At 66.2% G+C, this 57,671-nt stretch carries 49 protein-coding genes (1 of these 49 running past the window's edge); 26 read left to right on the top strand and 23 right to left on the bottom strand.

Features of this window, described 5'->3' with window-relative positions:
* On the bottom strand, positions 1-148 hold the start of the coding sequence (locus QMA10_RS11790; RefSeq protein WP_356834800.1) for a class I SAM-dependent methyltransferase. 626 nt of this gene lie to the left of the window's left edge; 148 of the gene's 774 nt are visible here — the first part of the coding sequence; its start codon is at positions 146-148; the stop codon falls past the left edge of the window.
* Complete coding sequence (locus tag QMA10_RS11785; protein ID WP_290168591.1) at positions 145-1,398, bottom strand: type III polyketide synthase; 1,254 nt, start codon at positions 1,396-1,398, stop codon at positions 145-147. Before QMA10_RS11785 ends, QMA10_RS11790 begins: the two co-directional genes overlap by 4 nt.
* A 169-nt stretch (positions 1,399-1,567) precedes the next feature.
* On the opposite strand from QMA10_RS11785, the gene QMA10_RS11780 reads away from it, so the two are divergent.
* Together QMA10_RS11780 and mmsB are read left to right on the top strand one after the other, a co-directional pair.
* On the top strand, positions 1,568-3,001 hold the full coding sequence (locus QMA10_RS11780) for an MFS transporter (protein WP_290168590.1): 1,434 nt from the start codon (positions 1,568-1,570) through the stop codon (positions 2,999-3,001).
* Positions 2,922-4,046, top strand: a complete 1,125-nt coding sequence (gene mmsB / locus QMA10_RS11775) for a 3-hydroxyisobutyrate dehydrogenase (RefSeq protein ID WP_356834796.1) — start codon at positions 2,922-2,924, stop codon at positions 4,044-4,046. The genes QMA10_RS11780 and mmsB overlap by 80 nt, the downstream gene beginning before the upstream one ends.
* A gap of 22 nt (positions 4,047-4,068) precedes the next feature.
* Here the strand turns inward: mmsB and QMA10_RS11770 are convergent, their stop codons facing one another.
* Both QMA10_RS11770 and QMA10_RS11765 read right to left on the bottom strand, forming a co-directional pair.
* Positions 4,069-4,839: a cytochrome c oxidase assembly protein gene (locus QMA10_RS11770; protein ID WP_290168587.1), complete on the bottom strand. Its 771-nt coding sequence runs from the start codon at positions 4,837-4,839 to the stop codon at positions 4,069-4,071.
* Positions 4,840-4,841: 2 nt separating this feature from the next.
* Positions 4,842-5,225 (bottom strand): DUF2243 domain-containing protein, encoded by a 384-nt coding sequence (locus tag QMA10_RS11765; RefSeq protein ID WP_356834793.1) that lies wholly within the window; start codon positions 5,223-5,225, stop codon positions 4,842-4,844.
* A 190-nt stretch (positions 5,226-5,415) separates the two neighbouring features.
* On the opposite strand from QMA10_RS11765, the gene QMA10_RS11760 reads away from it, so the two are divergent.
* The 5 genes from QMA10_RS11760 to QMA10_RS11740 all read left to right on the top strand — a co-directional run bounded on the left by QMA10_RS11760 (position 5,416) and on the right by QMA10_RS11740 (position 10,918).
* Positions 5,416-5,712, top strand: a complete 297-nt coding sequence (locus QMA10_RS11760; protein ID WP_290168613.1) for a DUF503 domain-containing protein — start codon at positions 5,416-5,418, stop codon at positions 5,710-5,712.
* A gap of 135 nt (positions 5,713-5,847) precedes the next feature.
* Positions 5,848-7,581, top strand: a complete 1,734-nt coding sequence (locus tag QMA10_RS11755; protein ID WP_290168585.1) for a 3-ketosteroid-delta-1-dehydrogenase — start codon at positions 5,848-5,850, stop codon at positions 7,579-7,581.
* A gap of 73 nt (positions 7,582-7,654) precedes the next feature.
* Positions 7,655-8,152, top strand: a complete 498-nt coding sequence (locus tag QMA10_RS11750; protein ID WP_290168582.1) for a DUF2975 domain-containing protein — start codon at positions 7,655-7,657, stop codon at positions 8,150-8,152.
* On the top strand, positions 8,152-8,412 hold the full coding sequence (locus QMA10_RS11745) for a helix-turn-helix transcriptional regulator (RefSeq protein WP_290168580.1): 261 nt from the start codon (positions 8,152-8,154) through the stop codon (positions 8,410-8,412). Before QMA10_RS11750 ends, QMA10_RS11745 begins: the two co-directional genes overlap by 1 nt.
* Positions 8,413-8,551: 139 nt before the next feature.
* Complete coding sequence (locus tag QMA10_RS11740) at positions 8,552-10,918, top strand: Tex family protein (protein WP_290168612.1); 2,367 nt, start codon at positions 8,552-8,554, stop codon at positions 10,916-10,918.
* Here the strand turns inward: QMA10_RS11740 and QMA10_RS11735 are convergent.
* From QMA10_RS11735 to QMA10_RS11725, 3 genes are all read right to left on the bottom strand, one after another.
* Positions 10,915-11,175 carry a hypothetical protein gene (locus QMA10_RS11735; RefSeq protein ID WP_290168578.1) on the bottom strand — a complete coding sequence of 87 codons (261 nt, stop codon included), beginning with the start codon at positions 11,173-11,175 and terminating at the stop codon, positions 10,915-10,917. The two genes, QMA10_RS11740 and QMA10_RS11735, sit on opposite strands and share 4 nt — an antisense overlap.
* Before the next feature lie 70 nt (positions 11,176-11,245).
* Positions 11,246-11,935, bottom strand: coding sequence for an HAD family hydrolase (locus tag QMA10_RS11730; protein WP_290168576.1), 690 nt, complete (start codon positions 11,933-11,935; stop codon positions 11,246-11,248).
* 65 nt (positions 11,936-12,000) lie between these two features.
* The gene (locus tag QMA10_RS11725) at positions 12,001-12,441 is read right to left on the bottom strand and encodes a very short patch repair endonuclease (RefSeq protein WP_290168574.1); all 441 of its coding nucleotides are present in this window, start codon (positions 12,439-12,441) and stop codon (positions 12,001-12,003) included.
* 142 nt (positions 12,442-12,583) lie between these two features.
* On the opposite strand from QMA10_RS11725, the gene QMA10_RS11720 reads away from it, so the two are divergent.
* Both QMA10_RS11720 and QMA10_RS11715 read left to right on the top strand, forming a co-directional pair.
* Entirely contained in the window at positions 12,584-13,576 is a 993-nt protein-coding gene (locus tag QMA10_RS11720) for an asparaginase (RefSeq protein ID WP_290168572.1), read from the top strand.
* 102 nt (positions 13,577-13,678) lie between these two features.
* Positions 13,679-13,915, top strand: a complete 237-nt coding sequence (locus QMA10_RS11715; RefSeq protein ID WP_290168569.1) for a DUF1508 domain-containing protein — start codon at positions 13,679-13,681, stop codon at positions 13,913-13,915.
* Positions 13,916-14,053: 138 nt separating this feature from the next.
* Here the strand turns inward: QMA10_RS11715 and QMA10_RS11710 are convergent, their stop codons facing one another.
* Entirely contained in the window at positions 14,054-14,230 is a 177-nt protein-coding gene (locus tag QMA10_RS11710) for a hypothetical protein (RefSeq protein WP_290168567.1), read from the bottom strand.
* A 171-nt stretch (positions 14,231-14,401) separates the two neighbouring features.
* On the opposite strand from QMA10_RS11710, the gene QMA10_RS11705 reads away from it, so the two are divergent.
* Positions 14,402-16,072 carry an FAD-binding dehydrogenase gene (locus QMA10_RS11705; protein ID WP_290168565.1) on the top strand — a complete coding sequence of 557 codons (1,671 nt, stop codon included), beginning with the start codon at positions 14,402-14,404 and terminating at the stop codon, positions 16,070-16,072.
* A gap of 18 nt (positions 16,073-16,090) precedes the next feature.
* On the opposite strand, the gene QMA10_RS11700 is transcribed toward QMA10_RS11705, so the two are convergent.
* From QMA10_RS11700 to QMA10_RS11680, 5 genes are all read right to left on the bottom strand, one after another.
* A complete protein-coding gene (locus QMA10_RS11700; RefSeq protein ID WP_290168563.1) occupies positions 16,091-17,632 on the bottom strand; it encodes an ATP-binding protein in 1,542 nt (513 codons plus the stop codon).
* 78 nt (positions 17,633-17,710) lie between these two features.
* Positions 17,711-18,625 carry a ribokinase gene (locus tag QMA10_RS11695; RefSeq protein WP_290168562.1) on the bottom strand — a complete coding sequence of 305 codons (915 nt, stop codon included), beginning with the start codon at positions 18,623-18,625 and terminating at the stop codon, positions 17,711-17,713.
* A gap of 49 nt (positions 18,626-18,674) precedes the next feature.
* Entirely contained in the window at positions 18,675-20,060 is a 1,386-nt protein-coding gene (locus QMA10_RS11690; protein WP_290168610.1) for an MFS transporter, read from the bottom strand.
* Between the two features lie 38 nt (positions 20,061-20,098).
* A complete protein-coding gene (locus QMA10_RS11685) occupies positions 20,099-21,046 on the bottom strand; it encodes a nucleoside hydrolase (protein WP_290168560.1) in 948 nt (315 codons plus the stop codon).
* 300 nt (positions 21,047-21,346) lie between these two features.
* On the bottom strand, positions 21,347-22,834 hold the full coding sequence (locus QMA10_RS11680; protein WP_290168559.1) for an MFS transporter: 1,488 nt from the start codon (positions 22,832-22,834) through the stop codon (positions 21,347-21,349).
* Between the two features lie 213 nt (positions 22,835-23,047).
* On the opposite strand from QMA10_RS11680, the gene QMA10_RS11675 reads away from it, so the two are divergent.
* A complete protein-coding gene (locus QMA10_RS11675; protein WP_290168558.1) occupies positions 23,048-23,725 on the top strand; it encodes a CE1759 family FMN reductase in 678 nt (225 codons plus the stop codon).
* 7 nt (positions 23,726-23,732) lie between these two features.
* Here the strand turns inward: QMA10_RS11675 and QMA10_RS11670 are convergent, their stop codons facing one another.
* Complete coding sequence (locus QMA10_RS11670; RefSeq protein WP_290168557.1) at positions 23,733-24,542, bottom strand: cyclase family protein; 810 nt, start codon at positions 24,540-24,542, stop codon at positions 23,733-23,735.
* 140 nt (positions 24,543-24,682) lie between these two features.
* On the opposite strand from QMA10_RS11670, the gene QMA10_RS11665 reads away from it, so the two are divergent.
* Positions 24,683-26,374, top strand: a complete 1,692-nt coding sequence (locus QMA10_RS11665; RefSeq protein WP_290168555.1) for a thiamine pyrophosphate-binding protein — start codon at positions 24,683-24,685, stop codon at positions 26,372-26,374.
* A gap of 249 nt (positions 26,375-26,623) precedes the next feature.
* Here the strand turns inward: QMA10_RS11665 and QMA10_RS11660 are convergent, their stop codons facing one another.
* The 3 genes from QMA10_RS11660 to QMA10_RS11650 all read right to left on the bottom strand — a co-directional run bounded on the left by QMA10_RS11660 (position 26,624) and on the right by QMA10_RS11650 (position 30,946).
* The gene (locus QMA10_RS11660; RefSeq protein WP_290168554.1) at positions 26,624-27,073 is read right to left on the bottom strand and encodes a MarR family winged helix-turn-helix transcriptional regulator; all 450 of its coding nucleotides are present in this window, start codon (positions 27,071-27,073) and stop codon (positions 26,624-26,626) included.
* A 78-nt stretch (positions 27,074-27,151) separates the two neighbouring features.
* Entirely contained in the window at positions 27,152-27,409 is a 258-nt protein-coding gene (locus tag QMA10_RS11655; protein WP_290168553.1) for a hypothetical protein, read from the bottom strand.
* A gap of 204 nt (positions 27,410-27,613) precedes the next feature.
* Positions 27,614-30,946: a DEAD/DEAH box helicase gene (locus tag QMA10_RS11650; RefSeq protein ID WP_290168552.1), complete on the bottom strand. Its 3,333-nt coding sequence runs from the start codon at positions 30,944-30,946 to the stop codon at positions 27,614-27,616.
* 339 nt (positions 30,947-31,285) lie between these two features.
* Here QMA10_RS11650 and QMA10_RS11645 point away from each other — a divergent pair, with 339 nt between their 5' ends.
* From QMA10_RS11645 to QMA10_RS11590, 12 genes are read left to right on the top strand one after another with little or no spacing between them, the layout of a single operon-like run.
* Positions 31,286-32,374: a Gfo/Idh/MocA family oxidoreductase gene (locus tag QMA10_RS11645; protein WP_290168550.1), complete on the top strand. Its 1,089-nt coding sequence runs from the start codon at positions 31,286-31,288 to the stop codon at positions 32,372-32,374.
* The gene (locus tag QMA10_RS11640; RefSeq protein ID WP_290168549.1) at positions 32,371-33,375 is read left to right on the top strand and encodes an NAD-dependent epimerase/dehydratase family protein; all 1,005 of its coding nucleotides are present in this window, start codon (positions 32,371-32,373) and stop codon (positions 33,373-33,375) included. The genes QMA10_RS11645 and QMA10_RS11640 overlap by 4 nt, the downstream gene beginning before the upstream one ends.
* Positions 33,372-34,514, top strand: a complete 1,143-nt coding sequence (locus QMA10_RS11635) for a DegT/DnrJ/EryC1/StrS family aminotransferase (protein ID WP_290168547.1) — start codon at positions 33,372-33,374, stop codon at positions 34,512-34,514. Before QMA10_RS11640 ends, QMA10_RS11635 begins: the two co-directional genes overlap by 4 nt.
* Before the next feature lie 2 nt (positions 34,515-34,516).
* Positions 34,517-35,209: a NeuD/PglB/VioB family sugar acetyltransferase gene (locus tag QMA10_RS11630; protein ID WP_290168546.1), complete on the top strand. Its 693-nt coding sequence runs from the start codon at positions 34,517-34,519 to the stop codon at positions 35,207-35,209.
* The gene (locus QMA10_RS11625; protein WP_290168545.1) at positions 35,206-36,333 is read left to right on the top strand and encodes a DegT/DnrJ/EryC1/StrS family aminotransferase; all 1,128 of its coding nucleotides are present in this window, start codon (positions 35,206-35,208) and stop codon (positions 36,331-36,333) included. Before QMA10_RS11630 ends, QMA10_RS11625 begins: the two co-directional genes overlap by 4 nt.
* Positions 36,330-37,865, top strand: a complete 1,536-nt coding sequence (locus QMA10_RS11620) for an oligosaccharide flippase family protein (RefSeq protein WP_290168543.1) — start codon at positions 36,330-36,332, stop codon at positions 37,863-37,865. The genes QMA10_RS11625 and QMA10_RS11620 overlap by 4 nt, the downstream gene beginning before the upstream one ends.
* The gene (locus QMA10_RS11615; RefSeq protein WP_290168541.1) at positions 37,862-40,081 is read left to right on the top strand and encodes a glycosyltransferase; all 2,220 of its coding nucleotides are present in this window, start codon (positions 37,862-37,864) and stop codon (positions 40,079-40,081) included. Before QMA10_RS11620 ends, QMA10_RS11615 begins: the two co-directional genes overlap by 4 nt.
* Positions 40,078-42,141 carry a glycosyltransferase gene (locus QMA10_RS11610; RefSeq protein WP_290168540.1) on the top strand — a complete coding sequence of 688 codons (2,064 nt, stop codon included), beginning with the start codon at positions 40,078-40,080 and terminating at the stop codon, positions 42,139-42,141. Before QMA10_RS11615 ends, QMA10_RS11610 begins: the two co-directional genes overlap by 4 nt.
* A complete protein-coding gene (locus QMA10_RS11605) occupies positions 42,138-42,956 on the top strand; it encodes a hypothetical protein (protein WP_290168539.1) in 819 nt (272 codons plus the stop codon). The genes QMA10_RS11610 and QMA10_RS11605 overlap by 4 nt, the downstream gene beginning before the upstream one ends.
* Positions 42,953-43,696 (top strand): hypothetical protein, encoded by a 744-nt coding sequence (locus QMA10_RS11600; RefSeq protein ID WP_290168538.1) that lies wholly within the window; start codon positions 42,953-42,955, stop codon positions 43,694-43,696. Before QMA10_RS11605 ends, QMA10_RS11600 begins: the two co-directional genes overlap by 4 nt.
* On the top strand, positions 43,684-45,030 hold the full coding sequence (locus QMA10_RS11595; protein ID WP_290168537.1) for an O-antigen ligase family protein: 1,347 nt from the start codon (positions 43,684-43,686) through the stop codon (positions 45,028-45,030). Before QMA10_RS11600 ends, QMA10_RS11595 begins: the two co-directional genes overlap by 13 nt.
* Positions 45,027-46,334: a hypothetical protein gene (locus QMA10_RS11590; RefSeq protein WP_290168534.1), complete on the top strand. Its 1,308-nt coding sequence runs from the start codon at positions 45,027-45,029 to the stop codon at positions 46,332-46,334. The genes QMA10_RS11595 and QMA10_RS11590 overlap by 4 nt, the downstream gene beginning before the upstream one ends.
* A gap of 195 nt (positions 46,335-46,529) precedes the next feature.
* Here QMA10_RS11590 and QMA10_RS11585 read toward each other — a convergent pair whose 3' ends face one another.
* The 5 genes from QMA10_RS11585 to QMA10_RS11565 all read right to left on the bottom strand — a co-directional run bounded on the left by QMA10_RS11585 (position 46,530) and on the right by QMA10_RS11565 (position 54,289).
* A complete protein-coding gene (locus QMA10_RS11585; RefSeq protein WP_290168531.1) occupies positions 46,530-49,256 on the bottom strand; it encodes a WecB/TagA/CpsF family glycosyltransferase in 2,727 nt (908 codons plus the stop codon).
* Between the two features lie 325 nt (positions 49,257-49,581).
* Positions 49,582-50,208, bottom strand: coding sequence for an acyltransferase (locus QMA10_RS11580; protein ID WP_290168530.1), 627 nt, complete (start codon positions 50,206-50,208; stop codon positions 49,582-49,584).
* Positions 50,209-50,567: 359 nt separating this feature from the next.
* On the bottom strand, positions 50,568-50,915 hold the full coding sequence (locus tag QMA10_RS11575; RefSeq protein WP_290168528.1) for a hypothetical protein: 348 nt from the start codon (positions 50,913-50,915) through the stop codon (positions 50,568-50,570).
* 233 nt (positions 50,916-51,148) lie between these two features.
* A complete protein-coding gene (ppk2, locus tag QMA10_RS11570) occupies positions 51,149-52,171 on the bottom strand; it encodes a polyphosphate kinase 2 (protein WP_290168527.1) in 1,023 nt (340 codons plus the stop codon).
* Positions 52,172-52,318: 147 nt separating this feature from the next.
* On the bottom strand, positions 52,319-54,289 hold the full coding sequence (locus QMA10_RS11565; protein WP_290168524.1) for a S8 family serine peptidase: 1,971 nt from the start codon (positions 54,287-54,289) through the stop codon (positions 52,319-52,321).
* 168 nt (positions 54,290-54,457) lie between these two features.
* Here QMA10_RS11565 and QMA10_RS11560 point away from each other — a divergent pair, with 168 nt between their 5' ends.
* Positions 54,458-55,360 (top strand): DUF1524 domain-containing protein, encoded by a 903-nt coding sequence (locus tag QMA10_RS11560; RefSeq protein WP_290168522.1) that lies wholly within the window; start codon positions 54,458-54,460, stop codon positions 55,358-55,360.
* Positions 55,361-55,370: 10 nt separating this feature from the next.
* Here QMA10_RS11560 and QMA10_RS11555 read toward each other — a convergent pair whose 3' ends face one another.
* Positions 55,371-57,176 carry a glycoside hydrolase family 15 protein gene (locus QMA10_RS11555; RefSeq protein ID WP_290168519.1) on the bottom strand — a complete coding sequence of 602 codons (1,806 nt, stop codon included), beginning with the start codon at positions 57,174-57,176 and terminating at the stop codon, positions 55,371-55,373.
* 165 nt (positions 57,177-57,341) lie between these two features.
* On the opposite strand from QMA10_RS11555, the gene QMA10_RS11550 reads away from it, so the two are divergent.
* Positions 57,342-57,626 (top strand): hypothetical protein, encoded by a 285-nt coding sequence (locus QMA10_RS11550; protein WP_290168517.1) that lies wholly within the window; start codon positions 57,342-57,344, stop codon positions 57,624-57,626.
* Positions 57,627-57,671: the final 45 nt, after the last annotated feature.

The raw sequence follows: 57,671 nt of genomic DNA, 5'->3' as shown, positions 1-57,671 counted from the left end.
GCTGCAGTTTGACCGGATCACACTCGGAGCGGTCCATTTCTTCCACGGCATCCGTGTTCCGCTCGGTGAGGGACCGCAGATGCGGCGGGGTGAACCGCCGCATCAACGGTCCCTGGGCCAGGGAACCCGCGGAGACTCCGGTCCTCACACGCCTGCCGGAGCGGGAACAGCCGGGTTTGCCGGGTCCTGTTCCGCAGCGGTTCCTTCAGCTCCGGTTCCTTCAGCCCTGGTGCCTTCTGCCGCACTGTCCGCCGCGGCGGGGGTGACCGGACCGCCAACGCGGGTAAACAGACCGGTTTCCACCGTCAGCCCGGGGCCGAAAGCCATGGAACAGATGCGCTCATTTCCGCCGCGGAAGGGCTGGTCCATGATGTGCTTGAGCACAAACATGACCGTGGCACTGGACATGTTGCCCCAGTTCCGCAGGGTTTCGCGGGCTGGAACCAGCTGCTCTTCGGTCAGGTCGAGTTTGGCCTCCACCTTGTCCAGGATGCTGCGGCCGCCCGGATGTATGGCCCAATGCTCGATGTCGCGGTAGGCCTGTCCGGCAAGGGCGGGGTCATGGGCCAGCAGCGGTTCCAATGCGCCCACAATGTGGTCATCAATGATGTGCGGGACGTAGGTCCCCAGCACCATTTCAAATCCTTCGTCGCCGATATTCCAGGCCATGGATTCCTCGCCCACCGGAGTGAGGATGGTTTCGAAATGATCCAGCTGGATACCCGGAGCATTACCCGGCAGGTCACGGGCGGTAATAACGGCTGCGGCTGCGCCGTCCGCAAAAAGGGAAGATCCCATGATGGTGTCCGGATCATTGGACGTGCGTACATGCAGGGAACAGAGCTCGGCGCTGACAACCAGCACCACGGCATTTGGATCCGCATCGCAGAATGCCTTTGCTGACCGCATCGCAGGAAATGCTGCGTAACAACCCATGAAACCCAGATGCGAGCGCTGCACTGACGGATTCAGGCCAAGCGCCCGGACCACCTTGTAATCAGGTCCGGGATTGAAGAATCCGGTGCAGGAAACCGTAATGACATGGGTGATGTCTTCCGGACCGATGCCGTTGCAGGCATCAACGGCTTTTCGGGCGGATTCAATGAAAAGTTTCGTGGCCTCGACGGCAAAAATGTCATTCCGGGTTTTGGTGCTGGGGCTGAGCATATGGCCGGAAGCGGCATCAAAGAACTGCGGGTTATCGGAGCGGCTTGAGAGGGAGAGTTCCGTGAGGGCGGTGCGCCGGGTATCGATGGCGGCGGAGTTGAAACATGTGGTTACCAGCCGTTGCCCAAGCCGGGTGAGGCCGGGCTGGGCGGCAAAGACGTCACGTGCTTCGTTTTGTACCAGCACGGTGGGAGGGACAGCAATTTCCAGTGATCTGAGGGTGACCGTCATAGTCCATTCTTAGGGGAATGTTGCGCAGGACACAATCCGGGGTCAACAGGTTGCCCTCTGGAGGGGATTGAGTGTGCGGCCGAATACGGCCATACTCAGTGGACCGCCGGCCGGATCGGCAAGGGGCCTGGCGGTAAATGTCAACGAAGACATGGTCAGGAGCACCCCAATGAGCACTGAAATTCCCCGGCAGCGTGAGGCCGGGCAGGGCGGTTTCCCCCGCAGAGCGGGCAAAGAGCCCGCCCCGGAGGGATTGAAGAAGGTTGTTGCAGCCTCCATGGCAGGCACCGTGGTGGAGTGGTATGAGTTCTTCCTTTACGCCGCCGCCTCCACCCTCGTTTTCGCAAGGCTCTTTTTTCCCAATGCCGAAACGGAACTTGACGGCATCATCGCCGCCTTCGTGACCTACGCCGTCGGCTTCGTGGCCCGGCCAATCGGCGGAATTGTCTTCGGGCATTTCGGGGACAAATTCGGGCGCAAGAAACTGCTTCAGCTGAGCATCATTCTGGTGGGCACCTCGACGTTCCTGATGGGTTGCCTGCCCGGTTTTGACCAGCTGGGCTACTGGGCCCCGGCCATGCTGGTGACCCTGCGCTTTATCCAGGGGTTCGCCGTCGGCGGTGAATGGGGCGGCGCCGTTCTTCTGGTGGCAGAGCACAGCCCCAACAAATCGCGCGGATTCTGGTCCAGCTGGCCCCAGTCCGCGGTTCCCATGGGCAATCTGCTGGCCACCGGAGTGCTGTTCACGCTGTCCGCCACGCTCTCCGAGGATGCGTTCCTGGGCTGGGGCTGGCGTGTGGCGTTCTGGCTCTCGGCAGTCATCGTGCTGGTGGGCTATTACATCCGGACCAAGGTCAGCGACGCCCCCATCTTCCTGGAAGCACAGAAGGAAGTTGAGGAGGAGGCTAAAGGCTACGGAGTTGTTGAGGTCTTCAAGCGCTACCCGCGCGGTGTCTTTACTGCCATGGGCCTGCGCTTCGCCGAGAACATTCTGTACTACCTCGTGGTGACCTTCTCCATCACGTATCTGCGGCTGGTCGTGGAAGTGGATACCTCGCGGATCCTCCTGCTGCTGCTGGTGGCGCATTTCATCCATTTCTGCGCGGTCCCCGTGGTTGGACGGATGTCGGACCGGTTTGGCCGGCGCCCGGTCTATCTCGCCGGGGCCGTGCTGGGCGCCACCTGGGGATTCTTTGCGTTCCCCATGATGGATACGGCGGATGACCTGGTGATCCTGGCGGCGGTCACCATTGGCCTGCTGTTCCATGCCCTGATGTACGCGGGGCAGCCGGCCATCATGGCGGAGATGTTCCCGACCCGGATGCGGTATTCCGGTGTCTCGCTGGGGTACCAGGTGACGTCAATTGTTGCGGGTTCCTTGGCTCCGATCATCGCCACAGCTCTGCTGGAACGGTATGACTCCTCCACCCCGGTGGCCGTCTATTTGCTGTGCGCCTGCGCCGTTACCGCTTTTTCAGTGGTGATGCTGCGCGAAACCAACGGCATCTCCCTGCAGGACGTTGATGCCGCCGATGCCCGGGGCACAGCGGATCTGCTGGCTGCATCCAAGACCAAAGCGGCCGGGAACGGTCGCCGCAAATAAGCGGTTCCTCCGGGTGCTCCTGAACGCACCGGATCCTCATCAACAATCTGAAGCCGGCATCAGCACCCTGCAGGTGCCGGATCAACAAAGGAGCTTACAAATGGCTGCAGTGGGATGGATTGGACTCGGAAACATGGGCGGCTACATGTCGGCCAATATGGTGGCGGCCGGGCACACGGTCCGCGGCTATGACCTGAACCCCGCAGCGGTTGCCGCTGCCGGGAACCGCGGCGTGGAAACAGTGGACAGCATCGCCGATGCGGTGGCCGGCGCCGACGTCGTCTTCACCATGCTGCCCAAGGGGGAGCACTCCCGGTCCGTTTATCTGGGCGGGGACGGGGTGCTGGCTCATGCTGACACCGGCACGCTGCTGGTCGACTCCTCCACCATCGATATTGAATCGGCCCAGGCGCTGCACGACGCCGCCGCTGCCGCCGGCTTCCGCTTTGTGGACGCCCCGGTCTCGGGCGGGATCAGCGGTGCCGAAGCCGGGACGCTGACCTTCATGGTGGGAGGTGAACCCGGTCCGGTGCAGGAGGCGGCAGCCTTTATTGAGCCGATGGCCGGAAACGTCATCCCCACCGGCGGGGCCACCACCGGCCAGGCGGCAAAAATCTGCAACAACCTGATGCTGTTCATAAACCTGGCGGCGACCTCCGAGGGGGCCGTCCTGGCTGACCGGCTCGGCTTGGACAAACAGGTGTTCTGGGACATCGCCTCCGTGTCCTCGGGCGACAGCTGGGCGCTGCGCACCTGGTACCCCATGCCCGGCGTGGTGGCATCGGCTGCGTCCAACAACGGCTTTGCCCCCACCTTCACGGCGGAGCTGGCCAATAAGGACATCAACCTGGCGATCGCCGCCGCCCGGGACACCGGAACGCCGCTGGAGATCGGTGAGCATGTCCAGCAGCTTTTCCAGCGGCTGGTGGACGCCGGACATGCCGGTAAGGATTGTTCCATGATCGTGTCCCTGGTGGACGGCAGCCTGGCCGGGGCGGACGGACCCGGGGCACAGGCACAGGTCTCTTCCGGCGGCAGGAGCTAAACACGGGATCTAAACACAGGATCTAAACGCAGACGGGACTGCGCTGCGGGCGGGCGGACATGTACCACTGCCGGCACAGCAGGAAAATGAGCGCAATTTCCACCACGCCGCCGCCGTAGTACAGGATGAGGGCACCCGACTGGCCGTCCGCAGCCGGTACCCCCGGCGGCGGATCGGCGTACAGCGTTTTGGCCAGGATGTTGTGGGCGGCGGCCGAGAGGATGAGGGCGGCAGCGCGCAGCCGGAAACCGGCACGGTGCGGCATTGGATCCCGGCCCACCAGGGATGCGGTGTACAGGTATCCCGCCGAGAAAAGGTGGAATGTCACCAGCCAGTGGACCGGAGCGGATTCATGCATGGCTGTGAAGAGCCCGGTCCGGAACATCAGCACCATCCCTCCGATGTTGAGGACGGCGGCAGTCACGGGGAAGGTCAGGAAACGCAGCGGACGGCTGCGGAGCGCGCGGGACAGCCGTCGAGCCGGCACAACATCGAGGCTGCGCAGCGCAAGCGAGACAGGACGTGAGAGCACTAGGAGCGCAGGTCCCAGCATGCCGGCCAGCAGATGGGTGATGCCCAGGACGGCGAATTCTTCATGGCTGCGGGTCGCCAGCGGATCCAGGACAGTGGCCAGGACGGCCCCGGTGCCCGCGGTAAACAGCACGGCGCGGTACAGCGGCCATGCTCCGGAGCGGGAGGAGAGGGTGCCGGCCCAATAAGCGGCAACGGCCGCGGCGGCGGGAACCAGAAACAGCAGTTCGGCCCCAAACCCGCCGGCCTGGTGCTGATGCATCCCTACGCTCCGGCGCGGCTGCCGGCGGGCTCTGCGTCACGGGTCCGGTACAGCAGGACCGCCCCGGCGAGAATCATGGCGGCCGCGCTCAGGTTCCACAGCAGGTCATAGGGCAGCAGCGGGACGTTGTAGCGGATCTGGTGCAGTTCCATGAGCTTGTGCTGGACGGTGCCGTCATACAGCTGGAACGCGCCGGTTCCCAGCAGGACAGCTCCCGTCCACCGGGCGGGCAGCAGGACGGCGCGGCGGCGAAGATCAGCGAACAGGAACAAACCGGCCACCACGGCGAACCAGCCGAAGGCATGGAACAGTCCATCCGAGAAGAGCCCGACGGCGGTGGTGGACTTGTCGTAAAAGTGGTGCCACTGCAGCAGCTGGTGAAACACCACCTAGTCCACGAACGCAGCGATGCCGATGCCTACCAGCACTCCGGACAGGACGTTGCGGCGGCGGGGTTGGACAGGAGCTTTGGCAGGGGTGCTCATCTAAGCGAAGATATCACCGGCAAAGAGAACGACGCCGGGGCAGGGCCGCCGCCGCTGGCGTCCGGAGCCGGGCTGAACCACTATGGCTGTTATGTGGATGGGCATGATCGAGTTCGACCTGCTGCTGGGCGACGTGCACTCGCTCAAGGGCAAACGGTCCGTGATCCGGCCGATTCTGGCCGAGGTACGGCGCAAATTTGAGGTCTCTGCTGCCGAGACAGGCCGGCTGGATCTGCACCGGCGGGCCGAACTCGGCGCGGGGCTCGTCGCTGCGGACGCCGGGCATATTGCTGAGGTGCTTGACGCCGTTGAGCGGTTAGTGGCGGCCCGGCCCGAAGTGGAACTGCTCAGCGCACGACGCCGGGTGTTCCGTTCCGGGGACTGGTAGCGGCGGGGGCGACACACGACACCAAAGCTGAAACTGGGTTTCAGTTCATCTCCGGGTTAGGGTGCACAAACAGCATGCTGCAGGTAGCCGCGGTGCGCTGATGGAAACCACTCACAAAATCTCGGGAGACGGCACATGGCACTACCGGTACCAGCACGGAAGTTCACGGCACAGGACACCACTGTGGATCTGCTCATCATCGGCTCAGGAACCGGAATGGCCGCAGGCCTGGCGGCAGCCGAGCAGGGGTCGTCGGTGCTGATCGTGGAAAAGACAGCCACAGTGGGCGGATCTACGGCCCGCTCCGGCGGAGCGTTTTGGATTCCCAACAACCCGGTGCTCGATGCCGCCGGAGCCCGGGACACACCGGAGCGCGCCGCGGCCTACGTGGACGCCGTTGTGGGCGGCACCTCGTCCCGGGAGCGCTGGCAGGCCTTCCTGGACAACGGAGTTGCCACCGTGGAAATGCTGCAGCGCACCACGCCCATGAAGTTCCTGTGGGATAAGGAGTACTCGGACTACCACCCGGAGGAACCCGGAGGTTCAGCGGCGGGGCGCAGCTGTGAATGCAAGCCCTTTGACGTGAACACCCTTGGCGAGGAACGGGGCAGGCTCCGTGGCGGCACCATGGAGTCCTCCCTGCCCATGGCCATCACGGGTAAGGACTACCGCTGGCTCAACCTGATTTCCAAAGTGCCCGTCAAAGGTCTGGCCACCGCGGTAACACGCGTGGCGCAGGGAGTTGGCGGCCGCGTGCTGAAGCGCGACTACGTGGCCGGCGGACAGGCGCTCGCCGCCGGGTTGTACGCCGGGGTACTCGGTGCGGGCATCCCGGTCTGGACGGACACCTCCCTGGTGCGCCTCGTCACCGAAGACGGCAGGGTCACCGGAGCCGTGCTGGAACAGGACGGACGCGAGGTTACGGTTACCGCGCGTCAGGGTGTGGTCCTCGCCGCGGGCGGGTTTGACCATGACATGGCCATGCGCCACAAGCACCAGTCCGAATCATTGGAAGCCTGGAGCTTCGGCAGCGAGGGAAATACCGGAGATGCCATCAAGGCCGCCGCGGAAATCGGCGCCGGCACAGCCTTGATGGACCAGTCCTGGTGGTTCCCGGCCGTTGCGCCGCTGCCGGGGCGGGCGCCGTCGGTCATGCTGGCCGAGCGGTCCCTCCCCGGATCCTTCATTGTGGACGGCAGCGGAAACCGCTTCGTCAACGAGGCCCAGGACTACATGTCCTTTGGGCAGTGCGTCCTGGAGCGTGAACAGCAGGGAAACCCGGTGGGGACCATGTGGATGGTGTTCGACCAGGAGTACCGCAACAGCTACATCCTGGCCGGAAGCCTCTTTCCCCGGATGGCGCTGCCGGAGAAATGGTACAAGGAAGGCATTGCCGCCAAGGCGGGCAGCCTGACGGAACTGGCCCGGGAGATCGGAGTACCGGAGGAGGCCTTCACGGGAACGGCAACCCGCTTCAATGAACTGGCCGGTGCCGGGGTGGACGAGGACTTCCACCGGGGCTCCAGCGCCTACGACCGGTACTACGGTGACCCGACGGTGCGGCCCAACCCGAACCTGCGTCCCCTCTCCGGAGACGTGTACTACGCCGTCAAAGTTGTCCTGAGTGATTTGGGCACCTGCGGCGGGCTGACGGCGGATGCGCGGGGACGCGTTCTGGCTGAAGACGGAACAGCCGTGGACGGCCTCTATGCCATCGGAAACACCGCAGCGAATGTTTTCGGCAAGAGCTATCCGGGCGCCGGGGCAACCATCGGCCAGGGCCTGGTATACGGCTACATTGTGGCCCGGGATGCCGCGGAACACCGGGCAGGCAGCTCGGCGGCAACGACAGTGACGAAGGAGAGCTAAACAACCCGCACCCTTGCCGGGTCTCTCGACTATCGATAGATTAGCCCTGAGAAACAGTAAAGGGAGAGGATTCATGGGCAAGCTGACCATACTGGCGTTGCGCATTGTGCTGGCCGTGGTCTTCGCCGGTACCGTGTTTGTGCAGACAGTCATGGTGCCCCTGCTGGCAGCCGATCTGGCGGAAGCGGGCCCGGGCGCAGACGCTGTCCGGGTCCCCGTCGTCGTTCTGATCGTCCTGGGCCTGATCTGCGTGCAGATCATCCTGGTCTGCGTCTGGTGCCTGCTGACGATGGTGCGGAAGGGAACGGTGTTTTCGCGGGTGGCCTTCGGCTACGTCGACGTCGTGATCGGTGCCGTAGGCACGGGTGCCCTGCTGATGTTCGGCTTGGGAGCGGTCCTGGCCCCGGGGGAAGGGGTTGCCCCCGGCATTGTGCTGCTTATCGGAGGAACAGGTACGGCGGTTGCCGGGGTTGCGTTGATCGTCCTGGTGCTGCGGATGCTGCTGGCGCGTGCAGTGGCCACCGATGTTGAGGCAGCTGCATTGCGCAGTGAACTCGGCGGGGTGATTTGATGCCCATTATCGTGGACATCGATGTCATGCTGGCGAAACGGAAAATGCCGGTGGGAGTCCTGGCCGAACGCATCGGCATTACCCCCGCCAACCTCGCCGTCCTCAAGAACGGCCGCGCAAAAGCGGTGCGCTTCACCACGCTGGCCGCCCTGTGTGAGGCGCTGGATTGCCAGCCCGGCGACTTACTCCGCTGGGAACCCGACAGGGAAAATCCGGTGGCTGACCGGGCCGCACCGGTTCCCCTGCACGGGAACAGTTGACCAATCCCGCAGGTGGTAGGGAACAATTGGGCGGGTGAGTCTTCTCCCGGAACAGCCCAAGAAACCAGCAACCCCGCTCTCCTCGCCGGAGCGCTCCGCAGCCCGGTCCGGCTCAGCGGCCCACCGGACTGACGACCGGATCTGCGCCCGGATCGCGGAGGAACTGAAGGCAGCCCCCTGGCAGGTGCGTGCCGCCGTCGACCTGCTGGACAGCGGCGCCACGGTCCCGTTTATTGCCCGGTACCGGAAAGAGGCCACCGGAAGCCTGGACGACGCCCAGCTGCGCGAACTCGACGAGCGGCTGCGGTACCTGCGGGAGCTGGAGGACCGGCGGCAGGCCGTCCGGGAGGCCATTGACGGGCAGGGCAAGCTGACTGCGGAGCTTCGGACGGCCATCGACGCTGCCGACACCAAGTCCCGGCTCGAGGACATCTACCTGCCGTACAAAACCAAGCGCCGCACCAAGGCACAGATGGCCCGGGAAGCCGGATTGGAACCGCTCGCCCGGGCGCTGCTGGCCAACCCGACACTGAACCCTGAACGGACCGCCGCCGGTTATATGAATGACGCCGTGCCCAACCCCGCGGAAGCGCTCGCGGGAGCGCGGGCGATCCTGATTGAACAGGCGGGCCAGGACGCCGATCTGCTCACCAGCCAGCGGGAACGGCTGTGGAAGCAGGGGCGGATGCGCTCACAGGTCAAGAAGGGCAAGGAAGATGAAGGCCGGAAGTTCGCCGACTACTTCGCGTATACCGGCTCGCCTTCCGCCATGCCCTCCCACCGGGTGCTGGCGCTGTTCCGGGGCGAAAAAGAAGGCATCCTGGAATTGGAACTGGCGGAGGCCGACCCGGCCGACACCGCTGCGCTGGCGGCAGCCAGGCACAAATTTGAGCGGTCAGTAGCCGTGAGCCTGGGCATCGCGGACCGTGGCCGGCCGGCCGACGCCTGGCTGCAGCAGACCGTGCAGCTGGCGTGGCGGCGTATCCTGGCCAAGCTCTCAGCAGACCTTCGCGTTCGGCTGTTCACTGCTGCCGAGGCCGAAGCGGTCCGGGTCTTCGCAGCGAACCTGCGCGATGTCCTGCTCGCCGCCCCGGCAGGAAGCCGTCCAACGCTCGGGCTGGACCCGGGGCTGCGCACAGGCGTGAAAGCAGCGGTGGTGGACGGCACCGGGCAGCCGGTGGCCACCGACACCATCTATCCGCATGCCCCGGCCCGCAAATGGGATGAAGCCCTTTCCCGGCTCGCCGAGCTGGTGAAGAAGCATTCAGTGGAGCTGATTGCGATCGGCAACGGCACTGCGTCGCGGGAAACTGACAAGCTGGCCACCGAACTCATCCGATTGCTGCCCGGTTCCGGTCTGCAAAAGCTCGTGGTGTCGGAAGCGGGTGCCTCCGTGTATTCGGCCTCCGCCCTTGCCTCGGCTGAGCTGCCGGGGATGGATGTTTCCCTGCGCGGTGCCGTGTCCATTGCCCGCCGGCTCCAGGATCCGCTGGCTGAACTGGTGAAAATCGATCCGAAGTCGATTGGGGTGGGCCAGTACCAGCACGATGTCAGTGCGGCCAAGCTGGAGCGTTCCCTGGACGCCGTGATCGAGGACTGCGTCACGGCCGTGGGGGTGGACGTGAACACGGCTTCACCGGCGCTGCTGACCCGGGTGGCCGGCGTTGGGCCGATGCTCAGCGAAAACATTGTGGCCTACCGGAACGAATTCGGTCCGTTCGCCCGCCGTGCGGACCTGAAGAAAGTGCCGCGGCTGGGCGCAAAGGCCTTTGAGCAGTGTGCCGGCTTCCTGCGGGTCACCGCGGGAAGTGAACCGCTGGATGCCTCCAGCGTGCATCCGGAGTCCTACGGCCTCGCCCGCCGGATCCTCGCCGCCGCCGGGAGCACTATGGGTCCGGCGGGAGCGTCACTGGAGAACCTGACCCCGTCTGCTTTCGTGGATGACACAGTTGGGCTCCCCACAATCCTGGATATTGTGGCTGAGCTCCGCAAGCCGGGCCGCGATCCGCGTCCGGAATTCCGGACGGCTGCTTTCTCCGACGGCGTGGAGAAGATTTCCGACCTCCGTCCGGGCATGGTGCTGGACGGTGTGGTGACCAATGTGGCGGCGTTCGGCGCCTTCGTGGACGTAGGAGTTCATCAGGACGGGCTGGTGCACATTTCTGCGATGTCCTCCACCTTCATCTCTGATCCCCACGACGTCGTGAAATCAGGACAGATAGTCAAGGTCAAAGTGCTGGAAGCCGATCCGGAGCGCAAACGCATCTCGCTGACGCTGCGCCTGGACGACGACCCCGCTGCCCCGTCCCGGGGTCCCAAGATGCCGCGGGAACGCGCGGTGAAAACCCGCCCTGAGCCGGGATCCGGCGACGGCGGCAAGGGTTCCTCGCCGCAGCGGACCGGAAAAGCGGGTGCTCCCGCCCGCGGAACCACCCGCCGTCCCGCGGCTCCGGCGCCGGCGCAGGGCCCGATGGCTGATGCGCTGCGCCGGGCCGGACTGGCCTAGCCGTCCGAAGACTCAGGTTCGGCCAGGGCTTCCTCGGGATCCGTGCCGCTGCCGGCCGCCGGATCCTCAGGAACTTTGCCGGAATGGCCGGCCGGAACCGTTCCGCCGGGCGAGGTGCCCTGCGCGTCACGGATGTTTCCGGCCGGGCGTCCGGACTGCCCGGGCCGCTGCGGATCACCCGCGGGCTCAGGCTGCGGTGCGCTGGGTCCCAGCGGATCTTCCTCGGCGTTGGCAGGGCCGGTGGGTTCGGTGGTCATTCGGACGTCCTTTCGATCGGCATCTCGGCCGTGTTTGCGGGGGAGGGAAAGCAGGGCCGTCAGGCCGCAGTCAGCGTGCCGCCAATTTGCCGAGCATCGAGCTCTCCAGGTTTTCCAGGAGCTGACGCGGGTTCTCCCAGATTTCGGTGGCCCCGGCGTCGCGCAGTTCCGCTTCACCGGTGCCGCCGCACAGCAGCCCAATCGTGGGGATCTCCAGCTCTGCCGCAGCTTTGACATCCCAGACCGAGTCGCCAACGAAGATCGTCTCTCCGGCGGTCAGGGACGAATTGTCCAGGGCCGACTGCAGGATATCGGGTGAAGGCTTTGAATTCTCGGCGTCGGCTGAGGAAGTGGCGGCGGTGATCGCGGAATCGGCGTCAATGACGGTGCGCAGGACTTCCAGCTCCGGTCCTGAGGCTGATGAGGCCAGCACAATGGTCAAGTCCCTGTCCGCACAGGCCAGCAGCAGCTCCCGGGCACCGTCGAAAGAGCGCAGCGCCGGCCACCAGGTGGAGAAAATTGCTCCGTGGGTGGCGTCCAGCTTTTCGTCCTGGTCCTTGTCCCGATCCTCGCCCAGGAGATGCTCAACCAGCTTGTCGCCGCCCATCCCGATGGCCCGGTGCACGGAAGACATTGGAACGTCCAGGTCCATGCGGCGGAAGGCCTGCCACCAGGCAACGGCGTGCAGATAGTTCGAATCAACCAGGGTTCCGTCGACGTCGAAAAGAACGCCGCGCCTGGCGGTGCTGTTGTGGGCCATGTCTGTCCTGTCTGCGAGTGGATGGCGGAGGTGCCTGGTTCATCACGGGTTTGTGAGGTTTGAGTCTAACGATTTGAGGTGCCGCGCGGGCCGAGGAAAGTCACGAGCTGGTCTGTGAGGGCATTCCGGTCCTTCAACTCACACTCCCACACGGTGAGTGATTCCCATCCCGCTGCCGCGAGGGAATCCAGTGCTGCCGAGTCACGCAGCGCCGTCCTGCGCCGCTTCTCAGCCCAGAACTCGCTGTTGCTCTGAGGTGCACGCGTGCCCGCGGCACAACTGTGCAGGTGCCAGAAACAGCCGTTCACGAAAATGACCTTGCGCCGGGCGGCAAATACCAGATCGGGTTTACCCGGCAGCAGCTTTCCTCCTGCCGCGCCGTGCAGGCGGAAGCGGTAACCGGCGGCGTGGAGAAGGCGCCGAACCAAAAGCTCGGGTTTGGTGTTCTTGCTTCGGATGCGGGACATGTTCCGGCTGCGCTGTTGGGCGGTGACGGTATCGGCCATGGTTCAAGTCTAGGCAGCCGTCCGTCCGCAGCTTCCTTCCCGAATCCGGCGTCCGGGAGCAGGTACGGCGCAGGGCCCTAGCCACCGCCCGCCGGCTCGGCCTAGGTTGGCTGATAGATCAGAAAACATGAAGGGTTGGCCGATGGCTTCGATTCGAATCCTTGGTACGGGCGGCACGATCGCGTCGCGGAGCACAGGTCCGGGCGGGTTGATCGCCAAGGACCATGCGGAGGACCTGATCCGCACGCTGTCCCGCCGTCACACGGTTACTGTGCGGAACGTGATGGTCAGCGGGAGTTACCAGCTGCAGCTGTCCGATCTGCGGCTCATCGCCCAGGCTGCGCGCAACGCCGTGATGGACTCCACCGTGGACGGCGTCGTCATTACCCATGGAATCGACACCATGGAAGAGACGGCGTTCCTGCTGGACCTGGTCCACAGCTCACCCAAGCCTGTGGTGTTTACCGGTGCCAGCCGTCCCGCGGACAGCCCTGCTCCTGACGGTCCGGAGAACCTGGAGCAGGCAGTGGAGGCCGCAGCTTCCCCGGAGCTAAGGGGGACGGGCGTGCTGGTTTCCTTCGCCGGGAAGATTCGTTCAGCCCGGGGACTCTTCCTGGCCAGTACAACGGCAGCCGACCCGTATGCCGGAGGCACCGAGGTGGCACATTTCATCGGGGACAGCCTGCACGTCACCGCCAGGCCGCTTCGGCCGTCACCGCTTCGCATGCCCGGCGAGGAGTTCGACCGGACCCGCGTCAGCATTGTGGACTGTTCGCTTGGGACGGACACCGATCTGTTCTCCTATGCGGTCCACACCGGTGCAGCCGCCGTTGTCCTGGCCGGTACCGGGACGGGGAATGCCGGTCCCGGATTCGTGGAAGCGGTTCAGGACGCAGTCCGCTCGGGGTGCTTTGTGGTACTGAGCTCACGGGTTCCCCACGGTCCCGTGATCCCAACGTACGGTGACGGCGGAGGGGTGGACCTGGTGCGGGCCGGAGCAATTCCTTCAGGTGACCTCAAGCCGCCGCAGGCACGGATTCTTGCCGCTCTGCTGACATCCCAGCCGGCAACACCGGAGCAGATCCACCGTGTCCTGACGGCTGCTCCAGGCAGGCAGGGCGGGCAATCCGGATAACGAAACGGTTACGGCTGGGCGTACAGCGGGCAAAAGGTTCCAGAGTTCATAAGTTGGCTTACTATTGATGGCACAGATATACCCCTTACAAGGAGGTAAGAGATGTCGGGCTACTTCAAGCTGGTAGACGCCCATGACGGTGCGTTTCGGATCAAACTCATTTCCGGTGACGGCGCGCTGATGGCGGTGTCGGCCATGTTTCCCACCAAACAGGCAGCCGTTGCGGGAATCGAGCTGCTGCGCGAGATCGCCGGCACCGGCCCGATCGTAGATCAAAGCCACGGCGCAGACGTTCTAGGCGATGCCAGCCGTGAGAACGGACGCGCCAAGGCGTCCTGAGAGATACCGCTCGGATGAGCAGTCCCCATCCGCAGTCCCGACCCGCAGACCACCTTTAAACAGACGAAAGCCGAAGAGACCAAAGCTAAAGGCCCGGAGTCCCAAGGTTGGGACTCCGGGCCTTTGGATGCGCCGCCGTCACTTCGTATCATCATCTCCTTCGGCAGCCTCTTGGCTGTGCTGACGCGGTTCAGCGGATCCTTCGGCTGACGAGTCTCCCTCGGACGGAGCTTCGTTGTGGGTGCGGTCCCGGTCATCGCCGGATACGGAATGTTCCTTTTCAGCCATGTCTATCTCCAGTCGGGTTGGGTGCATGCAGGCTCCTCAGATGAGCCGCCCGTACGGTTCAGTCTAGGAAGCGGTGTCCCGGGCAGTAAGGGGCAACCGCTAAGTTGCTGTGCCGGTTTAAGAAGCGCTCCGGACCGTCACCCACCCCGCCGTTATCGGCCCTAGCCAGAGGCCTCATCTGCCGGTACCGTGAACCGGATGCAGCCAAGCACAGACGCGGACGTCATAGTTGTCGGGGCCGGCTTGGCGGGGCTCACGGCCGCCGCCGAGCTGGTTGACGCCGGCCGCTCCGTCATCCTGGTGGAACAGGAAGGCGAGGCCAGCCTCGGCGGCCAGGCCTGGTGGTCCTTCGGCGGACTCTTCATGGTGGATACGCCCGAACAGCGGCGGCTGCGGGTGCGTGATTCGGTGGAACTGGCATGGCAGGACTGGCTCGGAACAGCAGGCTTTGACCGGCCGGACGATTACTGGCCGCGCCGCTGGGCCGAATCCTACGTCCACTTCGCGGCGGGAGAGAAACGTGCGTGGCTGCATCAGATGGGGCACCGCATCTTTCCGGTGGTGGGGTGGGCGGAACGCGGCGGGTACGGGGCGGCCGGCCCGGGTAACTCGGTGCCGCGGTTCCACATCACCTGGGGAACGGGCCCGGGCATCACCGCACCCTTTGAGGCGAAGGTGTGCGACGGTGTCGCCAGGGGACTGGTGCGGCTGGCCTTCCGCCACCGGATGGAGGAACTGACCGTGAGCAACGGGGTGGTCACCGGGGTGCGCGGCGGTGTGCTGGAGCCGACGACGGCGGTCCGCGGCGCTTCGACCAGCCGCGTCCGGCTGGCGGACTTCGAGTTCACGGCCGGCGCCGTCGTCGTTACCACCGGAGGAATCGGCGGAGACCATGCCCTGGTGCGGGCGGCCTGGCCGCAGCGGCTGGGAAGCCCGCCGGAAACGATGCTCAGCGGGGTGCCCGAACATGTTGACGGACGCGGGATCACCGCCAGTGCCGCCGCCGGGGGCCGGGTGATCAATCCGGACCGGATGTGGCACTACGTGGAGGGCATCCGGAACTGGGACCCGGTGTGGGCCAACCACGGGATCCGGATTCTGCCCGGTCCGTCCCCGCTCTGGCTGGACGCCGCCGGCAACCGGCTTCCCGTGCCCCTGTTTCCCGGCTTCGATACGCTCGGCACGCTGGAGCATCTGCGCGGCACGGGCCAGGACTACAGCTGGTTCATCCTCAACAAGGCGATCATCCGGAAGGAATTCGCACTGTCCGGGTCCGAGCAGAATCCGGACCTCACGGGCAAATCCGTGCGTGATGTGCTGGGCCGTGCCACGGCCGGGGTGCCCGGCCCGGTGCAAAAGTTCCTGGACCACGGCGAGGACTTCATCAGCGCCGGCTCGGTGGAAGAACTGGTAGCGGGCATGAACGCGCTGGCGAAGAACTCAACTAACGGCGCTGCGCCGGTCCTGTCCGCCGAGGCGATCCGCAGCGAGCTGGAAGCCCGGGACCGGGAGATCGCCAATCCTTTCAGCAAGGACAGCCAAGTGACCGCCATCCGAGGAGCACGCAATTATTTGGGGGACCGGCTCATTAGAACGGCAGCTCCGCATCCGATTCTGGATCCCAGGGACGGCCCGCTCATTGCCGTCCGGCTCTCGGTACTGACCCGCAAGACACTGGGCGGACTGGAAACCGATTTGGACTCCCGCGTGCTGGGGCTGGACGGAACACCGGTGCCCGGCCTTTTTGCCGCCGGTGAGGCGGCCGGCTTTGGCGGCGGCGGAATGCACGGTTACCGGTCCCTGGAAGGAACCTTCCTGGGCGGCTGCCTGTTCAGCGGCCGGGCAGCAGGCAGGGCCGCCGCCCGGTAATCATCACCTCGGCGGCCGTCAGATGGTCCGCGGCAGCGGGACGTACCGGGCTCCTCCCTGGCCGACCCAGCCGTAGGTGTAACCCACGCTGACCCCGGGCTGCGGACCCTGCCCGTCCGTCAGCAGTTCGGGATCGGCAAAATCGCTGCTGTCGGAATTGCTGCCGTCCGGATCAGTGCCGGCAGCATTCCCGGTACCGGCGCCGAGCAGGCTCCGAGTCAAGGCCTCCCCCTGGCCCATGAGTTCCCGAACGGTGGCCGCCAAATGCTCGTCACCGGGCGACTCGCCGGCATCCACGGCAACCAGCACGGCCCGCCGGATCAACTCCCGTGCGAAAGATGCGGTGGCGCCCTCGGATTGGTTGGCGGCGGACTGCAGGGCAGCGTCGGAAAACACTCCGGCCGGGGCGTAGAGTTCCAGCAGCCGCACCCGGTTGCCGGCGTCGGGCAGCGGAATTTCGACGGCGAGGTCCACCCTGCCGGGCCGCTGCACAAGAGCCCGTTCCAGGGCTTCGGCGCGGTTGGTGGTCATGAGGAACACGACGTCGGCATCCGCATCAAGCCCGTCCAGGGCATCAAGGACTTCAAAGAGCAGCGGCTGGGGGCCGTTGCCCATGTTTCGGTCCTCGGCAACCAGGTCAATGTCCTCGAGAATCACCATGGACGGTGCCATGGCACGGGCCAGCCGGGCGGCTTCTCCCACCGCGTGCAGCGAGCTCCCGGCCAGCAGTACCGCCGTCGTGCCCTCGCCGGCGCTCAGCAGGTGGCGGACGGTGTGGGTTTTACCGGTGCCGGGCGGGCCGTAGAGCAGGACTCCGCGCTTGAGGTGCTGGCCGTGGTCGCGGAGCGCTTCCCGGTTGGCGGCAATGCCCAGGACATGCCGGCCCACGCGGTCCAGCACGCCGTCGGGCAGGATGACTTCGTCGGCGGGCAGTGAGGGGCGGGGCAGGAACGTGACGCCGGCGCCCTGTTGGCCGTAAGGGTCATAGGCGAAGGACACCACCTGTCCGCGCAGAATGCTGTTGGTCCGCAGATCTTCCTGGACGGCCGCCAGGAAGCCGGCTGCCGCTTCCCGGTCCGGGGCCAGCACTGCAATGTCGGTTCCGTTGCGTCCATACTGCGGATTGGCGCCGCGCTGCAGCACAGCCACCGGAACCCCGGCATAAGCAAAGAGCCGCAATCCCAGTGCCAGCACTTCGCGGGTGCTGTCCGGACCGACGGCGAGATTCACGAAATCGGGTTGGCCCACGGGCACGGGACCATACTCCTGCTGAACGAGGTCGGAAAGGGACTGGTGATGACGCTGCTGCCCGCCTCCCACACCGATGAGCTGTGCCTGCGGATCCTGACCGGCGATCTTTTCGACGGCGATGTCCAGGTCCGCGAAGCGGTGGACCGGAAAGTCCTGGGCCAGGATCGGGAGTTCGGCTGCCGGCATACCCAAATGGGAGGTGAGCACATCCAGCAGACGGATGCGCCCCTGAGCATCATCGCGGTGCGCTTGCGCCAACTCGATGGCACGGTTGAAGTTGCGAAGGAATTCCCCCAGTTTTTCGTCCATGCGGCCAGAGCCTAGCAGCAGACGACGACGGCGCCTCCCAAGGGGGGAGGCGCCGTCGTCGTTGCGCGGAAGCGGGTATTAACCCGCCAGCTCAGTCAGTGCGGAGTAGGAGGACTGCGCACCCTCGCGGGTGGCGGCCAGCGCACCGGCCCGGGCCGCGAAGGCGGCCGCGTCCGCCAGCGAATCTCCGGCAGCAAGCCGTGCCGCGGTGGCCGCGGTGAAGGCGTCCCCGCAGCCGGTGGTGTCCACCGCGGTGACGCGTGTGGGTGCCACGGCGATAATGCGGTCAGCTCCCTGTGCCGTGCCGTCCAGCACCACGGCGCCGTCTCCGCCGAGCGTGATGATGGTGCGCCGCACGCCGAGCTGTCCCAGGGCAGCGATGACCGCTTCCCAGTCGGCGGCGGGGTCCGTGAGGCCGGTGACCAGCGCCGCTTCGTGGGTGTTGAGCAGCAGGACGTCAGTGAGCGCCAGCAGTTCGGCCGGGACTTCCCGGTACGGGGAAAGATTCAGCAGAACCTGCGCACCGGCGTCATGTCCTGCACGTGCCGCGGCGGTAACCGCGTCAAGCGGAACCTCCAGGCTCAGCGTCAGCACGGCGGCGCCGTCGAACAGATCCGCCGGCAGCTCGGCACCGGCGACGGTGCCGTTGGCACCCGGGGAGACGATAATCGTGTTTTCCCCGGCGGCATCCACCACGATCATGGCCGTTCCAGTGGCCGTGTCCGCGCGGCGCAGGACGCGGGAGGCATCAACGCCCGCGGCAGCCGCAGCCTTGAGCAGCAGATCCCCGTGGCCGTCGGCGCCCACTGCACCGAACAGTCGAACATCGGCGCCCAGGATGGCCGCTGCGGCAGCCTGGTTTGCGCTCTTTCCGCCCGGGACAATGACCAGTTCCGAGCCGTTGAGGGTTTCCCCGGGCTGCGGGAAACGGTCGGTGCGGACAGTCAGGTCAGCATTGAGCGACCCTACAACTACAACTTTTCCTGCGGACATGCGGGACGTTCTCCTTTGGAGCGGATCAGGCGGGTGAAACGGACTGTGATTACCGGAGGGTTTTCTCAGCGGTTTCCACTTCGGCGTCGGCCGGCTTGGGGATCAGGAAGGACGTGGCCAGGGCCAGCACCAAAATGATCAGGCCGGCGATGAGGCCGCCGTAGTAACCCTCAGTTCCGGATCCGTCCGCAGCCGTGGTGGCAGTCTTTACAGCGTAGATCACGGCGAAGCTGAGCCCGGCACCCAGGTTGAACGCGCCGGCGTTCAGGCCCGGCAGGAAGCCGGGATTCTCCTTGGGGGAGAGCACAATGCCCAGGCCGTTGAGCATGATGTTGCCGATGCCGGCGTAGGTGACGCCCACCAGCACCGAGACGCCCAGCAGTCCCAGCTTGGAATCGCTGCCGACGATCAGGAGCATCAGGGCCAGTGCAATCACGGAACCGATCATGCCGATCCGCAGCATCTTGCCGTAGCCCCAGGTCGCGGCCAGGCGGCCCGCGATCGGTCCCATCACCAGTCCGGCAATGGCATACGGGGTCAGCGTCCACCAGGCGGAATCTTCAGCGCCCAGGCCAAAGCCGACGACGCCGTCCTGTGCCAGGGCGGGGATGATGCCGTTCATGACGGCAAAGACACCGGTCATGGTGAGCAGCGTGGTCAGCAGCAGCGCCCAGGTGGAACGCTGCTTCAGCAGATAGGTGGCCACCAGCGGCTGTTCCGTGCGGTTCTCAACCTTCCAGAACACCACGAAGGCAATGACGGAGATGAAGGTCAGCCCAATGACCAGCGGCCAATTGGCGGCAGCCAGTTTCCCCGCCTCGTTGAAGGCGGTCAGCAGGGCGCCCACCGAGATGACCAGGGGAACCACGCCCACCCAGTCCATCTTTTCTTTCTTCTCGGCACGGGATTCCGGAGCCAGGAACATTAGGAGCGCGGTGGCTACGGCACCCACGGCAGCCATGGCCCAGAACACCGATGCGAAGCCGTGGTTTTCGGCCAGGTAGCCGCCGGCAATTGCGTCAACACCGGCGATGCCGCCGTTGACTGCCGTAATAACACCCATCAGGGTGCCGTAAAGCTTGGCGTCGCGGATTTCCACGCGCAGCATGATCAGGGTCAGCGGCACCACGGGGCCGGAAACACCCTGGATCAGGCGGGCGATGAACAGGACCTCGATGCTGGGTGCCAGGGCGGCCACCACGGAGCCGATGGTGAGGACCACCAGCATGCCGCCCAGGACCTTCTTGCGGCCGATGATGTCACCGAGCCGGGGAAGGAACAGGGAGAAGAGAGCTGCCGCGGTGAAGAACGCCGTCTGGGTCAGGCCCACCGCAGCGGAGGTGGTGTTCAGCTCTTCTTCGATCCGCACAAGGGCGGGGGAAAGCATGGAAGCGTTCAGCTGGAAAGCCACACAGGCCGCCAGCAGTGCCGTCATCAGGGCTGCAACGTTGACGCGGCGCCGGGTTGCAGCGCTCACAGGTCTACCTCGCCGATGCGCTCCAGGGAGTCCACCACCAGGTCCCAGAACTTCTGGTGGTCCAGGTCAACAGCGACGGAGGTGGTGCAGTCGTCGGGAGCCGGTGCCCGGAAATCCGCCACCGTCATGCCCAGGGTCAGGGTGCCGGTCAGTTCCACATCCAGCGGAACACGCCGGGTGGTCATGACGGAGGGATCGATGACGTAGGCGACGGCGCAGGGGTCATGGACAGGCGGGAAGTCAAAGCCCTGGGCGTCCTTGTACGTCTGGCCGAAGAACTCCAGGAGTTCCCCAACAAACTTGGCCGGCTTGGTCCCCACCGCGGCGATGCGGTTGGCAACTTCATCAGTGGCCAGGGCCTGGTGTGTGAGGTCCAGGCCAACCATCGTCAGCGGCCACTTTTCATTGAAGACAATGTGCGCGGCTTCGGGGTCAATCTTGATATTGAACTCGGCGACTGCCGACCAGTTGCCCACATGGTATCCGCCGCCCATGAGGACAACTTCCTTCACCCGCCCGGCGATGCGCGGTTCCTTGCGGACAGCCAGCGCAATGTTGGTCAGTCCGCCGGTGGGCACCAGTGTGACGGTCCCGGGCTCATGGGCCATCACGGTGTCAATGATCAGGTCAACAGCGTGCCGCGGATCCAGTTCGATGGCGGGCTCGGGCAGTTCGGGGCCGTCCATGCCGGATTCACCGTGGATGTCCGGAGCATTTTCGATGGTGCGGACCAGGGGCCGGTCACAACCTGCGGCAAAGGGGACGCCTGTGATATTTGCGACACGGGCTATAGCCAGCGCGTTGCGTGTCACTTTCTCCAGAGTCTGGTTTCCGACGACGGTGGTCACCGCCAGAAGATCGATCTCCGGGCTGCCGTGTGCCAGCAGCAGGGCGACCGCATCATCATGGCCGGGATCGCAGTCCAGGATGATTTTGTGGGGCATTGCTTCTCCGCTTCGTTGAGGTTCTTGCTGGGGGACCGGGAGTCCCCGTGTGCAGTGCCCTGCCCCGGCGGTCCGTTGAGCAGGCGCAGCGAAGCGGTGCGGACGGGAGCCGTGGCGGAGTGCGGCGCGCTGTTGAACGGGATCGGGCGGTGGCCGGACAGCCATTCGAAGGGCAGCACTTTCCCCGGGAAGGAGGGGGCACTGCATTAAAGATAGCGGCGTTTTTTGACCGCTATTTCCTGCCGCTGCAGCCCGCTCCCGCCTCCGCCTCCGCCGATTTGCCTGTGGTCGGGACAGGCCCTAATCTTTGCCCTGCAGCTGCCGTCGGAGGGTGGGGCCGACGTCGGCGGGCTGGTGGGTGCCTGCGGCTTCAGCAGGGGCGGTGCCGGTTTCCCCTGCGGCAGGTTTCGGGATCAGGAACGACGAGGCAAGTGCCAGGACCAAGATGACCAGGCCGGCAATGATGCCGCCGTAGTAGCCCCCGGTGCCGGATCCGTCCGGAGCCGTGGCGGCGGTTTTGGCCGCGTAAATCACGGCGAAGCTCAGGCCTGCGCCGAGGTTGAACGCACCGGCGTTCAGGCCCGGCAGGAAACCCGGGTTCTCCTTGGGGGACAGCAGCACGCCCATGCCGCTGAGCATGACGTTGCCGATGCCGGCGTACGTGATGCCGATCAGCACCGAGACGCCCAGCAGTCCCAGCCTGGAATCGCCGCCAACAACCGGAAGCATCAGGACCAGGGCCAGGACGGAACCGGCCGTACCGATCCGCAGCACCTTCGCATAGCCCCAGCTGCCGGCAAGACGGCCGGCGAAGGGGCCAATCACCAGACCGGCAAGGGCATAGGGAGTGATGGTCCACCAGGCGGAATCCTCTGCCCCCATGCCGAACCCGATGACGCCGTCCTGGGCCAGGGCGGGGATGATGCCGTTCATGACGGCGAAGACACCGGTCATGGTCAGTACGGTGGTCAGCAGGAGGGCCCAGGTGGAGCGCTGCTTGAGCAACCGGGTGGCTATCAGCGGTTCTTCGGTGCGGTTCTCCACCTTCCAGAACACGGTGAAGGCAACTCCGGAAAGAACGATCAGTCCCGCCACGAGGGGCCAGTTGGCGCTGGCCAGTTTGCCGGCCTCATTGAAGGCGGTGAGCAGGGTTCCCACCGAGATCACCAGGGGAACAACCCCTGCCCAGTCCATCTTTGCCTTGGTGGGGGCGGAGGATTCCGGAACCACCAGAATGACCAGGGCGGCGGCAAGGACGCCCACGGCGGCCATGGTCCAAAAAATGGAGGCGAAGCCGTAGTTCTGTGCCAGAAAACCGCCGGCGATGGCGTCGACACCGGCAATGCCGCCGTTGACCGCGGCGATGACGCCCATCAGGGTTCCGTAGAGCTTTGGTTCACGGACTTCGACCCGGAGCATAATCATGGACAGCGCCACCGTGGGTCCGGACACGCCCTGGATCAGCCGGGCGAGGAACAGCAGTTCGACGCTGGGAGCCAGGGCGGCAAGCACGGAGCCGAGGGTCAGGACCACCAGCATTCCGCCCAGAACCTTTTTGCGGCCGATGATGTCACCCAACCGCGGCAGGAACAGGGAGAAGAGCGCGGCTGCGGTGAAGAACGCTGTCTGGGTCAGAGCGACGGCCGCCGAGGTGGTGTTCAGCTCTTTTTCGATGGTGAACAGTGCGGGGGAAAGCATGGAGGCGTTCAGCTGGAATGCCATGCAGGCGGTCAGCAGCGCCGTCATCAGCGCAGCAACGTTGACACGGCGTTTGGTTGTTTCACTCACAGGCGTATTACGTCAATTCATTTCGGGGATCTATGTCCGGGGGCAGAGCTTTCGAACCCGGCACTGTAATCAACGATATCTGCGTTCGGACCGCCGCTTTGAGGCGGACGGCCGGATGCGGCCCCGGCACGGAATAACGGCGGAGCGTCTCAGGTTGGAGAAACCAGAACTAAAATAGATGCAAACGCATGAAAACCTGAGGAGGATGCCGGTATGGCGGATCGCAGAATCGTAGTAGTGACGGCGGGATTGGGTGTTCCTTCGTCCAGCCGGATGCTTGCCGACCAGCTGGGGGAGGCCGCACGCCAGGCACTGGAAACTTCCGGCGGCTCCGCCGCAGTGAGCACGTTTGAACTCCGTGAGTACGCCGTGGACATCGCCAACAACATGGTGGCAGGCTACGCGCCGCCTGAGTTGGAAGCGCTCATCAACGAGGTGGTGGCCGCAGACGCGCTGGTGGCAGTGACACCCGTCTTCACTGCGTCCATGAGCGGACTGTTCAAATCATTCTTCGACGTGATCGAAAACACCGCTTTGGAGGGGAAGCCTGTCATCCTGGGAGCCACCGGCGGCAGCGCCAGGCATTCTTTGGTGCTCGACTTCGCAATGCGGCCCATGTTCAGCTATCTGCGGGCCAAGCCCACGCCCACCGCGGTCTACGCGGCGCCGGAGGACTGGGGCTCAGCGGGCGCCGCCGGATCCGGTCCCGCCGGCACCAATGCACTGGACGCCCGGGTACGCCGTGCGGCCTCGGAGCTTGCTGCACTCTTGGGAACCGAGGGAACTGAGGGAACCTCGGGAGCACCGGGAACGCCGCAGCCTGCACAGCGGCCGGATCCCATGGCATCGCTGCCCTTTGAACAGCTGCTGGCCCAAACCCGCCGGGGCTAAGGCGGAGCTAAGCAGGGCTAAGGCTGTGTTCCACCAGAGCCAGCACGCGGGCCGGGCTGGCGGTACCGCCGGTAATCTTCAGAGGCGCCACCACGATCAAAGCGCCGGTGGGCGGAACCTGGGCCAGGTTTTGCAGCAGGGTGACGCCGTACTTGTTGTTGCCCAGCAGGTAATAATGCACGGGGAAGGGCGGATCGAAGGCTCCGGCGTTGCCGGCATCGATGCCGACAGTCTCCACCCCCAGTCCGGCGATTCCCGTCTCCTCACCCAGCCACTTGGCACACTCGGCGGAGATCCCCGGTGTGTGGGAGCCGCCGTCGTCGATGTTGAGGAAAGCGTCAGCGTCCCCGGCAAACTTGTCCCACCCGGTGCGCAGGAGGAGCCAGCCGCCGTCGGGCAGGGCTCCGTGCTCTGCTTCCCACGCCTTGACGTGATCAATCTCAAGCACAAAATCGGGATCCTGCGCTGCCTGGGCGCTGAAGTCCAGGACTACGGCGGGAGCCACCAGGCGCGTGAGCGGGAGCTGTGAAACGTCGTCGCCGTCCCGGCCGGAAATCCAGTGCGCGGGCGCATCCACATGGGTGCCGATGTGCTCGCCGGTGTGGATGTTGTTGTGCTTCCAGAACGGACCGGAGTCGTCGAAGGCGCTGACCGCTTCCAGGCTGAAATCGATGAGGTTGACGAACGGAGCGGGCAGCTTCAGGGTGGGGGTGGCGCTGCTCAGCGGAGCCGTCAGGTCCACGATTTCCAGCGTGCCGCCGGCAACGGCGTCCAGCAGGGTGGTGATCAAACCGGAATCAGTGCGGTTGAGGCTCATATCGGTTCCTGTCCAGGCGGGGAGGCTTTGCCTGATACTAGCGGTGCCTCCGCAGTGACGTGTCATAACGACGTCACATGGGCCGCAACATGTCGGCGGTGCGGTTGGTGCCCCTGCCGCCGGGACCTATTGTTCAGGGTATGGATGCTCCGAATATTGCAGCGCTCGTAGGCCGTACACTGGCCAGGCTTGGGGCGGGACACGTCTTTGGCGTAGTGGGCAGCGGCAACTTCCACCTCACCAACGCCCTGCGGGAGAACGGAGTGCCGTTCACGGCAGCGAGGCACGAAGGCGGAGCTGCCACCATGGCGGATGCGTACGCCAGAATGTCCGGCCGGGTGGCGGTGCTGACCACTCACCAGGGCTGCGGCCTGAGCAATGCGGCCACCGGAATCGGTGAAGCGGCCAAGTCCCGGACTCCTCTGATCGTGCTCACCGCGGACACCGCCCCGTCCGCCGTGCGCTCCAACTTCCGGATCGACCAGGACGGGCTCGCGCGCAGCATGGGCGCGGTTGCGGAGCGGATCCACTCTGCCGACAGCGCGCTGGCTGACACCGTCCGGGCCTACCGCACAGCTGTCAACGAACGCCGCACCGTGGTCCTGAGCGTTCCGCTGGACGTTCAAACCGCTCCGGCCCCGCCTAGTGCGGCGCCGGCCGCCCGGCCGATGGCGCCGGCAGGCAGGATGCGCCCCGACCCGGTCCTGGTGCGTGGGCTGGCCGACCTGCTGGCCACCGCCCGCCGCCCGGTGTTTGTGGCCGGGCGGGGAGCCCGTTCCGCCGGAGAACAAATAGCAGCGCTTGCCGCCCACTCCGGTGCACTGCTGGCAACTTCGGCCGTGGCCAGCGGACTGTTCAACGGAGAGGACTTCAACCTGGGCATCTCCGGCGGTTTCTCGACCCCGGAAACCGCGGACCTCATCCGCGGCGCGGATCTCATTATTGGCTGGGGCTGCACCTTGAACATGTGGACCATGCGGCACGGCTCCCTGATAGGTCCGGAGACCGCCGTCGTCCAGGTGGACGTGGAGGATTCCGCGCTGGGCGCCAACCGCGAAATTCACCTGGGCGTGCTCGGCGACTGCGCTGCCACCGCGGCCGATGTGCTGGAGCAGCTGAAGGCCGCTGCCCCGGAACCGGCACCAAAATACCGCACAACGGAAACGCTGCAGCGGATTAGAGCCGGTTCCCGCTGGCAGGACGTGCCGGTGACCGATGCTTCCACGGCGGACCGGATAGATCCGCGGGTCCTGAGCCTGGCACTGGATGAGCTGCTGCCGGCTGAGCGGCTGGTATCCGTGGATTCGGGCAACTTCATGGGTTACCCGTCCACCCACTTGTCCGTTCCGGACGAGTTTGGTTTCTGCTTTACCCAGGCCTTTCAGTCGATTGGCCTCGGTCTGTCCACCGCAATTGGCGCCGCTTTGGCCCGTCCCGACCGGCTTCCGGTCCTTGGCGCCGGCGATGGCGGGTTCCTGATGGGAATCTCCGAACTGGAAACCGCGGTGCGGCTGCGCCTGCCACTGGTGGCGGTCATCTACAACGATGCCGGGTACGGTGCCGAGGTGCACCACTTCGCTCCGGAGTCCGGGGAAGACGGCTCAGACAAGGATGCGGGGATGGACCTGGCTACCGTAACGTTCCCGGAAACTGACATTGCGGCCATTGCCCGCGGCTACGGAGCTGCGGGAATTACCGTGCGCCGCCGTGCCGATCTGGACGCGGTGAAGGACTGGCTGGCCGGTCCGCGGAACGCCCCCTTGGTCATCGATGCCAAGATTGCCTCCGACGGCGGCGCCTGGTGGCTGGCGGAAGCGTTCCGCGGGCACTGATCGGGGACGGGCCGAGGATTGAAAGGGAAGGCCGGGCGGGCCAGCCTGTGCGTCAGTCCCTGATTTCCTCGCGGACCGGGAGCAGGCGGGGCAGGGGTCCTCCGGCAGACAAGGCCGGGAACCGGCAGCTGAACTCACCGCGGTAACCGAACAGAAAGCCAAAGACGGGGTTGTTACGGTGGGCCTGCCAAAGCTGTCCACGTACCGTCCACCAGGCTCCCCGCCGCGTTGCCCGGCCCGGAGCCTAACTTACGTTGCGGCAGGGTCCTCCACCGAACCGTCCCAGCCGAGATTCGTTGCCATCCGCTGCAGCACTGCAACCAAGGCGCTGTACTCCTCCTCGGACACGTTTTCCGTGAGTTGCTCACGGATGCGTTCGACGGCGCCGCGAAGGTTTTCCAGGCTTCGCCGGCCCAGATCGGTGAGCTGGTACTGGCCGTCGTCCAAGGACACCCACCCGCTTTCCCGCAGTTCCTCAATCAGCTCAGTCGACGTGATGCTGCCCTCAACCACCGGGAAGAAGGGTTTCAGGGCGTCGGACAGCTGCCGTCCGGAGGCGGGGCCGTCCGTCAGGAGGTTCATCATCTGCCATTGCCGCCGGGTGACGCCGTGCTCTTCGAAACTGGCACCAAAATGGTCATCAACCAGCTGGTCCACGAGCTTGAGCCAAAATCCGATGGGGCGTTCGTCAGTAGCCATCACCCCACTGTACAAACCAATCGGGGTCTGCGGAATGGCAAGCAGGGTCCGGTGAAACGGCGTCGGCGAGAGCGGCGATTACAGCTGCGCGCGCGTGCCGCACCGTGGACACGGGGCGGAGCGGGCAAGGTCCACACAGACCAGGCAGACCGGAAGGGTGCCGTTGTCGTCCCGAAGCGGACGGTTGGGCATGGTCTTTCCGCAATAGGGGACCGGGCGCTGTGCATGATGCATGGCCCGGCGCTTGCAGGGAGTGCAAAAAACGTGCACGAGTTCATCTTCATCCTTGGCGGTCACGTCCAAGGGGCGGATGAGGGTTGATGCCTGAGTGCTCATGGTCCTTTCCTGACAGCGGCACCGGGTGACCGGTTGAGGTGGTGCTTTCGGCAGCATCATAAGTCGCTTGCGGGGTGCCCGAACGGCGGGGGTGCAGGGCCCCGGTGAGCCGTCAATGCCCGTAAATACGCGGTTTCAGCGGGTCTTTTCGGGTGGCAGACGGCGGGGTCGGCGTGCCCAACTTCATAATTTCCGGACCGGCAGCTAGTCCAACAGGGAGCGGATGTCCTCGGCGGTGAGTGCGGAGCTGAACACCGCGTCATCGTCCATCACGGAGGTGAAGAGCTTGGCCTTCTGCTCCTTGAGCGCCATCACCTTTTCCTCGATGGTGCCGCGGGCGACCATCCGGTACACCATGACATTACGGGTCTGCCCGATCCGATGCGTGCGGTCCACTGCCTGCGACTCCGCTGCCGGGTTCCACCACGGGTCCAGGAGGAACACGTAGTCCGCTTCAGTGAGGTTCAGGCCGAACCCGCCGGCTTTGAGGCTGATGAGGAACACCGGAGCCTGACCGTCCTTGAAAGAGGCAATGACCTCACCGCGGTCCCGGGTGGAGCCGTCCAAATACGCGTAGGGGATACCGGCGGCTTCCAGCCGGGCTGCCGCCTTTTTCAGGAACGACGTGAACTGGCTGAAGATCAGGGCGCGGTGTCCCTCGGCGGTGACATCTTCGAGCTGTTCAAAGAGGGCATCGAGCTTGGCCGAGGGCACGCCGGCGTAGTCATCATCCACCAGCGACGCATCCAGGCTCAGCATCCGCAGCAGGGTCAGGGAGCGGAACACGATCATCCGGTTGCGGTCCAGATCCTTGATCAGCCCCATCAGCTTCTGGCGTTCCCGCTGCAGATGCATCTCGTAGATCTTGCGGTGCTTAGGGCTGAGCTCCACCTCCAGCACCTGTTCCTGCTTCTCAGGCAGATCCTTGGCCACGGCCTCCTTGGTGCGGCGCATCAGCAGCGGGCGGATCCTGCGCCGCAGCCTGGCCAGCAGCTTGGAGTCCTCACCGCGCTCAATGGGCCGCTGGTATTCCTCAATGAACTTCCGGGCCGAGGGAAACAATCCGGGTGCCACAATGGCGAACAGGCTCCACAGCTCCAGCAGGTTGTTCTCCATGGGGGTGCCGGTGATGGCTAGTTTGAACGGAGCGTTGAGGTCCCGGGCGCACTGGTGGGCCCGGGTGGTGCGGTTTTTGACGAACTGCGCCTCGTCCAGGATGAGCCCGTCCCACTCCAGGGCACGGTAGGAGGAAAAGTCGAGCCGGAACACCGCATAGGAGGTGATAACGACGTCGGCGTCCGCCGTGAGTTCGGCCAGCGGCACCTTGGACTTGGCGGTGGTGTCCGGAACGGCCACCGCACGAAGGCCCGGGGTGAAGCGTGCCGCCTCGGAGAGCCAGTTCGGTACCACCGAGGTGGGAGCCACCACCAGGAAGGGACGGCGCGGCTCCCCGCGCCGGGCATCCTGTTCCCGGGCGTGGGCCAGCAGCGCCAGCGTCTGCAGTGTCTTGCCCAAACCCATGTCATCGGCCAGGATTCCGCCCAGCCCGTGCTCCCACAGGAACGCCAGCCAGTTGAAGCCTTCAGCCTGATAGGGGCGGAGCTCTGCCTTCAGCCCGGCCGGCAGCGGTGCCTGTGCCACGGTATCCAGTTCCAGCAGCCCGGTAACCGAAGCACGCCAGGCCGCGGCCTGTTCGGTTTCCTCCGCCAGTTCCTCCAGCTCGGACCAGAGACCGGCCTGATACCGGCTGATGGTCATTTCACCGGTTTCCCACTCCTGCAGTCCCTCGGCTTCTTCCAGCAGGGCATGCAGCTGCGCAAATTCGGGACGGTCCAGCGAAAGGTAGGTGCGGTCAACCAGCAGGATCTTTGTTTTGCCCTGGGACAGCGCCTTGAAGACATCGGCAAAGGGCACGAGGCGGCCTTCGACAGTGATCATGATGCCCAGATCGAACCAGTCCCTGCGTTCGGTTTCCACCGTGGTGATCTTCAGCTCCGGCACGCTGGTGAGCTCGCGGTAGGCGGGGCGCTCGCCCATCACATCGACCCGGACGCCCTCAACCTTCTCAATTTTGGGGAGCAGGTACTCGGTGAATTCCGCTGTGTCGATGCCGGCATAGGACCGGCTGCGCGGAACCGATCCCAGGACTTTGCCGACGGCGGTGAGCAGCTCTGCTTCCGCCGCCACGTCCCGGTAACCGGCCGCCGGATCCGCCCGGGCGCCCAGCGGGATGCGGGTGAGGTCATGGCCCTGCCGGTATTCCCAGTCCCAGTCCAGAAACAGGGAATCGTCCGGCTGGAAGGAAGCCGTGAGCACCAGCAGGGGCGGAGAGATCTCCGGGAACTCGACGGACTCATCGCTGCTGGTGACCGGCAGCACCTGGCGAAGCTTGGGGTAGAACTTCTCCAGGAAGACCGGAGCATCCTCTTCGGGAATCATCACCGGGGCACCGTTCAGCAGCAGGCCCTTGTCCTGGTCCGTCAGCGGGCGCGCAGTTGGCGCCAGCGTGATGACGTTTTCCGGACTGCGCACATAAATGCCGTGCCCGGCAATCAGTCCGGCGGCATCAGTGGGGTAGGAGGCGCCGTCGATGTCCAGGACGGGCTGCAGCTGCAGCGGTGCGGCGGCGCTTGTTCCCCGGGACTCCCGGGCAGCGGAATCCTTGGCCGCCCGGACGTCCAGGGACAGCGCTGCCCGCTGTCCGAGCCGGACACTGGTGTCCTTTTTCGCGCCTACAAACTCCACGCCTATGCGCCGGGCTTCTTCCAGCAGCTGCCACAGCAGGGGGTTGGCGAAATCATCAAGGTAAAGCCAGGAGTCATTCTGGCCGAAGTAACTCACGCCGTTGGACCGGTGCAAAGCCGGAAACTGGGAAAACCAGCGGTGCTGCTCGGGATCCAGCTGCAGCCCGTACGTCTGATAGGCAATGTTGCTCCAGGCCAGATTGTTCTTGACCCAGTTGCCCTTGGCATTGCGGACCACGGGGCGGACGCCGAGCCGGAACGACGTCTTGCGGTGGGCGCTGCGGGGAGCCGGCGCACCCCAGCGGGCACTGACCCCTGCGTCTGACGTCCGGATTTCAAACTGAAGTGCCAGGGGAGTGGCCGATGCCCTGGCGCTCCCCGTAAGGGCATGGAGGTCCGCCTCAATGAGAGTCTGGAGCGATTCCTGCCAGGCCGGCACCGCCGGCGCGCCGGCGGCTGAAGGCCGGATGAATTCCTGCCGTGCCACCAAATGGTCGGTATTGCTTTGCAGCGCCACGGCGGCCACGTGCTTGCAGTCGAACCCGACCGGGCAACTGCAGTGGTTATCCAGCAGCCGGTAGTCGCCCTGCCGCTTTTCGCCCAGCTGAAGCATGGTCCGGTACGGCACGGAGGAATGTCCGCGAACCTTGGCACGGAGCACTTCGGCCTGCGGTTCCCAGGCCAGCTCAACGACGGCCCCGCCCTTGGCATAGGTTTGACCGCGTTGAAACGCAGCTCCGCCGACAACCCGGATGATGTCCGTGACGTCGATCAGAGGCGGTGAAGAAGGCATGTTTTTATCGTCTCACGCACCTCGGACACTTCCACGACCCGGCTCTTTGCACCGCTGAAATCGTCGCGGAGGGGGCTGCATCTTTCCGTACGGACCATCGAAGGGCGTATCTGCCGCATCTTCGAGAAGCTGGGCATCGGCAGGCGTGACGAACTGACGGCGGAGCTCCTGGGGGAGTAACCGGCAGGTAATTAACGGGCGGCGCCAGGCAGCTGAGGCAGGTAGAACCGGATAACGACCGGTAGCCGATACTCACCCGGCGAATACCCGCAGCTTCGTAGAGTGTCCGCAGTATCAAAGCTCAGCCGCCCGGCTGCGGACAGAACGCAGGTCTCAAAAGTGCCCTCACGCCCATCTTCCGGAACTGCCTGCCCCGATCGCCCCCTCTCCGTCGCGGTGATCGGGGCAGGATATTGGGGCCCTAACCTCGCGCGGAATTTCCATGCCAGCCCCGACTGGACACTGGCCGCCATCTGCGACCTGGATACGGACCGGGCCGCCCGCCTGGCCCAGGGCGTGGGCCAGGTGCCTGTCACGTCTTCCGTGGCAAGCCTGCTGCAAGATCCAGGGCTCGACGCCGTTGCTATCGCCACTCCGGCGCGAACCCACCATGCGCTGGCCACCGCAGCCCTGGCTGCCGGCAAAAACGTCCTGGTGGAAAAACCCCTGGCTGACTCCTTGGCGGGAGGGGAAGAGATGGTGCGGCTGGCCGGGTCCTCCGGGCTGGTCCTGATGGCAGACCACACCTACTGCTATACCCCGGCTGTCCTGAAGATCCGGGACCTGATCGCCCAGGGGGAGCTGGGGGAGATCCTGTTCATCGATTCAGTAAGGATCAACCTGGGCCTCATCCAGCCGGACGTTGACGTGTTCTGGGACCTGGCCCCGCATGACCTCTCCATCCTGGACTTTGTGCTTCCGGGAGGGCTGCGGCCGGTCCGTGTGTCGGCCCACGGTTCGGACCCGCTCGGGGCAGGAACCGCATGTGTAGGGCACCTGGTCATAGAACTGGAAGCCGGAGCCATGGCACATATCCACGTCAACTGGCTCAGCCCCACGAAGATCCGGCAGCTCGTAATCGGCGGCAGCAGGCGGACCCTGGTGTGGGATGACCTGAACCCGCAGCAGCGGCTCAGCATCTATGACCGGGGTGTGAACCTGGCCCGCACCGCAGGCCTGGAAGAACGTTCCCAGTCTCAGGTTTCCTACCGGCTGGGCGACACCTGGTCGCCCGCTCTGCCCGAACACGAGGCTCTGGCGGCCATGGTCACGGAATTCGCCGCCAGTATCCGCGCCGGCCGGCCCGCCCTGACCAGCGGCTCCGCCGGCGTCCGGGTCCTTGCCGTACTCGAAGCCGCGACCCTCAGCCAGGCCAGCGGCTCATCCGTTCCGCTGCGTCCCACTCTTGAACTGGAATCCGCCTCATGACACAGACTTATCCGATTCACGGGGCCGCAGTACTGGTAACCGGCGGCGCAGGAACCATTGGTTCGGAGATTGTTGACCAGCTGCTGGCCGCCGGTGCAGGGGAGGTACGGGTGCTGGACAACCTGGTCCGCGGCCGGCGTGCCAACCTGACCGACGCGCTCGCCGATTCCCGGGTGCACCTTTACGAAGCGGACATCCGCAGCCGTGACACAGTGCACGATCTCACCGCAGGGACAGACCTGGTGTTCCATCAGGCGGCCATCCGCATTACCCAGTGCGCCGAGGACCCGCGGCTCGCTCTTGAAGTGCTGGCGGACGGGACCTTCAATGTGCTCGAAGCGGCCGCAGCGCATCGCGTGCAGCGCGTCGTTGCCGCCTCGAGCGCTTCCGTGTACGGCCTGGCGGAGCAGTTCCCCACACCGGAATCCCACCACCTGCACCACAATGACACCTTCTACGGTGCGGCTAAAGCCTTCAACGAAGGGATGCTGCGCAGCGTCCATGCGATGCACGGTCTGGCCTACACGGGGCTGCGCTATTTCAACGTCTACGGTCCCCGGATGGACGTGCACGGCCTCTACACCGAGGTGCTGGTGCGCTGGATGGAGCGGATTGCGGACGGACTGCCGCCGCTGATCTTCGGTGACGGTGCCCAGACCATGGACTTCATTTACACCACTGACATTGCCCGTGCGAACCTCCTGGCAGCGGCCCAGGGAGAGCGGGTGGGAATCTACAACGTGGCCTCCGGCACGGAGACAAGCCTGCTTCAGCTCGCCGAGGCACTGCTCGCGGCAATGGACTCGGACCTCTCGGTGGAGTTCGGTCCGGAGCGCACCGTCAACGGGGTCAGCAGGCGGCTGGCAGACACTTCGGCGGCGGAGGCCGAGCTGGGATTCCGTGCGGAGGTTCCGCTGGCCAAGGGCCTGGCTGAACTGGTTCAGTGGTGGCTTCCGCTGCGGAATGAGATCGCAGCCGGCCGGCGGGGAGGTCAGGCATGAGCCGCATCAATGTGATGAAGCCCTGGCTGGGCGCAGAGGAGATTGCCGCGGTCACCGAGGTGATCTCTTCCGGCTGGATCGCCCAGGGACCGCGCACCGCCGAGTTCGAGTCCGCCTTTGCGGAACGGATGGAAGCCCCTCACGCGGTGGCGGCCTCCAGCTGCACCACCGCCCTGCACCTGGCACTGGTGGTGGCCGGCATCGGGCCGGAGGACGACGTCGTTGTTCCTTCCTTCTCTTTCATTGCCACCGCCAACGCACCCACTTATGTGGGGGCACGGCCGGTTTTCGCGGACGTGGACCCCGTGACCGGAAACCTGACCGCAGAGACCGTGCAGGCCGCCCTGACCCCGGCCACCCGCGCGGTGATAGCCGTGGACCAGGGCGGTGTGCCGGTGGAGCTGGCCCCACTGCGGGCGCTGTGCGATCCGCTGGGCATCACCGTACTGGAGGACGCAGCCTGCGCGGCCGGGTCCCGGTACGCCGGGCGTCCTGCAGGCGCCGGCGCGGAAATCGCAGCCTGGTCCTTCCATCCGCGGAAGATCCTCACCACGGGCGAGGGCGGAATGGTTACCACGCGGCGCAGGGACTGGGCGGAGAGGGCACGGACCCTGCGGGAACACGCTATGAGCCTCTCAGCGGCCGCACGCAGCGCCAGCGTTCTGGCCCCGGCCGAGTCCTACACGGAGGTGGGGTTCAACTACCGCATGACGGACCTCCAAGCAGCGGTGGGACTCATCCAGCTGCAGCGGCTCGACGCCGTGGTGCGGCGCCGGCGTGAACTGGCCGCTGCGTACAGCAAAGCCTTCGCAGACATGGAATTCCTGCGGCCGGTCGCCGATCCGCCGTGGGGTGAAACAAACTACCAGTCCTACTGGATTGAAGTGCTGCCGGGCTTCGGGACAGACCGCAACGGTGTATTGGCCGCACTGGCCGGGCAGGAGATCTCCGCACGCCGCGGCATCATGGCGTCCCATCTGGAGCCGGCGTACCGGAACCGTGACACTGGTACCGCCCGCCTGGAGGTAACCGAAAGGCTGAGCGCGAACACGCTGATCCTGCCGCTGTTCCACGAAATGACCGAATCCGAGCAGGCACGGGTGATCGAGGCCGTGGCCGGCAGCATCCGGGTGCATTGACCATGCCCACCCTGCTGCTGCTCGGCGCCGGCGGACTGGCGCGGGAAGTCCTGGCCTCCCTGCGGCAGACCCAGGAATACCGGATCTACGGTTTCCTGGATGATGACCGGGGGCTGCACGGCACCATGGTGGACGGTGTCCCGGTGCTGGGCGGCCTGGGCGGCGCGGCAAAGTATCCGCGCTGCAGCTTCCTGGCCTGTGCCGGGTCGGGCACCGTGCGCGCCGGCATGGTGCAGATCCTCGCCCGCGCAGGGGTCGGCGAAGAACGTTTCGCCACGTTCATTGCTCCGGGTGTTTCGCTGACCGGCAGCTGCACTGTGGGGGCAGGGAGCATCCTGCTGGCCGGTACCGTGCTCACAGCCGCGGTCACCGTGGGACGGCACGTCGCAGTTATGCCCAACTGCACACTGACGCACGACGACGTGGTGGAGGACTACGCAACGCTCACCGCCGGCGTCTGCCTGGGAGGCGGGGTGCGGGTGGGTGCCGGAGCTTACCTGGGCATGGCCGCAACCGTGCGGCAGGGGGTTCGGATCGGCGCCGGCACGGTGGTGGGCATGGGGTCGGCCGTGCTGCGTGACCTGCCCGGCGGTCAAACCTGGGCCGGTGTTCCGGCCCGGGAACTGAAGCGCCTGCAGACAACCCTGCCGGGGACCGTGCCGGCTGCGGCCACCGACGGTAAGGACCCGCGATGAAACCCCAGCCAGCCCTGAGAGTGCCGCTGGTGGACCTGGCCGCGCAGCACGCGGAAGTGGATGAGGAGATCCAGGCCGGGTTGAAGGAAGTCTTCGCGGAAACCGCGTTCATTGGCGGCCGCCACGTTGCCGGCTTTGAAACAGCCTACGGCCGGTGGCTGGGCAGCCCGCACTGTGTTGGCGTGGCCAACGGAACGGACGCGCTGGAACTCGCACTGCGGGCCTGCGGTGTGGAACCCGGCACGGAAGTGGTGCTGCCGGCCAACACCTTCATAGCCACCGCTGAGGCAGTCTCCCGGATCGGTGCTTTGCCGGTACTGGCAGACGTCGATCCCGTCCATCTGCTCATTGACCCGGCCGGTGCCGCCCAGGTAGCCGGGCCGAAAACCCGCGCGCTGATGCCCGTGCACCTCTTCGGACAGACCGCACCCGTGGAGGCGCTGGCCCCCGCAGCCGAGCGCTGGGGTGCGGCCATCGTGGAGGACGCTGCCCAGTCCCAGGGCGCGGAGCGGTTTGGGCGCAGGGCCGGCACTCTCGGGGACGCCGCCGGAACCAGTTTCTACCCGGGCAAGAACCTCGGTGCTGCCGGGGACGCCGGGGCGGTGCTGACCGCCCGGGAGGACATCGCCGCCAGGGTCCGGCTGCTGGCCGACCACGGCAGCAGGACCAAGTACCGGCATGAGGAGCCGGGCATGAATTCCCGGCTTGACGCGGTGCAGGCAGTGGTGCTCAGTGCCAAGCTGAAGCGCCTTGATGCCTGGAACGGGAGGCGCCGGGAAGCCGCGGCCCGATACGCCCGGCTGCTTGGCGGGCTGGACGGGCTGGTGCTGCCGGTCAGCGCTGAGGGCAATACGGATGTGTGGCACATCTACGGGATCCGGGTGCCCGCGCCCCAGCGGGACCGGGTGCTGCAGGTCCTGGCCGAGGCAGGAATCGGCGCCGGGGTCCACTATCCGGTTCCGGTGCACCTGACCGGCGCCTACTCACCTCTGGGCTACGGCCCCGGCGACTTTCCCGTGAGCGAGGACGCCGCCGAGCGGCTGGTCTCACTGCCGCTGCATCCGCACCTGCAGCCCTCCCAGCAGGAGTATGTGGCTGAAACCCTGGCACGGGCGCTGCGGTGACGGCGCCGTCGGAATCCGCCGGGCTGGCGGGCATCGGGAGCCGGGCTGCCCGCGGTGCCGTGTGGTCCGGTGCGAACGCGCTGATGATGAAACTGGCCGGTATCGCCGTCATGGTGGTTGTGGTGCGGCTGGTGACACCGCATGACTTTGGTGTGTTCGCCGCGGCGCTGGTGGTCCACGCAATCGTTTCCAGTTTCGGGGAACTGGGCCTCTCCTCCTGCGTGGCCCGGCGGGACCTGGATCCTGAGCGGGTCGCCTCAACCGTTGCCCTGCTGGCCCTGCTGAGTTCATCCCTGCTGGCCGGGGGCATGGCGCTCGCCGCGGAGCCGCTGGCGGGTGCGCTGGGTGCCCCGGAAGCGGCCGCGCCCATCCGCGTGCTGTCCATTGCCGTTGTGCTTGGCGGAGTGTTCACGGTTCCCGGCGCACTGCTGGTGCGCGAATTCCGGCAGGGAAAAGTGTTCCTGGCCTCCGCCATCGCCTTTGTACCCACCAACCTGGTGCTCATTCTGCTGGCCATGAACGGCGACGGTGCCATGGCCTTTGCCATCTCCCGGGTGGTGAGCCAGCTGGTCAGCGGGCTGGTGATGGCACTGAGCGTGGACCGGACCTACTGGCCGAAGCTGCGCCGCGCCCAGGTTGGGCCGGTGCTGCGGTTCGGGCTCCCGTTGGCGGGCGCCAACCTGCTGGGTTACAGCCTACTGAATGCGGACTACGCGATTATCGGTGCGTTCCTGGGCCCGGTAGAACTGGGCATCTACACGCTGGCCTTCACTGTGGCGTCCTGGTCCACCTCGGTCATGAGTTCCACCATCAACTCCGTGGCCATGCCCGCGTTCTCCGCGCTGGACGCCGAATCCGCTGAGCTGCGCGCTTTCCTTGCCCGCACCATGCGCCTGGTGGCGCTGATCGCTTTTCCGGTCACGGCCCTAACCATGGTGCTCGCCGGGGAACTCGTGGCCGTGCTCTACGGCAGCACCTGGGCAGCGGCTGCCCCGGTACTGCGGATCCTGGCCCTTTACGGAGGGGTGTTCGCGCTGTCCCTGCTGCTCTCCAACCTGCTGGTGGGGCAGGGCCGCGCCGGTGCGGTGTTCGGTGTCCAGGCCGTGTGGCTGGTGGTGCTGATCCCCGCGGTGGGCCTCAGCCTGCGCCCGTTTGGGCTTTCGGGAGCGGCCTGGGTACACGTAGCTGTCATCGCAGCGGCGGTGATGCCGCTTTACCTGTGTGCCGTCCGCACCACGGTTCCCGGCCCGGGCCGGCTGCTGGTGCGGGCATCCGGCCCGCCGGCAGCTGCCGCTGCAGCCGCCGCGCTGCTGGCTCTGGGCGCCGCCGCACTTGGCAGCTCAGACCTGGCCCGGCTGCTGCTGGGCGGGCTCACCGGGGGCAGCGCCTACCTGGTTTTCAGCGCCCCCATGCTGCGCCGGGTGCTGCCGGCAGCAGTCCGTGGAAAAGCCGGAACCCTGCTGGCTGCCTATGACCGGCTGGAAGGAACGCTGCTGCCCCGGCTGCGGCCCGCCAAGGAGAGCGCCATATGACCCCGTCGAACCGGCCACGGCTGCTCTTTTTCCGCTGGGCCAAGCCCGGGCTGCCGGGTTTCCTGAACCGGCACCTGGATGAGCACGTCCACACCCTGGGGCACTTCTTTGAGGTCCGGGTCATCGACACGGACTGCGACTACGCGGCTGAATGCGATGCCTTCACCCCGGACCTCTGCGTTTTCGAATCTGGTGTCTATGCCGGTGAACGGAGTATCCGGAATACCTCCAGCCGGCCGGATATCCCGAAGCTGGGTTTCCTGCACTCGGACCCCTATGACCTGGCGCGCGCCGTCTTCCTCTCCGATATGGACCGCTGGGGTGTCCAGGAGTTCTTCACCACGTCGACGGCGATGGCCGAGTACACCCCGGAAATCGCCGAACGGCTTTTTGTCTGGCCCAACTCAGTTGATCCCGCCGTCTTCCGCGCGTATCCGGTGGAGAAGAATATTCCCGTCCTGTTCACCGGAAGCCAGGAGCGCCACTATCCCTGGCGCAACGCCGTCGGGCGGGTGCTGTCCGCCAGCTTCGCCACCATGACCCTGCCGCACTACGGGTGGGGAAAGGGTGGCGGCCGCACCGTCTTTGGCGAAGACTATGCGCGTCTGCTCAGTGCCAGCATTTTTGTTCCGGCGTGCGGCAGCATGTCCCGAGACCTGGTGCGCAAGCACCTGGAGATTCCCGCTGCCGGGGCCTGCCTGGTCGCTGAAGATACCCCGGCGCTCGCAGCCTTCGGCTTTGTGGATATGGCGAACTGTGTGCTGGGCGAGGCCGAGGAACTCCCAGAGAAGCTGGATGCCCTGCTGGCCGATCCCGGCCGGCTGGCAGCCATAGTCCGCGCCGGCCAGGACTTGGTCCAGGAACGGCACGTGCAGGCCCGGCGCAGCCAGGTGCTGGAATGGCTGCAGCTGCAGGCCGTCCGCCGACCCGGTGAAGTAATAGCGCAGGCAGGGCCTGCCGGGAACCTGTTCCTGGCCACCGAAAACAGTCTCCCGGAGCCATTTACGGCAGGCGGGAGGGACAGGGAATTCCTGGCAGCCGGCTGGCAGCTGCTTGCGGAGGGTGAGCCCGGCGACGCCCGGCGGGAGTTTCTCAAGTGCCTGAACTATTACTTCATCCCGGAAGCCGTGGTGGGGGCGGTGTTCGCTGAGCTGGCTTCCGGCAACGCCGAAGCCGCGCGGGACTTCAGCACCCAGGCCCTGGTGGACACCTTCACGGACCGGGCAGCCCCGGACCCGGACCCGGTACTTTGGGCCACCCACCTGCGTGCGCTCCTTTGCGCCGGGGAACGCCGGCAGGCTGAGGCCGCGGCCCTGCAGTTCGGGAACCTGCAGCACAGCGAACTGGACCGGATGCGCCGGCTGCTGGGGGTGCCGATGAAGAACGACGGGCGGTTCCGTGCGTCGGTCTGCCCGGTTCCGGCCCGCACCCAGGAAGGGTGGGACACCGAACTGGCACAGCAGCTCACTGCCTGTGGGCAGCCGCTGGAGGGATTCTGTTTTGGGCACGGAACCTTGGCGGGAACGGAACCCGGCCAGGGGAGCAGGATGGTGCCGGTTGGAGCGGCCCGGCTACCGGAGGGCGCAACAGCGCTGCCGGGCCGGGCCCTGAGTTTCACGCGCCGTGCCCGGCAGCGCGTGCTGCGGCGAATCCGCTGGCGGCTGCGCACAGGAAAGGTACGGGCGCTGCGGATGGCGCTGTCCCCGCTGAAGCAGCGGGTGCTCACGGACGGGTTTTCCCGCTTCCTCACGGATGTCCTGCGACGGGAAGGGCTGGACTCTGCGCTGTTGTTCGGTGAACCGTCCGGCGGCCGCCTCCAGCGGGCGCTGCGGCAGGGCCTGGACCTGAATCCCTCGCGTCCGCCGCTCACCGTTGTGCCGCCCGGGGGGAAGTTCCCGGGCGCCGCGTCCGCCGCCTCATCCGGGGCCGGGCAGGAGAACAAGGCCCGTGAACGGACCGCCGTGTTCGTGGCCGATCCCGATGCCGCTGCAGAGGCACTGGAGTTTCTTTCCGGCTGCGCCCTGGTAGTCCTTGCAGACACCCTCTCACCGGCTGGCTGCTGGCTGCTGTCCGGGATTACTGCCGGCAGCGCGATGGTGCTGCTTGCCCACGACCCGGTACGTGGCACGGCCCTGTTCGGTGCTGCCGGGGGAAGGGGCAGCCAGCCGGCAGCGAAGGAGAACGCTGTGGCCCGGGCCGGGCGGAGCACGCCATGAGCGTGCATACCGGGAACCGGCACACCGGGCAGGCACCCGCCGCGGGCCACGGGGGAACCCTGATCTGGCTCGCCGGAACCCCGTGGACGGAAATCACCGGCACGGAAAAGCGGCTGGCCACGGCGCTGGCCAGGTGCCGGCCGGTGCTCTGGGTTGATCCGCCGGCCCTGGTCTTCGGCGTCCGGTCCACGGGCCTGCGCTCCGAGCTGCAGCAGGTTTCCCCTTCACTCACCCGGCTGACGGTCCCGGTGCCGCCCGGTGCCTGGCGTCCGCTGCTCGGCAGCGCCGCCGCCTGGCTGCTCCACCGTGCCGTGCGTGCCGCTTTCGCTGCGCCGGCCGGGGCTGCCGGCCCGCCGGGCGCCGTCATTGTCGCTGGACCGCTGGCACGGTTCCCGCGTGGACTGCGCGGGTCCAAGATACTTTTCGTGACCGATGATTGGTTGGCCGGTGCCCCGCTGATGGGACTGAACCGGAACCGGATCCGCCGCACACTGCTCCGAAACCTGGCCGAAGCGGACCTGGTGGCGGCCGTTACCCCGGACCTGGCCCGCCGGCTGCAGGAGCTGCGCCCCGGAACGCACGTGCTGCATCTGCCCAACGGCTGTGAGCCGCTGCCGGAGCCCCCGCAGACCGGGCCGCAGGCCGGACCGCGGCGCGGGGCGGTGCTGCTGGGCCAGCTCAATGAACGGCTGGACCTGGAAATCCTGGAGGCGGTGGCCGGCTCAGGGCTTGAACTGACTGTCGCCGGACCGCTGACCGCGCGGGACCCGGGCCTGCGCGCACGGCTGGATGCCTTCCTGGCACACGGGAACGTCCGCTGGTTGGGTGTGGTCCCCGCCGGGGACGTTCCGGCGCTCCTGGGAACGGCGGCTGCGGGCATCACGCCGTACGCGGATACGGAGTTCAACCGGTCCAGCTTTCCGCTGAAAACTCTGGACTATCTGGCTGCCGGGCTACCAGTGGTCGCCACAGACCTGCCCGCTGCCCGCTGGCTGGCCACCGGCCATGTGGTGCGCGAAAGCTCCCCGGAGGGTTTTGCCGCCGCCCTGAAACGCGTGCTCGGTGAGGTGCCGGAGCCGGCGCAGTACGAGGAACGGCAGCAGTTGGCCCGGTCCCACTCCTGGGATTCCCGCGCCCGGACCCTGCTGGAAGCGCTGGATGCCGCAGCACCGGACTGGTCCGGGGACCACTTCCTGATTACCCGTTTCAACCTGCCCACGCCCGGCCCCGAGTCCCTGGTCCGCGCCCGCGAAGGCTGGCTGCGGGAGCGGGCCGACCTGTTCGAACGCTACTGCCTACCCTCCGTCGCCGCGCAGTCCAACCCGCGGTTCCGCTGGCTGGTCTACTTCGATCCGGAGAGCCCCGGCTGGCTGCGCCGGCGGATCGCCGAATGGTCTGCCGGCGGGCTCTTCACCCCTGTGTTTCGGACCGCGGTGGAGCACAGCGCCCTCCTGGCAGACCTGCGTGGCCTGGTGCCGGAACCGGCGGCAGAGGTTATGACCACCAACCTGGACAACGACGACGGCGTGGCCGCGGACTTTGTTGACCGCCTTCAGCAGGCCGCGGCACTGACCCGCGGGCAGCGCACGGCGCTGTATTTGCCGCGCGGACTGATTCTCTCCGGCACCCGGCTGTTCGCGCGGACGGACCGCTCCAATGCGTTCTGTTCCGTGGCTGAGCCGTGGCAGGACGCTGCCACCTGCTGGGCGGACTGGCACACCCTGCTGGGCCGCAGCATGCGGGTGCGGCTGGTGGCCGGCCCGCCGGGCTGGCTCCAGGTGGTCCACTCCGGCAACGTCAGCAACCGGGTCCGCGGTTTCCGGGTGGATCCGGAGTCCTACCGGCAGCGGTTTCCCGGGCTGCTGCAGGCCGCGAAACCGCCGACCATAGCTGAACGCGCCCGGGAACTCCTGCTGGATACTCCGCGCCGTGCGGCTGTGGCCGGCATGCGGTCGGCCGCCAAAGGCGTGCTGCTCCGCCTGGTCGGAAAGGACGGCGTTGACCGCGTCAAGGAACGAATCGGTGCCCCGCGGCGCACTGCAGCGAGGGAGAATAAGTGACAACACCGCAAAGCCTGCTGGTGGTCCTCCGCCGCTGGTATCTGGTCCTTTCAGGGATAGTCATCACCGGCATTTTGTGCTGGGCCGCCAGCCAGGTTGTGCCGCCATCCTACGAGTCCCGCGGCAGCATGGTCCTTATGCCGCCGTCTGCAATCGTCGGCGACGACGGTAACCCCTACCTGCAGCTGGGCGGCATGAGCGAGGCCCTGGATGTGCTGGTACGGCAGGCGAACGCCCCGGAAATCAGGGACCAGGTGCTTGAGGAACACCCGTCTGCGACGTACACGATCGAACCGGACCGCAGCACCAGCGGATCAATCGTGGTGGTCCAGGCGACGGCGGAAACAGAAGAGGAGTCCCTGGCCCTGCTGGGCCGGGCGATGGAGACCCTTCCCGCTGTGCTGGCCCGGATGCAGGATGAAATCTCGGTGACCCCTCACCAGCGGATCAGCATCATCCCCGTGGTGGTGGATGCCGAGGCAGCACTCAACATGAAACAGGCACTGCAGGTCCTGGCCGTAGCCGTGGTCCTTGGGCTTGCCGGAACGTTCATGGTCACCGCACTGGCAGACGGGATGCTCCTTTCCCGCGTAAATGCGCCGCAGCCCCCCGGAACAGGCCCGGTCCCTGGAGGCGGCAGCGGCCCGCGGACCCGCGTAGGTCCCCGGGGCCGGCTGCGGCGCGGCCACACCCCGGAACGGGCAGAGCCGGCTCGACCGGTGCCGCCGGCAGCACCAGCGTCGGTGCCGGCCAGAACCGGCCGGCGAGGGACCTCACCGGATATGGCCGCCGGGGAACAGGCTCGGACGCGGTGACACCCGCCCAGCTCTTCGCCGTCCTGCGCCGCCGCTGGTACGTGCTGGCGGGCGGGCTTTGCTGCACCGGGCTGGCGTTCCTGGGCCTGGGCCAGTCCGCCCCGGTCTACGCAGCGCAGTCGGATTTTGTCTTCGTGGAGCCCGGGCATCCGGGGGAAGGCCGTTCCCTTACCGGCACCGAGCCGCAGACGCTGATTGACTTCACAGCCATTGTGGAGCGTAGAGTCCTCGCCGGGGCGGAGACTGCGAAACTCGCTTCCCCGACGGCCTCCCTGTTCGGCACCGGGATCCGGCAGGGAACTTCAATCAGCATGCTGGACACCGGCGGGCAGTGGCTTTCCTCTTTCAGCCGACCCGTCCTTTCAGTGCAGGTTGCCGCTCCGTCCCCGGAAGAAGTGAAAGCGGAAATGGACCGGGTCCTGCAACAGGTGCAGGCAGTGAGCGGCACGCTGCAGACCGACGCCGGCGCGCAGCCTGCTTCTCTGATTACGGTCGAACGCGCCCCCGAGGACCTCATCATCAGCTCGTTCGGCAAAACCCGCACGGGCGAGGCCAAGGCCCTCGCCGTACTGGGCTTGACCGGCTTCGGACTGTCCTGTGCCGCGGCCGCGGGAACCGACGCACTGGCCCGGCGTGGCTGGCCGCGGGGCAAACCGGCGCCTACGCAGGGCGGCCGTCACCGCAGTGAAGCCGCCGGGACGGTCCGGATCACGGGCGGAGGACCACTGTGGCGGCGCTAAGGGCCTACCCCGCGCCGGGAAACCGGGCGGGGGCGGACACCGCCCTGGCGTCGGATGTGGTGTTCTTCCTGACCGTCTACCTGGTCCTGACACTGGCACTTCCTTCCTACCTCACCATCACGGCGCTCGGGTCCCTCGGCAGGCCCTCCACGCTGTGGGGTTTGCTGGCCCTGTTCTGGTGGGGTTTTGAACGGCTGCGGAGAACCACCACGCTGCGATCCGGTTCCAGGGCGGTGCGGTGGTCGCTGCTGCTGTTTCTGGCAGCGGTGCTGCTGAGCTATGCGGTTTCCAACCTGCAGGGCATACCGCCAAATGAATCCTCGCCGGCAGACAGCGGCTTGCTGCGCGCGGCCGGCTGGGTGGGAATAGCGCTGCTGGCCAATGACGGGATTACCTCCATCCGGCGGTGGCAGGTGCTCCTGGGCAGGCTGATCCTGCTCGGCGGGCTGTCTGCCCTGCTGGGCCTGGCCCAGTTCGTGGCAGGGCAGAGCCTGCTGGAGTGGTTGACACTGCCCGGGTTCAGTGCCGAAAGCGGGCATTCGGCGTCCACCCGCGGCGACTTCATCCGCCCTGCCGGAATGTCCACGCAGCCGCTGGAGTACGCCGTGGTCCTTGCCATGACGCTGCCGCCGGCACTGAGTCTGGCCCTGACAGACAGGGGCCGCAGCACGGCGGCACGCTGGTGGCCTGCCCTGGCCCTGGCACTGATTGCGCTGCTCTCCGGTTCGCGGTCGGCATTCATCGGGGTTGCCGTTGGCCTGGCAGCGATGCTGCCCACTTGGTCTGCCGCGGTCCGGACGCGGATGCTGGCCGCCCTCGCGGCCCTGCTGGCGCTGCTGTATGTGAGTGTTCCAGGCATCGGGGGGACCATCCGCGGAATGTTCCAGAGCCTTGGCAGCGACTCCAGTTCCCTCTCCCGGACAGACAGCTACACCGCGGCAGTGGAGATCGCTTCCCGGAACCTGTTTTTTGGCCGCGGGTTCGGCACGTTCCTGCCGCAGTACAGGATCTTTGACAACGGATACCTGACAGCTCTCGTGGAAATCGGCATGGTGGGCCTGCTCCTGCTGGTCCTGGTCCTGGGAAGCGGGCTGTGGTGTGCGCTGCGCACCGCCCGGACCCGGCTTCCGGCCGGAAGCCGGGACCGGGCCCTGGGATCGGGTCTCGCTGCGGCGCTGCTCTCCGGCGCCGTCCTGCTGGCGTTCTTCGACGGCCTGAACTTCTCCAGCTCAGCGGCACTGCTTTTCCTGGCCGTGGGCCTCGCCGGCGCCTACCGCGGACTCCACCGACCGGCTCAGCCGGACACCCCGGCAAAAACCTGGGAGGAGCCGTGAAAGCCCAGTGCATCCGATGCGTCAGGAAGACGCCGGGCGCCGTTGTGCTGCTCCTGGCAGCAGCGCTCCTGGCTGCCTGCACCGCGGACGCTGAATCGTCCCCCAAACTCTCCCCTGCTGCTGCGGGAGAGCTGTCCCTGCCCCGTATTCCCTGGGAAGGCGGGCCCGAATACTGGTCCCGTTTCGCCAACGCGAGTGCCGGCGGGTGGACGGACCCCGGGTTCTTTCCGGTGGTGGCCTGGCACAACGGCATCAGCAGCGACGCCGAGGTGCAGTATGACAAGGCGCTGGGCATCAACACGTACATTGGGATGCCGCCGGAAACCCAGTTCAGCCTGTTCGAGGACAACCAGGTGTTCTGGATCGGGGACCGGCTCAATGAGTCCTTCGACCCGCAAAGTCCCAACTGGGCCGGCACTTTCCTGGATGACGAGGTGGACGGCCGGTTCAGCCCGCAGGACGGGGTGCGCCAGCTCGAGGCGCGCGCCCGCCAGGCACCTGCGGGCACCTTCAACCTGGCCAACTTCACCCAAATGGTGATCAGCACTGACCTTCCCGCTGCCGAGGCGGAGAACCTGGTCAACGGACCCACCGACGTCGTCTCCATGGACATGTACTGGTACACGGTGCCGCACTGTTCGCAGGAACCGTACCGCAGCCCCTACCTCGTGGATATCAGCCGGCCGGCGTGCCGGACCGCGTCCAGCTACGGGCGGGCCGTCCAGGCCCTGCGAATGCGCGACGCCGCCGACGACTCGCTGCAGCAGATCTGGCATTTCGTGGAAAACCTGAACGGCGGACCCGCCGAGGGAACGTACTCCGGTTACGTGGAACCCGGTGAAGTGCAGGGAGCGGTGATGAGCGCGGTGATCAACGAAGCCCGCGGCATTCTCTACTTCAACCAGAGCTTCTCCGGGGACTGCCAGACATCCAACGTGTTCCGCACCTCCCAGATGGAACCGGACTTCTGCGGCCGCGGGCAGGTGGAGGCGGTACGTGAGGTCAATACCCGGATCCACGCGCTGGCACCGGTGATCAACACCCAGTCTTACGAGTATTCCTTCGGCGCCGGCCTGGACACCATGCTCAAGACCCACGACGGGCACGCGTATGTCTTTGCGATGGTTGAAGGCGGCACGGAGCCGGGGGAGCGGACATTCACGCTGCCTGAGGGAACGGCGTTGGGGGAGGTGGAAGTCCTGTTCGAAGACCGGGTCCTCGCCGCGGAAGCGGACGGCTCCTTCACGGACAGCTTCGAGCAGGAATACTCCTACCACCTCTACCGGGTTCCGCTGGACGGCTAGCGGCGGCGTGCCTACCCGGACCCGCAGCAGCAAAATAGGCATGCGGCCGGCAGCGGGCAGCCGGCTCCTACCGTGGAACTCCCGGAAACAGTGAGAACAGGTCCAGCTGATATGAACAGACCAGCACAGGCACACGCACAGCGCCGGAACCGTAGTGTCCGAACCGCACCGGTGCCGGCCAGCCTCCGCGGCATCCTAGGAAACCGCCTGCCGCGGAGGCAGGCCGGTGCGGCTGCTTTCATCCCGCTCCCAGCTGATTCCGGGTCCCGCCCCCGCTGCCAGCCGGCGGCCGGCCAGAGTGAACGCGGTGTAGACGGCGGCGTCGAAAGCGCTCCGCGGGCCGCGCACAGCGCCCAGGATTCCGGCAGCGCTGGCGAGCACCGTGCTGCCCAGCGCCCCCTGCTCGGCGTTGCCCCGGTAGGTGCGGCGGAGCACCGCCAGGAGACCGGGAACATCGCGTGGCAGGCGCACCAGCACCGGCGGGCAGCCCAGTACCTCTTTCTCCCCTTCCGCGAAGAACCGGTCCACCCAGAGGTCGTCGGCCACCACCGCCGGCAGCGCTCCCAGCCGCTGGCCGGCTTCGGCACTGAGTGCGTACGCTCCCGCTCCCCACAGCGATTTCTGCGCTCCGGGAAGATGCCGGCGCGCCCGGTAATAGGAACGGACCAGCAAACCCGCCCCCTCGACGTCGTAATCCACTGAAGGCCGCACGGCCAGGGAACCGGAGACCAGCGCCTCGAAGAGCACCTTTACCGTTTCCGGCCGCACCCGGATGTCCGCATCCAAATACAGCCGCGGCCAGTGGGACGCCGCAGCATTTCCGGCGTTGATCGCTGTGGTCTTGGATGCTTCGGGGAGTTCCAGCACCCGCACACCCGGCCGTGCCGAGGCTTCTGCGGCGGAGCGGTCCGTGCAGCCGTTGCAGACCACCAGCACTTCGGTCCCGGCCGCGACCACCGGAGCCAGCGCATCCAGGGTCGCTCCGATGACAGGCTCCTCGTTGTGGCACGGAATGATGATTGTGCCCCGCGGAAACTGCTCCGCCGGTGTTCCCTGACCTGCCGGCTCCCCGGACGTGCCACCCGTTGGGTTCGACGCCGGGTGCCGGGCGGCCGGGAGCGCTTTCCGTTTTCCGGGCAGCAGGAGTGCCTCTACCGCCCGCCGGTGCCCCGCGCCTCCGATCCGAAGTACCTCGGCAAGCAGCACCACGCTCCGGAAGCCTGCCGCATAGCCGCGGCCGCGGTGCAGTTGGGCATAACGCACCCGGTTCACCGCCATCAAGGCGGCCAGCTCCGGTGACTGCCCGGAACCACCGCGGCGGTGGATCATGGCTGCCGCCGGTTCAAACCACACCTTGGCACCTGTGCTGCGCGCCCGCCGGAAATAGTCCGTTTCCTCGGAGTAGAGGAAGAACGTCTCGTTCCAGCTGCCCAGCCTGCGGGCCAGCGGCATATCCACCAGCAGAGCCGCGCCCGTCGCCCAGTCCACCGGATGGGCATAGACGTAAGCTTCGGCGTCGTACTCGATCTCCGAAAGCCAGCCCGGGCGCTTCGCCAGCCGGCGCCCGGCCAGTGCGTCTCCCAGCGAGCGGAGGATGCCCGGCTCCCGGCGGAGCGATGGGTAGGTGGTGCCGTCCTCGTCGGCCAGCAGCGGCACCACTATGCCCGTCCCGGGTTGGCGCAGGCGCTGGAGCATGGCCTTGAGCGCGCCGCGGCAGACCCGCAGATCCGGATTCAGCACCAGCACGGCTCCGGCATCGCCAGCGTACCGGGCGGCGGCGTTGATGCCTCCGGCATAGCCGAGGTTCCCGCCGGTTTGCAGCACCCGTACGTCGGTGTGCAGTCCCAGTTCGGCGACGGTGGCGTCGGTGGAGGAGTTGTCCGCCACGACCACACGCAGGACCAGGTCGTCGGTCTCGGCACGCAGTGAACCAATCAGACCCGGGATGTCCGCGGCGTTGTTTCGGGTCACGGCCAGCACGCAGACGTCGGCAAACCCGTCCGCAGACGCGAAGTGCTGCGGTACCGGGGCGGGGGAGGGCACGGCAGGAGGCGGCACTTCACGCAGCGGCGCCCGCGGAGTTTCCCGGCCCGCGGGACGTTGCAGGCGCAGGTAGGCAGGCGGGCCCTGCACCAGGTACCGCCTGGCCAGGCGGCGTGGCTCCAGCGCCAGCCGCCAGGCCCACTCCAGGCCGTTGGCACTTACCAAGGCCGGTGCCCGGTGGATTCTCCCGGCCAGGAAATCCACCACCGCTCCGAAGGCCAGAAGTACTGAAGCGCCGGTGGCGGCACCGTGTTCGGCGATCCAAAGCTCCTGCCTCGGCTTGCCCAGTCCCACTATTAGTACGTCCACCTTGCTGCGGGCAATCCCGGCAGCGAGCGCCACGTTGGCACCGGGGTCCCCGAGGGCCTGCCTGTCCGGGGACCAGCAGCCGGCGACCCACAGCTTTGGACGTAGCTGGGTGAGCACCTGCAGGAGCCGTTCCTGGGTCTGGGGTGCACCGCCCAGGAAACCGACGCTCAGCGCGTGGTCTTCGCACCGATCCAGCAGGGGATTGATTAGGTCGCTGCCGGCCAGCCGCTGCCACTGCAGTTCGGTAAGGGCGCCGGCCCGGGCCGCGATGGGTGCCCCGTCCACCATGTTCAGCCACTGCACCGGCCCACTCTGGCCACAGCCATCCAGCGCGCCCATCCAGCGCCCGCCGGTACCGAAGTAATGCACATGGTCCAGGTTTATTGAGGCCACGGCCAGCGGCGGCCGGACCGCGCTGCGGGCGTGCCCCACTATGGTGTCCAGCGCCTGGTCGGAGGTCAGCAGGTCAACGGGCACGTCCGCGAGGACCAGGCGCTTTCTGCTGCTGCCGGAGACGGATCCGTTCGCGCCGGATACACGGGTGCCCGCTGTTCTTCCTTGCTTTGCCAACAGCTCTCCTCCGCCTTGTTGCTACTGGCAGTGAGAATAGGAGCGGGGAGTTGCAGCGGAGTAGGTATAGGTTACTGGTCTCTGGGCGGGTCCGTGCCGGTACCGCTGAGTAGTCTGCGAGCGCTTACGTGCGTATCGGCTCTGACCGGGGGAGATGCCGCGGCGGGGCAGCAGGGCTTTAGTCCGGCCGTTGTGGGTGGCTCTGCCTGGGCCCTGAATTTCGCGGGCTGATGGAGCCAGAGGGACAACCTTTTCGACGGCTCAACGCCACGGTACTGAACAACCGCCCCCACCCCTTGACTAACGGGCCACCGCGGCCTGCAGCCTAGGCCTGCTGAGCCCCCGCCTGGGCCGCGCGGCCCGGAACCGGTCCCAGCACGCCGTCCTCCAGCCGGAAGGCAGCGTTCGTGAGCGGGCAGGTCCATTCGCCCTTTCCGGCTCCGGGCACCAGGGGATGCCCAGCCGGACCCACCCAGCCCACCTGCCGCGCCGGTACCCCAGCGACGACGGCGTACGGGGGAACATCGCGCGTCACGACGGCGCCGGCGGCCACGGTGGCCCAGGCACCGATCCGGACCGGGGCGATGCACACGGCCCGGGCACCGATAGCGGCTCCCTCGTCCACCTGGACGCCCACGGGCTTCCAATCCTCGGCACCTTTCAGTGACCCGTCCGGGTTCACCGCCCGCGGATAGGTGTCGTTTGTGAAGACGGCGGCCGGACCCACAAAGACCCCGTTGCCTAGAACCGCCGGCTCATAGACCAGGGCGTGATTCTGGATTTTGCAGTTGTCACCAATCCGGACGCCCGGACCGATGTAGGCTCCGCGGCCAATGATGCACCGCTCGCCCACTACAGCGTCCTCGCGCACCTGGGCCAGGTGCCAGATACGGGTGCCGCTGCCTATCCGTGCCTCCGCGGCAACATCAGCCGTCGCCTCGACCATGTCCATTCCGGTGTCCTTCCATCCCGCACCCCGGTTGTCCGCTGTGCTGGGCAAACCCTACAGCCCGGGCAAGCGCACGGGTATCAGCGGTCCCCGCCAAGTAGTCGTGGAATCGGCGTGGTGGCTGCTCCGGGATCCAGTGATGCGCGTTGCTCCACCCCACAGCGCCACCGGGACGGCCCGCCAAACGGCGGACCGGCAGGTTCCCGGGAAACCGGCCCGCCGGCCGGAACCGCCGGCACCGCCGGCCTGCCTGCAGATACCGGTGCGGGTAGTCGACTTCAGGCAGCCACCCAGCCGCGGCTTGTGGGCCGCGCCGCGCGTGCCGGGGCGGTTCCTGCAAAGTCCGGTGATTCTCGCTAGCATCATGGATAACGCAGATCACAACGGCGTGATCTGCGTGTCCACGTGGGGGCGCCGGTGCCGGTGACAGTGATGTTCCGGGGCCACGGATGCCCGGGATCATCGGCCAGGAGCGTGGTGGTGCCGAAGCCGGTAATGGTGAAGGTGCCGGTGCTGCCGGTGGGAACAAGCGAGAGGCGTACGACGGCGGTGCCCTGGTCCGGAGGGATGGCCAGCTCCGATAACAGATCCAGAGCCGCCACCTCCTGCACCGCTTGCTCCAGGCAGTCCTGCTGGTTCAGCCGCTGGACGGTGGAATACGGATCGGACGCTGTGAATTCCTGTTCGTGCCCGTCGACGGTCAAGAGCACTGTGGCTGTGGCGACGGCTGTGGCCGATGCCGTGCCCGGTTTCGGCTCCCCGCCGCAGCGGGGAGCAGCCGCCAGCTTGGCGGGCAGGGCTGCAGTGCCGCCGGCGCGCAGTGTGCTGTTCCCGGAAGGCCCCGGAACCCAGCTGATGCTGTCCTCATAGAAAGGCGTGGTGAGAGCTGCTGCGGTAACTGATATCGGCGTTCGTCGTTCATGAGAACTGCCTCCGGGGCGGGTCAGCCCTTGGGACGCACCACAGGGAAACGGCCGCTGGGTTCTTCGTCTTCCTCGAAGTGGCTGGCGGCAGGGCCAACAATCAGCGGATCCGGTGCATGTGCCACCGAGGTGTCCTTGTTCGGATAATCCACGCTGTGCAGCACAAACCGCATGGCCTCAAGCCGGGCCCGTTTCTTGTCATTGGATTTCACCACGGTCCACGGGGCGTCACCGGTGTCGGTGTAGAAGAACATGGCTTCTTTGGCTTCGGTGTAGTCATCCCACTTGTCAAGGCTGGCAAGGTCTGTGGGAGAGAGCTTCCACTGTTTCACGGGGTCTGTTTCCCGGGCCGCAAACCGTGCCGCCTGCTCCGCCCGGCCCACGGAAAACCACAGTTTGCTGAGCAGCACCCCGGAGTTCACCAGCATTCGTTCCAGCTCCGGCACTTCCCGCATGAACTCCAGGTATTGGGCCGGCGTGCAGTAGCCCATCACCCGTTCCACGCCGGCACGGTTGTACCAGGACCGGTCCATCATGACGATTTCGCCGCCGCTGGGCAGTTTTGCCACATAGCGCTGAAAATACCACTGGGTGCGTTCGCTGTCCGTCGGTTTCTCGAGGGCCACAATCCGGGCACCGCGCGGATTCAGGTGTTCATTGAAACGCTTGATCGCCCCGCCCTTGCCTGCGGCGTCGCGGCCTTCAAAGATGATGAGCATTTTCTGACCGGTGTCCTTGACCCAAAGCTGCATCTTCAAGAGCTCTATCTGCAACGCACGCTTTTGCTTCTCGTAACTGCTCCGGGTCAACTTTTTGTCGTAGGGATAATTGTGCCGCCACGCGTCGTCGTCGGCATTGACCTTGATCTTTTTGGTTTTGATCTTCAACTCACGAAGCTCATCGAGCTCGTTTGCGTAATCCTCCGTCGCGGAGACGCGTTTTGTCTCATCCAAGAGCTCACCATCGGCAGCAGCGTCATGTTCGGGCAGCTGCTTGGTGGGCTTTTTGTCCTCTTCTTTGACGGTGGTCTTGTTCGTAGCCATGGATATCTCCTGCACGCAGACGGTGACTACGAATCTACGTCTCCGCAGCAGGTCAGGGAAGGGGTGCCGGCAGGGGATGCGCGAAGGGAGCTCCGGAAAGGCCGGACCTCCCTCAGATGCGTTCTCTCACAGGCGCTTACGCATTGTTCACCGGTTGAACGCGGTGTCGAAACGGTGCATGAATGCTGCCATCGCGTCACGTTTCACGGGGTTCAGCGGTCGGTACGTGCTGGTGCCGCTGCCGCCGGCCCAACCGGTGGAGATGCCCTTGGACGCCAGCCAGGATATCTCCGTGTAGAACCGGTTGGTTGGCGCGATGTCGGTGAACGGAGAGTTCGGCGGAACCGAGGTGTCCGGCGAACCGGCATAGCGGTACATGAAGGCGGCCATGGCGTCGCGGTTAACCGGTTGAAGGGGGCGGTACGTGCTGGTGCCGCTGCCTTCCACCCATCCGGTGGAGATTCCCTCCGCTGCCAGCCAGGAGATCTCCCGATAGAACGGGTTGCCGGTGGAGACATCGGCGAAGGGAGATACCCGCGGCGGCGTGAAGTCAGGGCTGCCGGCGAGCCGGTACATGAAGGCCGCCATTGCGTCCCGCTTCACAGGTTCCAGCGGCCGGTAGGTGCTGGTGCCGTCCGCTTCGGTCCACCCGGTGGAGATACCGGCCTCGGCCATCCACCGCATGTCGTCAGAGAACTGCATCGATTTCGGAACATCCGCGAACGGGGATGCCACGGCGGCTACGGCCGCGGAAATATTCAACAAACCGGGTCCGCAGCGCGGTGCGCAGCTGCCCGGCAGCTCCCGTGCCGTCTCCAGCAGGGTGGACTCCACCTGCCGGGATGTCAGCCCGGGGTCGGCGGACAGCAGGAGGGCTGCCGCACCGGAGACGTGGGGTGCGGCCATGGAGGTCCCCTGATAGTAGGTATAGCCCTCCTCCGCGGGAACCGAACGGCCGTTGTTGATCGTCGAGAGGATTCCGCCGCTGGAATCTCCCGAGGTATTTCCGCCCGGGGCCATCAGGTCCACCAGCGGGCCGAAGTTCGAGTACGGTGCGCGGGATCCGTTTCGGTCCGTGGCGCCCACTGCCAGCACGTTGTTGCAGTTGGCAGGCTGGCTCCGGTCAGCCGGGATGTTGTCATTGCCGGCGGCCGCCACAACCAGGGCCCCGCGCTCCGCAGCAAAGTCCACCGCCTTCTGCATCGCGGCGGAGCAGGTACTCACGCCGCCCAGGCTCAGGTTGATGACGCGGGCAGGCGTGGCGTTGAGGGGAACGCCGGGCAGCTGGCCGCCGGCAGCCCACATGATGCCGTCCGAAATGTCGGACATATATCCGCCGCAGGTTCCGAGTGCCCGCACCGGAAGGATTCGGGCGCCGGGCGCCACTCCGCTGATCCCGGTGCCGTTGTTGGCACTGGCCGCGACGATGCCGGAGACATGCGTTCCGTGCCAGGTGGAGGCACTGCCCACAGTCCTGCCGCAGGAGCCGTTCGCGTACCAGTCGCCCTCATCCCGGGGATCGGGGTCCCGCCCGTTGCCGTCACTGGCCACTGCCGGGTCTGAAATCAGGTCATAACCGGGAAGGATCTGTGCCTGAAGGTCCGTGTGCGCGGTGATGCCGGTATCCACCACAGCCACCACCTGCCCTTTTCCGGTGGACGAAGTCCACGCAGCCGCCGCATCCGCCCCGCCTCCCGAAGCCTGGAGGTTCCACTGCCGGGGATAGAGGGGGTCATTGGGGGCAGCGGCGGACGGGTACAGGAGAACGTCCGGTTCCACGTGTTCGACGTCGGGAACGGAAGCCAGGGCGCTGACGACGGCGGCGGTTTCTTCAGCGGTGAGGCCCGGGTCCACCTCCACCACGGTTCCGCCGCTGCCGGTTCGGCGGAGTTCGGTCACCCCGGCGCCCAGGGGACGGCCCGCGTCCACATAGGCCTGCTCACGGGTGCTGCTCGAAGCGGCTGCCCGTTCGTTGAACGTGACGATGAAACGGCTGGGCGGCGCAGCGTCACTGCTGCCGTGCGCCAAGGCCGGCGCGGACACCAGCGGACTGCTCAGCAGGAGCAGGGCGGCCGCACCCGTCACAGTGCGGAGCAGGCGGGAACAGGAAATCTTCACCAAGGGGCTACCTCTTCAAACGGGCCCGCCGGCGGCACATCAAACGGCGGGTGCATGGCTGACGCGGGTCAGCCGCGCACCTGAACTCTACCTGCAGGAATTATTGGCGCTGCAACAAGACTGATGAACGGAAAATTGAATCCAATCCGTCGTCCATAATTAATAGAGATGACTTCTTTACGCACCAAAGTTCTGGCCCTTGTCGCTTTACCTGCAATTCTGCTTGGTTCCTCTGCCTGCACTCCGCTGACGGACGCGGGGGCGGAAGCAAACGCAGGGTTCGGAGCCGGGGACGGCAGTTCATCGGTGCAGGAGGCAGCGTCCGGATCGGCGCTGGAACAGCTGGAAACCCTCCCGGTTAAGGGCCGTGCGCCGAAGACCGGCTATGACCGGGACCAGTTTGGGCCGTCCTGGGCCGACGTGGACCGCAACGGATGCGATACCCGCAATGACATCCTGGCCCGGGATCTCACCGCCGTGGTCTACAAGGACGGAACCAAGGAATGCGTAGTGGCATCCGGAACCTTCGCCGACCCCTATACGGGGACAACCATTAACTTTGTGCGGGGCAATGAAACCAGCACGGCCGTCCAGATTGACCACATTGTGGCGCTGTCCGATGCCTGGCAAAAAGGTGCCCAGCAGTTGACCGCTGAGGAACGGCGCCGGCTCGCGAATGACCCGTTGAACCTCATGGCCGCGGACGGTCCGGCCAACGGCGCCAAATCGGATTCCGACGCCGCCACCTGGCTGCCGGCCAACAAGGCCTTCCGCTGTGAATACGTGGCCCGCCAGGTTGCGGTCAAAGTCCGGTACGAATTGTGGGTAACCCAGGCGGAGCACGATGCCATCGCCGGTGTCCTCGACTCCTGCCCGGACCAGCCCGTCCCCGACGGAAGCCTGAGCTCCTCGGCGGCTGCGGAGGTTCCCGTGGCGGATGCCGGCGCCGTCCCGGTCTACGCCAACTGCGCAGCCGTCAAGGCTGCCGGTGCAGCACCCATCCGCCCCGGAGATCCGGGGTGGGAGCCGAAGTTTGACGGCGACGGCGACGGCGTGGGCTGCACTTCCTAGCCTGGAGTCCTTAGTCCGTGCTGCTGTCATGAAGGGTCAGCGCAGCGGTGACCAGCGCGAGGTGGGACAACCCCTGCGGAAAGTTCCCCAGAAAAGCGTGGTCTTCCTCCGCGATCATTTCGGTGTAGAGCCCAACATCGTTCGCCAGCGGCACCAGCTGGTCCATGAGCTCAACCGCTTCCTCCCGCCGGCCGACATGGGTCAGCGCGGATACCATCCAGAACGCGCATGCCACGAAGGTGCCTTCCTCCTTTTCCGCGCCGCTGTAGCGGTAGAGCAGGGGCCCGCGGCCCAGCTCGTCCCGCAGCGCATCGAGGGTTGCACTCATCCGCTCGCCGCGGTCGAAGCCGCTGATGGCATGGAGCAGGATGGAGGCATCCAGCTTGTCGGATCCCGGATACCAGACGTAGCTGCCGCGTTCCTCGGACCAGCAGTTCTCCCGCACCCACCCCTCGATCCGCTCCTTCTCCGCCCGCCACCGGTCTGAGGGACCGGGAACCTGCCCCAAATCGGCCAGATGCGAGGCGCAGCTGAGGGCATGCCAGCAGCCCAGCTTGGAGGTGGTGTAATGCTGCTCCTCAAACAGTTCCCACATTCCGGCGTCGCGCTTTTGCCAGGTGTCACAGGCGAGGTCCGCCAGATCAGCCAGCAGCCGCCCGGTTCCGGTGTCCAGGACGTGTCCGGCGTCGACGTAGAGCTGGACAATGTTGAACAGGTCCCCGAAAACTCCCATTTGCAGCTGGGATGCCGCGTTGTTGCCCCGGACCACCGGGCCGATGCCGCGCCAGCCGGGCAGGTCCAGCTCCTCGGCGCCGTCCGCCGGTTCTCCGTTCAGTGCGGTGAACACCTGCAGGTCCTTGCCCTGGCTGCGGATGCTCTTTAACATCCCCGCAACAGCGGCGTGCACTTCTTCCCGCAGGCCAAACCGGATCAGGGCGTTTAGCGTGTAGGCGGTGTCGCGGACCCAGGCGTAGCGGTAGTCCCAGTTCTTGCCGCCGTCCATGCTCTCCGGCAGCGACGTGGTGGCGGCAGCCGCCACCGCTCCGGAGGGGCTGTGGATCAGCAGCTTGAGCGCCAGCGCGCTGCGCTGCACCGCTTCCGCCCACGGCCCGTCATAGGAAAACTCCTTCATCCAGCTCTGCCAGTTGGCAATGGTGCGGTCGACGCCGGCATCCACAGTCTGCGGGTCCGGCAGCGCCAGGGGCTCGTTGTGGGTGGACACAATGGCCACCAGGTGCCGTGAGCCCGGGGTGGCAGCGAACGAGCCCGTAATGCTGCGCTCCGTAACCTGTTCAGCGCCGTGCTCGAAGCCGCGGACCCCGATGGTGGTCTGCAGGGCATGCAGCACCGGCCCGTGGGCGCTGTTCTCCACCCAGGGCGAGGCGGTACCGAAGCAATTGCCCGGTGCCACGGACCAGCGCATTCGGACGGTGCCGGTCAGCCCCTCAATCCGGCGCGCCAGCTCGCCCCACGGCAGCCGCCCGGCTACACCGGTGTTGAGGGAATCCGTGACGCGGACGCTTCCGGAGGCGGTGATGAAAGTGGTCGCCAGGACGTTCGTTCCGTCCACGTAGGCCCGTTCCACCGTGAACTCTTCCTCCGGACGCAGTTCGATCCGCCCGCCGTCGTCCGCGTCCAGCAGGGCGGCAAAGGAAGGAACCGAGTCTAGGTCCGGGGTGGGATACCAATCCACTGCACCGTCCCTGGCCACCAGCGCAACGGTGCGTCCGTCCCCTATCGCGGCGTACGAACGCAGGTCCGCATAACCGTTGGTGCGCTCGTTCGAAGGTGGATGAGTGGAGCTTTCGGCGGTCATCGAAGCCTTCCGTTGATCAGCGGGTCCGTAGCTCCAGCCTAAACCTGGCGGCCGGAACCGGAACGGCCGCCAGGACGGACCTTCAGCGCTCCGGCGCGCATGGAAACGGAATGTTTTCCCTGCGCACCGTATGAGGGCGCCTGGCAGAAGACAGTGGAGATTGCCATGGGCAGGCAGAACGAAACCGGAGCCACCATCCTCACCACAGAGCCGCCGGATACCGCCTACACCAACGAGTATGTGCAGAAGGCACCGGCGGAGCTGGAAGAGGAGGGCGTGGACACCAACGCTGCCGAATACCGGGCCGTGGAGGTCACCCTGGCCGAGGGCGGAAACCAGCCAACGCACCACAAACGGCCGGCAGCCTGCGCTGCCGGCCGTTTGTGGTGCCAGCGGCCCTGCATCGTGCCTGCTGAGGGCCGATTTGCGGGTGGGTGGAAACCTGTGTAAAGTCTTCTAAGTCGCCGCGGCCGGGAGTTGGAAAACATCCCGAGC

This window comes from Arthrobacter sp. APC 3897, assembly GCF_030407495.1.
Taxonomy (GTDB): domain Bacteria; phylum Actinomycetota; class Actinomycetes; order Actinomycetales; family Micrococcaceae; genus Arthrobacter_B.
The sequence above is the reverse complement of the archived record's forward strand: the minus strand, read 5'-3'. Positions and strand labels throughout refer to the sequence as shown.

Coding starts and splice junctions, on each gene's coding strand:
- QMA10_RS11785 (WP_290168591.1), bottom strand. CDS start 1,398: ATGACGGTCACCCTCAGATCACTGGAAATTGCTGTCCCTCCCACCGTG.
- QMA10_RS11780 (WP_290168590.1), top strand. CDS start 1,568: ATGAGCACTGAAATTCCCCGGCAGCGTGAGGCCGGGCAGGGCGGTTTC.
- mmsB (WP_356834796.1), top strand. CDS start 2,922: ATGCCGCCGATGCCCGGGGCACAGCGGATCTGCTGGCTGCATCCAAGA.
- QMA10_RS11770 (WP_290168587.1), bottom strand. CDS start 4,839: ATGCATCAGCACCAGGCCGGCGGGTTTGGGGCCGAACTGCTGTTTCTG.
- QMA10_RS11760 (WP_290168613.1), top strand. CDS start 5,416: ATGTGGATGGGCATGATCGAGTTCGACCTGCTGCTGGGCGACGTGCAC.
- QMA10_RS11755 (WP_290168585.1), top strand. CDS start 5,848: ATGGCACTACCGGTACCAGCACGGAAGTTCACGGCACAGGACACCACT.
- QMA10_RS11750 (WP_290168582.1), top strand. CDS start 7,655: ATGGGCAAGCTGACCATACTGGCGTTGCGCATTGTGCTGGCCGTGGTC.
- QMA10_RS11745 (WP_290168580.1), top strand. CDS start 8,152: ATGCCCATTATCGTGGACATCGATGTCATGCTGGCGAAACGGAAAATG.
- QMA10_RS11735 (WP_290168578.1), bottom strand. CDS start 11,175: ATGACCACCGAACCCACCGGCCCTGCCAACGCCGAGGAAGATCCGCTG.
- QMA10_RS11730 (WP_290168576.1), bottom strand. CDS start 11,935: ATGGCCCACAACAGCACCGCCAGGCGCGGCGTTCTTTTCGACGTCGAC.
- QMA10_RS11725 (WP_290168574.1), bottom strand. CDS start 12,441: ATGGCCGATACCGTCACCGCCCAACAGCGCAGCCGGAACATGTCCCGC.
- QMA10_RS11720 (WP_290168572.1), top strand. CDS start 12,584: ATGGCTTCGATTCGAATCCTTGGTACGGGCGGCACGATCGCGTCGCGG.
- QMA10_RS11715 (WP_290168569.1), top strand. CDS start 13,679: ATGTCGGGCTACTTCAAGCTGGTAGACGCCCATGACGGTGCGTTTCGG.
- QMA10_RS11710 (WP_290168567.1), bottom strand. CDS start 14,230: ATGCACCCAACCCGACTGGAGATAGACATGGCTGAAAAGGAACATTCC.
- QMA10_RS11705 (WP_290168565.1), top strand. CDS start 14,402: ATGCAGCCAAGCACAGACGCGGACGTCATAGTTGTCGGGGCCGGCTTG.
- QMA10_RS11700 (WP_290168563.1), bottom strand. CDS start 17,632: ATGGACGAAAAACTGGGGGAATTCCTTCGCAACTTCAACCGTGCCATC.
- QMA10_RS11695 (WP_290168562.1), bottom strand. CDS start 18,625: ATGTCCGCAGGAAAAGTTGTAGTTGTAGGGTCGCTCAATGCTGACCTG.
- QMA10_RS11690 (WP_290168610.1), bottom strand. CDS start 20,060: ATGACGGCACTGCTGGCGGCCTGTGTGGCTTTCCAGCTGAACGCTTCC.
- QMA10_RS11685 (WP_290168560.1), bottom strand. CDS start 21,046: ATGCCCCACAAAATCATCCTGGACTGCGATCCCGGCCATGATGATGCG.
- QMA10_RS11675 (WP_290168558.1), top strand. CDS start 23,048: ATGGCGGATCGCAGAATCGTAGTAGTGACGGCGGGATTGGGTGTTCCT.
- QMA10_RS11670 (WP_290168557.1), bottom strand. CDS start 24,542: ATGAGCCTCAACCGCACTGATTCCGGTTTGATCACCACCCTGCTGGAC.
- QMA10_RS11665 (WP_290168555.1), top strand. CDS start 24,683: ATGGATGCTCCGAATATTGCAGCGCTCGTAGGCCGTACACTGGCCAGG.
- QMA10_RS11660 (WP_290168554.1), bottom strand. CDS start 27,073: ATGGCTACTGACGAACGCCCCATCGGATTTTGGCTCAAGCTCGTGGAC.
- QMA10_RS11655 (WP_290168553.1), bottom strand. CDS start 27,409: ATGAGCACTCAGGCATCAACCCTCATCCGCCCCTTGGACGTGACCGCC.
- QMA10_RS11650 (WP_290168552.1), bottom strand. CDS start 30,946: ATGCCTTCTTCACCGCCTCTGATCGACGTCACGGACATCATCCGGGTT.
- QMA10_RS11640 (WP_290168549.1), top strand. CDS start 32,371: ATGACACAGACTTATCCGATTCACGGGGCCGCAGTACTGGTAACCGGC.
- QMA10_RS11635 (WP_290168547.1), top strand. CDS start 33,372: ATGAGCCGCATCAATGTGATGAAGCCCTGGCTGGGCGCAGAGGAGATT.
- QMA10_RS11630 (WP_290168546.1), top strand. CDS start 34,517: ATGCCCACCCTGCTGCTGCTCGGCGCCGGCGGACTGGCGCGGGAAGTC.
- QMA10_RS11625 (WP_290168545.1), top strand. CDS start 35,206: ATGAAACCCCAGCCAGCCCTGAGAGTGCCGCTGGTGGACCTGGCCGCG.
- QMA10_RS11615 (WP_290168541.1), top strand. CDS start 37,862: ATGACCCCGTCGAACCGGCCACGGCTGCTCTTTTTCCGCTGGGCCAAG.
- QMA10_RS11610 (WP_290168540.1), top strand. CDS start 40,078: ATGAGCGTGCATACCGGGAACCGGCACACCGGGCAGGCACCCGCCGCG.
- QMA10_RS11580 (WP_290168530.1), bottom strand. CDS start 50,208: ATGGACATGGTCGAGGCGACGGCTGATGTTGCCGCGGAGGCACGGATA.
- ppk2 (WP_290168527.1), bottom strand. CDS start 52,171: ATGGCTACGAACAAGACCACCGTCAAAGAAGAGGACAAAAAGCCCACC.
- QMA10_RS11560 (WP_290168522.1), top strand. CDS start 54,458: ATGACTTCTTTACGCACCAAAGTTCTGGCCCTTGTCGCTTTACCTGCA.
- QMA10_RS11555 (WP_290168519.1), bottom strand. CDS start 57,176: ATGACCGCCGAAAGCTCCACTCATCCACCTTCGAACGAGCGCACCAAC.
- QMA10_RS11550 (WP_290168517.1), top strand. CDS start 57,342: ATGGGCAGGCAGAACGAAACCGGAGCCACCATCCTCACCACAGAGCCG.